The organism is Arthrobacter sp. R4 (assembly GCF_051365025.1).
GTDB lineage: Bacteria > Actinomycetota > Actinomycetes > Actinomycetales > Micrococcaceae > Arthrobacter.
On record NZ_JBLWIJ010000002.1, the window covers coordinates 1 to 57671 of the forward strand.

At 64.7% G+C, this 57671-nt stretch carries 48 protein-coding genes; 28 read left to right on the forward strand and 20 right to left on the reverse strand.

The window, feature by feature from the left end; translation table 11 throughout:
- The first annotated feature begins 238 nt into the window (after window positions 1–238).
- From ACLKOZ_RS00640 to ACLKOZ_RS00675, 8 genes are all read left to right on the forward strand, one after another.
- Window positions 239–712 carry a MarR family winged helix-turn-helix transcriptional regulator gene (locus ACLKOZ_RS00640; protein ID WP_436472226.1) on the forward strand — a complete coding sequence of 158 codons (474 nt, stop codon included), beginning with the start codon at window positions 239–241 and terminating at the stop codon, window positions 710–712.
- Between the two features lie 109 nt (window positions 713–821).
- Window positions 822–2759: an MDR family MFS transporter gene (locus ACLKOZ_RS00645; protein ID WP_436472460.1), complete on the forward strand. Its 1938-nt coding sequence runs from the start codon at window positions 822–824 to the stop codon at window positions 2757–2759.
- Between the two features lie 124 nt (window positions 2760–2883).
- Window positions 2884–4617, forward strand: coding sequence for an ABC transporter ATP-binding protein (locus tag ACLKOZ_RS00650; RefSeq protein ID WP_436472227.1), 1734 nt, complete (start codon window positions 2884–2886; stop codon window positions 4615–4617).
- Complete coding sequence (locus tag ACLKOZ_RS00655; protein ID WP_436472228.1) at window positions 4614–6674, forward strand: ABC transporter ATP-binding protein; 2061 nt, start codon at window positions 4614–4616, stop codon at window positions 6672–6674. The genes ACLKOZ_RS00650 and ACLKOZ_RS00655 overlap by 4 nt, the downstream gene beginning before the upstream one ends.
- Before the next feature lie 146 nt (window positions 6675–6820).
- Entirely contained in the window at window positions 6821–7237 is a 417-nt protein-coding gene (locus tag ACLKOZ_RS00660) for an acyl-CoA thioesterase (RefSeq protein ID WP_436472229.1), read from the forward strand.
- A 76-nt stretch (window positions 7238–7313) separates the two neighbouring features.
- Complete coding sequence (locus ACLKOZ_RS00665; RefSeq protein ID WP_436472230.1) at window positions 7314–7553, forward strand: PLDc N-terminal domain-containing protein; 240 nt, start codon at window positions 7314–7316, stop codon at window positions 7551–7553.
- Between the two features lie 70 nt (window positions 7554–7623).
- Window positions 7624–9849: an McrB family protein gene (locus tag ACLKOZ_RS00670; protein WP_436472231.1), complete on the forward strand. Its 2226-nt coding sequence runs from the start codon at window positions 7624–7626 to the stop codon at window positions 9847–9849.
- Between the two features lie 166 nt (window positions 9850–10015).
- Window positions 10016–11212 carry an McrC family protein gene (locus tag ACLKOZ_RS00675; protein ID WP_436472232.1) on the forward strand — a complete coding sequence of 399 codons (1197 nt, stop codon included), beginning with the start codon at window positions 10016–10018 and terminating at the stop codon, window positions 11210–11212.
- A 29-nt stretch (window positions 11213–11241) separates the two neighbouring features.
- Here the strand turns inward: ACLKOZ_RS00675 and ACLKOZ_RS00680 are convergent, their stop codons facing one another.
- The gene (locus ACLKOZ_RS00680) at window positions 11242–12897 is read right to left on the reverse strand and encodes a sensor histidine kinase (protein ID WP_436472233.1); all 1656 of its coding nucleotides are present in this window, start codon (window positions 12895–12897) and stop codon (window positions 11242–11244) included.
- A gap of 102 nt (window positions 12898–12999) precedes the next feature.
- Here ACLKOZ_RS00680 and ACLKOZ_RS00685 point away from each other — a divergent pair, with 102 nt between their 5' ends.
- A complete protein-coding gene (locus ACLKOZ_RS00685) occupies window positions 13000–13773 on the forward strand; it encodes a response regulator transcription factor (RefSeq protein ID WP_337346403.1) in 774 nt (257 codons plus the stop codon).
- Here ACLKOZ_RS00685 and ACLKOZ_RS00690 read toward each other — a convergent pair.
- The 3 genes from ACLKOZ_RS00690 to ACLKOZ_RS00700 form a co-directional block, all read right to left on the reverse strand.
- Window positions 13746–14156 (reverse strand): Hpt domain-containing protein, encoded by a 411-nt coding sequence (locus ACLKOZ_RS00690; protein WP_436472234.1) that lies wholly within the window; start codon window positions 14154–14156, stop codon window positions 13746–13748. The two genes, ACLKOZ_RS00685 and ACLKOZ_RS00690, sit on opposite strands and share 28 nt — an antisense overlap.
- 583 nt (window positions 14157–14739) lie before the next feature.
- The gene (locus ACLKOZ_RS00695) at window positions 14740–15213 is read right to left on the reverse strand and encodes a very short patch repair endonuclease (RefSeq protein WP_376045353.1); all 474 of its coding nucleotides are present in this window, start codon (window positions 15211–15213) and stop codon (window positions 14740–14742) included.
- Between the two features lie 20 nt (window positions 15214–15233).
- Window positions 15234–15668, reverse strand: a complete 435-nt coding sequence (locus tag ACLKOZ_RS00700) for a pyridoxamine 5'-phosphate oxidase family protein (protein ID WP_436472235.1) — start codon at window positions 15666–15668, stop codon at window positions 15234–15236.
- Between the two features lie 220 nt (window positions 15669–15888).
- Between ACLKOZ_RS00700 and ACLKOZ_RS00705 the strand changes: the two genes are divergently transcribed.
- Both ACLKOZ_RS00705 and ACLKOZ_RS00710 read left to right on the forward strand, forming a co-directional pair.
- A complete protein-coding gene (locus ACLKOZ_RS00705; protein WP_436472236.1) occupies window positions 15889–17616 on the forward strand; it encodes a purine-cytosine permease family protein in 1728 nt (575 codons plus the stop codon).
- Window positions 17617–17753: 137 nt separating this feature from the next.
- Window positions 17754–18824 carry an alkene reductase gene (locus ACLKOZ_RS00710; protein WP_436472237.1) on the forward strand — a complete coding sequence of 357 codons (1071 nt, stop codon included), beginning with the start codon at window positions 17754–17756 and terminating at the stop codon, window positions 18822–18824.
- Window positions 18825–19021: 197 nt separating this feature from the next.
- Here ACLKOZ_RS00710 and ACLKOZ_RS00715 read toward each other — a convergent pair whose 3' ends face one another.
- On the reverse strand, window positions 19022–19339 hold the full coding sequence (locus tag ACLKOZ_RS00715) for a hypothetical protein (protein WP_436472461.1): 318 nt from the start codon (window positions 19337–19339) through the stop codon (window positions 19022–19024).
- 124 nt (window positions 19340–19463) lie between these two features.
- On the opposite strand from ACLKOZ_RS00715, the gene ACLKOZ_RS00720 reads away from it, so the two are divergent.
- Window positions 19464–21866 (forward strand): Tex family protein, encoded by a 2403-nt coding sequence (locus tag ACLKOZ_RS00720; RefSeq protein WP_436472238.1) that lies wholly within the window; start codon window positions 19464–19466, stop codon window positions 21864–21866.
- Between the two features lie 57 nt (window positions 21867–21923).
- Here the strand turns inward: ACLKOZ_RS00720 and ACLKOZ_RS00725 are convergent, their stop codons facing one another.
- Window positions 21924–22715, reverse strand: a complete 792-nt coding sequence (locus ACLKOZ_RS00725; RefSeq protein WP_436472239.1) for a ZIP family metal transporter — start codon at window positions 22713–22715, stop codon at window positions 21924–21926.
- 93 nt (window positions 22716–22808) lie between these two features.
- Here ACLKOZ_RS00725 and ACLKOZ_RS00730 point away from each other — a divergent pair, with 93 nt between their 5' ends.
- Window positions 22809–23129: a hypothetical protein gene (locus ACLKOZ_RS00730; RefSeq protein WP_436472240.1), complete on the forward strand. Its 321-nt coding sequence runs from the start codon at window positions 22809–22811 to the stop codon at window positions 23127–23129.
- Between the two features lie 84 nt (window positions 23130–23213).
- Here ACLKOZ_RS00730 and ACLKOZ_RS00735 read toward each other — a convergent pair whose 3' ends face one another.
- The 4 genes from ACLKOZ_RS00735 to ACLKOZ_RS00750 all read right to left on the reverse strand — a co-directional run bounded on the left by ACLKOZ_RS00735 (window position 23214) and on the right by ACLKOZ_RS00750 (window position 27141).
- On the reverse strand, window positions 23214–24755 hold the full coding sequence (locus tag ACLKOZ_RS00735) for a DUF222 domain-containing protein (protein ID WP_436472241.1): 1542 nt from the start codon (window positions 24753–24755) through the stop codon (window positions 23214–23216).
- Window positions 24756–24880: 125 nt separating this feature from the next.
- Window positions 24881–25276, reverse strand: coding sequence for a DUF1622 domain-containing protein (locus ACLKOZ_RS00740; RefSeq protein ID WP_436472242.1), 396 nt, complete (start codon window positions 25274–25276; stop codon window positions 24881–24883).
- Window positions 25277–25370: 94 nt separating this feature from the next.
- A complete protein-coding gene (locus tag ACLKOZ_RS00745; RefSeq protein WP_436472243.1) occupies window positions 25371–26231 on the reverse strand; it encodes an SDR family oxidoreductase in 861 nt (286 codons plus the stop codon).
- A 4-nt stretch (window positions 26232–26235) separates the two neighbouring features.
- Window positions 26236–27141 carry an MSMEG_6728 family protein gene (locus ACLKOZ_RS00750; RefSeq protein ID WP_376045374.1) on the reverse strand — a complete coding sequence of 302 codons (906 nt, stop codon included), beginning with the start codon at window positions 27139–27141 and terminating at the stop codon, window positions 26236–26238.
- 156 nt (window positions 27142–27297) lie between these two features.
- On the opposite strand from ACLKOZ_RS00750, the gene ACLKOZ_RS00755 reads away from it, so the two are divergent.
- Window positions 27298–27888, forward strand: a complete 591-nt coding sequence (locus ACLKOZ_RS00755) for a hypothetical protein (RefSeq protein WP_436472244.1) — start codon at window positions 27298–27300, stop codon at window positions 27886–27888.
- A gap of 109 nt (window positions 27889–27997) precedes the next feature.
- On the opposite strand, the gene ACLKOZ_RS00760 is transcribed toward ACLKOZ_RS00755, so the two are convergent.
- Window positions 27998–28660 (reverse strand): transglycosylase family protein, encoded by a 663-nt coding sequence (locus ACLKOZ_RS00760; protein WP_436472245.1) that lies wholly within the window; start codon window positions 28658–28660, stop codon window positions 27998–28000.
- Window positions 28661–28851: 191 nt separating this feature from the next.
- A complete protein-coding gene (locus tag ACLKOZ_RS00765) occupies window positions 28852–31485 on the reverse strand; it encodes an ATP-binding cassette domain-containing protein (protein WP_436472246.1) in 2634 nt (877 codons plus the stop codon).
- Window positions 31486–31533: 48 nt separating this feature from the next.
- Between ACLKOZ_RS00765 and ACLKOZ_RS00770 the strand changes: the two genes are divergently transcribed.
- The 4 genes from ACLKOZ_RS00770 (at window position 31534) to ACLKOZ_RS00785 (ending at window position 34962) form a co-directional block, all read left to right on the forward strand.
- Window positions 31534–32613 (forward strand): adenosine deaminase, encoded by a 1080-nt coding sequence (locus ACLKOZ_RS00770; protein WP_436472247.1) that lies wholly within the window; start codon window positions 31534–31536, stop codon window positions 32611–32613.
- A 258-nt stretch (window positions 32614–32871) separates the two neighbouring features.
- Window positions 32872–33828, forward strand: a complete 957-nt coding sequence (locus ACLKOZ_RS00775; RefSeq protein WP_436472248.1) for a pullulanase X25 domain-containing protein — start codon at window positions 32872–32874, stop codon at window positions 33826–33828.
- Window positions 33829–34040: 212 nt separating this feature from the next.
- The gene (locus ACLKOZ_RS00780; RefSeq protein ID WP_337350324.1) at window positions 34041–34586 is read left to right on the forward strand and encodes a YceI family protein; all 546 of its coding nucleotides are present in this window, start codon (window positions 34041–34043) and stop codon (window positions 34584–34586) included.
- Window positions 34587–34590: 4 nt separating this feature from the next.
- Window positions 34591–34962 carry an acylphosphatase gene (locus ACLKOZ_RS00785; protein ID WP_436472249.1) on the forward strand — a complete coding sequence of 124 codons (372 nt, stop codon included), beginning with the start codon at window positions 34591–34593 and terminating at the stop codon, window positions 34960–34962.
- 27 nt (window positions 34963–34989) lie between these two features.
- On the opposite strand, the gene ACLKOZ_RS00790 is transcribed toward ACLKOZ_RS00785, so the two are convergent.
- The 3 genes from ACLKOZ_RS00790 to ACLKOZ_RS00800 all read right to left on the reverse strand — a co-directional run bounded on the left by ACLKOZ_RS00790 (window position 34990) and on the right by ACLKOZ_RS00800 (window position 41736).
- Window positions 34990–38664, reverse strand: a complete 3675-nt coding sequence (locus tag ACLKOZ_RS00790) for a TM0106 family RecB-like putative nuclease (protein ID WP_436472250.1) — start codon at window positions 38662–38664, stop codon at window positions 34990–34992.
- 131 nt (window positions 38665–38795) lie between these two features.
- A complete protein-coding gene (locus tag ACLKOZ_RS00795; RefSeq protein ID WP_337346424.1) occupies window positions 38796–39995 on the reverse strand; it encodes a TerC family protein in 1200 nt (399 codons plus the stop codon).
- A gap of 37 nt (window positions 39996–40032) precedes the next feature.
- Entirely contained in the window at window positions 40033–41736 is a 1704-nt protein-coding gene (locus ACLKOZ_RS00800; protein WP_436472251.1) for a RecQ family ATP-dependent DNA helicase, read from the reverse strand.
- A gap of 230 nt (window positions 41737–41966) precedes the next feature.
- Between ACLKOZ_RS00800 and ACLKOZ_RS00805 the strand changes: the two genes are divergently transcribed.
- Together ACLKOZ_RS00805 and ACLKOZ_RS00810 are read left to right on the forward strand one after the other, a co-directional pair.
- A complete protein-coding gene (locus ACLKOZ_RS00805; protein ID WP_436472252.1) occupies window positions 41967–44294 on the forward strand; it encodes an FdhF/YdeP family oxidoreductase in 2328 nt (775 codons plus the stop codon).
- A 204-nt stretch (window positions 44295–44498) separates the two neighbouring features.
- On the forward strand, window positions 44499–46664 hold the full coding sequence (locus ACLKOZ_RS00810) for an amylo-alpha-1,6-glucosidase (RefSeq protein ID WP_436472253.1): 2166 nt from the start codon (window positions 44499–44501) through the stop codon (window positions 46662–46664).
- A gap of 86 nt (window positions 46665–46750) precedes the next feature.
- Here ACLKOZ_RS00810 and ACLKOZ_RS00815 read toward each other — a convergent pair whose 3' ends face one another.
- Window positions 46751–47080 (reverse strand): DUF6457 domain-containing protein, encoded by a 330-nt coding sequence (locus ACLKOZ_RS00815; RefSeq protein WP_337350319.1) that lies wholly within the window; start codon window positions 47078–47080, stop codon window positions 46751–46753.
- A 218-nt stretch (window positions 47081–47298) separates the two neighbouring features.
- Here ACLKOZ_RS00815 and ACLKOZ_RS00820 point away from each other — a divergent pair, with 218 nt between their 5' ends.
- The 3 genes from ACLKOZ_RS00820 to ACLKOZ_RS00830 all read left to right on the forward strand — a co-directional run bounded on the left by ACLKOZ_RS00820 (window position 47299) and on the right by ACLKOZ_RS00830 (window position 49385).
- Entirely contained in the window at window positions 47299–48495 is a 1197-nt protein-coding gene (locus tag ACLKOZ_RS00820) for a serine hydrolase domain-containing protein (RefSeq protein ID WP_436472254.1), read from the forward strand.
- A gap of 69 nt (window positions 48496–48564) precedes the next feature.
- Window positions 48565–48918: a GNAT family N-acetyltransferase gene (locus ACLKOZ_RS00825; protein ID WP_436472255.1), complete on the forward strand. Its 354-nt coding sequence runs from the start codon at window positions 48565–48567 to the stop codon at window positions 48916–48918.
- 32 nt (window positions 48919–48950) lie between these two features.
- Window positions 48951–49385 carry a glycogen debranching N-terminal domain-containing protein gene (locus ACLKOZ_RS00830; protein WP_436472462.1) on the forward strand — a complete coding sequence of 145 codons (435 nt, stop codon included), beginning with the start codon at window positions 48951–48953 and terminating at the stop codon, window positions 49383–49385.
- Window positions 49386–49555: 170 nt separating this feature from the next.
- Here the strand turns inward: ACLKOZ_RS00830 and ACLKOZ_RS00835 are convergent, their stop codons facing one another.
- Window positions 49556–49936, reverse strand: coding sequence for an STAS/SEC14 domain-containing protein (locus ACLKOZ_RS00835; protein ID WP_337350303.1), 381 nt, complete (start codon window positions 49934–49936; stop codon window positions 49556–49558).
- 97 nt (window positions 49937–50033) lie between these two features.
- Between ACLKOZ_RS00835 and ACLKOZ_RS00840 the strand changes: the two genes are divergently transcribed.
- Window positions 50034–51395, forward strand: a complete 1362-nt coding sequence (locus ACLKOZ_RS00840; protein WP_436472256.1) for an MFS transporter — start codon at window positions 50034–50036, stop codon at window positions 51393–51395.
- Here ACLKOZ_RS00840 and ACLKOZ_RS00845 read toward each other — a convergent pair.
- Window positions 51392–52411, reverse strand: coding sequence for a LacI family DNA-binding transcriptional regulator (locus ACLKOZ_RS00845; protein ID WP_337350301.1), 1020 nt, complete (start codon window positions 52409–52411; stop codon window positions 51392–51394). The genes ACLKOZ_RS00840 and ACLKOZ_RS00845 overlap by 4 nt on opposite strands.
- A gap of 162 nt (window positions 52412–52573) precedes the next feature.
- On the opposite strand from ACLKOZ_RS00845, the gene ACLKOZ_RS00850 reads away from it, so the two are divergent.
- The 4 genes from ACLKOZ_RS00850 (at window position 52574) to ACLKOZ_RS00865 (ending at window position 55742) form a co-directional block, all read left to right on the forward strand.
- Window positions 52574–53509 carry a dihydrodipicolinate synthase family protein gene (locus ACLKOZ_RS00850; protein ID WP_337350300.1) on the forward strand — a complete coding sequence of 312 codons (936 nt, stop codon included), beginning with the start codon at window positions 52574–52576 and terminating at the stop codon, window positions 53507–53509.
- 170 nt (window positions 53510–53679) lie between these two features.
- The gene (locus ACLKOZ_RS00855; RefSeq protein WP_337350299.1) at window positions 53680–54978 is read left to right on the forward strand and encodes an Nramp family divalent metal transporter; all 1299 of its coding nucleotides are present in this window, start codon (window positions 53680–53682) and stop codon (window positions 54976–54978) included.
- Window positions 54979–55086: 108 nt separating this feature from the next.
- A complete protein-coding gene (locus ACLKOZ_RS00860) occupies window positions 55087–55329 on the forward strand; it encodes a hypothetical protein (RefSeq protein ID WP_436472257.1) in 243 nt (80 codons plus the stop codon).
- Window positions 55330–55409: 80 nt separating this feature from the next.
- Complete coding sequence (locus ACLKOZ_RS00865) at window positions 55410–55742, forward strand: hypothetical protein (protein WP_436472258.1); 333 nt, start codon at window positions 55410–55412, stop codon at window positions 55740–55742.
- Window positions 55743–55752: 10 nt separating this feature from the next.
- Here ACLKOZ_RS00865 and ACLKOZ_RS00870 read toward each other — a convergent pair whose 3' ends face one another.
- The gene (locus ACLKOZ_RS00870; protein ID WP_436472259.1) at window positions 55753–56649 is read right to left on the reverse strand and encodes an SDR family NAD(P)-dependent oxidoreductase; all 897 of its coding nucleotides are present in this window, start codon (window positions 56647–56649) and stop codon (window positions 55753–55755) included.
- 193 nt (window positions 56650–56842) lie between these two features.
- The gene (locus ACLKOZ_RS00875; RefSeq protein ID WP_436472260.1) at window positions 56843–57592 is read right to left on the reverse strand and encodes an ArsR/SmtB family transcription factor; all 750 of its coding nucleotides are present in this window, start codon (window positions 57590–57592) and stop codon (window positions 56843–56845) included.
- Window positions 57593–57671: the final 79 nt, after the last annotated feature.

Genomic DNA, 57671 nt, shown 5'->3' on the forward strand with positions numbered 1-57671 from the left:
TCAAAGCTGGTTTCGCCGCTGACGGCCCCAACGTCGTCGTCGTTGAGACCCTGCTCAAAATGTTCGGCCCCACCCACCTGGACTACTGAGCACCTGCTCCACAGCCGCGCGGGCTGGCAGCTATTAGCTGCCAGCCCGCGCTTTGTGGTTTAAGGACAGTCCGGCGCGATTAGTTTCCTAAAGCAACCTTTTGGGTATATAGTTGCCTCAGGCAAACAATCAAGGAGCGTCCAGACCCATGTCAGTTGCGCCGGATACCGCGGCAGACCTCGTCTACCAAATATTTGACCTCCAGCGTGCGGTGCGATGCGTCGCCACAGCCAGCCTTCGCGGACAGGAAACCGGTGTGGCGCTGCAGGGCGTACTCCGGTTTGTGGGGGAGGGGGAGACCCGCGCCACGCGGCTGGCCGAGCGGCTTGGCGTCAGCGCCCCGGTCCTCAGCCGCCATATCGCCGAGCTGGAGGAACAGGGCTATGTCACCCGCCGGCAGGATCCCGACGACGGACGGGCCCAGCTGGTTGCCCTGACCTCCGAAGGTGCGGGCAAGCTGCGCCATATCGAGGAACAGCGCACGGCGGCGCTGCAGGACTACCTCCGCGAATGGAGCCAGGAGGACGCCGAGGACACGGCAAAGATCCTTCGGAAACTCACCGGATCCCTCAAACATTCAGCCCGGGCAAAGGCGGCCGGACCCAGTACAACCAACCACTAGGAGCAGATTTATGGCCAGCCACGCCGCCGCCCCCGCATCATCGCCCACCCTGTCCCAACAGCCGCCAACCCCGCTGGCACCCGGACCAGGTCCGGAAGCGCAGCCGGCGATGTCGCACCGCCAGATCATGGAAGCCCTGACCGGGCTCCTGGCCGCCTTCTTCACCGCCATCCTGAGCAGCACCATCGTGGCGAATGCCCTGCCCACCATCATGTCCGAACTCAAAGGCACCCAGACCGACTTCGCCTGGGTCATCACAGCAGCCCTGCTGGCCAACGCTGCCACCACCCCCATCTGGGGCAAACTCGCTGACCTGTTCGACAAGAAGCTGCTGGTCCAGCTCAGCATCGTGGTGTTTGTGGCCGGCTCCGTCATGGCTGGCCTGTCCGAGACGATTCCGCTGCTGCTGACTGCCCGCGTGATCCAGGGAGTGGCGATGGGCGGGCTGACAGCGCTGGCCCAGGCCATCATCGGATCCATGATCCCGCCCCGGGACCGCGGCAAGTACTCCGGCTACATGGGCGGCGTCATGGCCGTGGGCACGGCCGGCGGGCCGCTTTTGGGCGGATTCATCGTGGACAGCCCGCTCGGCTGGCGCTGGACGTTCTTCGTCTGCGTGCCGCTCGCCGTCGTCGCCCTCATCCTGCTCCAGGTCACGCTCAAAATCCCGCACGTCAAGCGTCCGGCCAAGATCGACTGGCTCGGCTCCATCCTCCTCACATCAGGGGTAAGCCTGCTCCTGATCTGGGTATCCTTCGCCGGCAACCCGGACTACTACGACTGGTGGTCCTGGCAGTCAGGGCTGATGGTGGGTGGCGGAGTCCTGCTGCTCGCGCTGCTGGTGCTGGTGGAGTCCAAGGTGGAGCAGCCCATCATTCCGCTCAAGATCATCTCCGAGCGGACCACCGCCCTGGCCATTCTCGCCTCGGTGGCAGTGGGTGTGGCCATGTTCGGCTCGTCAACCTTCCTGGGCCAGTACTTCCAGGTGGCCCGCGGCGCCACCCCCACCGAAGCGGGCCTGCTGACCCTGCCCATGATCGCCGGTAACCTCATCGGTTCCGTGGTGTCGGGCCAGCTGATCAGCCGCACCGGCAAATGGAAGCGCTACCTCGTGGGCGGGTCCATCCTGCTGATCGCAGGCCTGGGCCTGGCCGGCACCGTGGACCACACCACCGAGCTGTGGCTGACCGGCGTCTACACTGCCATCCTGGGCCTAGGGCTGGGCATGGTGATGCAGAACCTGGTCCTTGCCGTGCAGAACACGGTCAAGGCCGCGGATATCGGCACCGCCAGCGCTTCGGTTGCCTTCTTCCGCTCCGTTGGCGGCGCGATCGGCGTATCGGTCCTGGGCGCGGTACTGGGCACCCGCGTCACCCAACTCGCCAACGAAGGGCTTGCCGCCGCCAACATCCCAGTGCAGGGCGACGGTGCCGGCGCCAGCATGGATCTTGTGGACCTTCCCGAACCCGTCCGCGAAATCATGCGTGCCGCTTACGGTGACGCCACGGCGCAAATCTTTCTGATCTCCGCCGTCATCGGCGTGATCGCCTTGGTGGCGGTCCTCTTCATCAAGGAGAAGCCGCTCCGCCGCACGGTTGACGTCCGTCCGGAGGGTGACGGCGCGGAAGCCGTGGCGGCTTCGCTTCCGGCAGCACCTTCGGCCGCGGCGGGCACGACGGCGGCACCCGGACCGAGTGCGGACGTGGACGATATAGACCGTGAGTTCGTCGAGGTGCTGAGGCGGCAGCGCAGCAACGAAAGCGGCACCGGACGCGGAACGGAGGCAGCTGCCGTGAAGATGGTGCCCTTGATCCTGGAGACGCAGCAACTGCTCGCCGAACAGCAGCTTCAGCTTTCCGAAGCAATGACTTCGGTCCAGCGGCAGGCGGCCCTCCAGCAGGAAATTGCCGCTGAGCAGGCGAAGACGGCCTCCATGCTGAAGGCCTTGGCTAAGGAACTCGGCAAGGAACGGAAACTGCAGAAGGCGGCCGCGCATTACCTGGCCTCCGGCGGCAAACAAAAGGACCACAGTACGCCGATTGGATGATCTTTGGGTGCAGATGTTTCGCACGGGCAACAGATTTCGTAGAGTGGGAAGGCTAAGAATGTCAGCCCCGGCTGCTAGTACTTATCCACACCATTTCGCGCTCTCTCCCTAAGGATCCGTGGGCATGCTCCTCACCCTCATACGGCGCTATTCCAAGCCGTATATGCCGTATATCGTTGCCGTCATCGTGTTCCAACTGGCGTCCACCATCGCGGCGCTCTACCTTCCCAGCCTCAACGCCCAGATCATCGATGAAGGCGTCTCCCGTGGGGACACTGATTTCATCTGGCGGACCGGCGGCGTGATGCTGCTGGTCGCCTTTATACAGGTCGGAACCGCGATTGCCGGTGTGTACTTCGGCTCCAAGGCGGCCATGGCCATGGGACGCGACCTGCGCCGTGGGGTCTTCCGAAAGGTCACGAGCTTTTCGGCCAAGGATGTGAACACCTTCGGCGCGCCCACCCTCATCACCCGCGGCACGAACGACGTCCAGCAGGTCCAGATGCTGGTGCTGATGGGGCTGAACTTCATGGTGGCCACGCCCATTATGTGCATCGGCGGCATCATCATGGCGCTTCGCGAGGACATCAGCCTGTCCTGGCTTGTCTGGGTCTCCGTACCCGTGCTGATCGTGGTGGTGGGCTACCTGGTAGTCCGGCTGATGCCGCTCTTCCGCTCCATGCAGAAGAAGATCGACCGCATCAACGCTGTCCTGCGCGAACAGATCATCGGCATCAGGGTGGTGCGCGCCTTTGTCCGCGAACCCTATGAAACTGAACGCTTTGGCGAGGCCAACAAGGAACTGACCGACGTGTCGCTGAAGATCGGCTCACTGTTTGTCCTGATGTTCCCTGCCATCGGCATGATCCTGCACCTGTCCACCGCCGCCGTGCTGTGGTTCGGCGGTCAGCGCGTTGATTCCGGTGAGATGCAGGTGGGCGCCCTGACAGCGTTCCTGCAGTACCTGCTCCAGATCCTTATCGCGGTGATGATGGGAACATTCATGGCCATGATGATCCCGCGCGCCTCGGTGTGCGCGGACCGCATTGGTGAGGTGCTCGACGTCGAACCCTCCATCCACGACCCCCAACGGCCGGAAACTCCCGCCACCCTGGCCGGCGTGGTTGAATACCGGAACGTCACCTTCGCCTACCCCGGTGCTGAGTCGCCGGTGCTGAGCAACATCAGCTTCACCGCGAAGCCGGGGGAGACCGTGGCGATCATCGGGTCCACCGGTGCAGGAAAAACCTCGCTGCTGTCCCTGTTGCCGCGCCTCTACGACATCGCTGAGGGCGAGGTACTCCTGGACGGTGTGTCCGTGGCCAACCTGGACCGGGCCGAGATCACCAAGCGCGTGGCCCTCGTGCCGCAGCGGCCCTACCTTTTCTCCGGCACCATCGAGCACAACCTGCGCTTCGGCAAGACTGAGGCCACCGACCAGGAACTCTGGGACGCGCTGCACGTGGCCCAGGGTGAGGACTTTGTCCGCGAGAAGAAGAACGGGCTCAACGCCCGCATCGCCCAGGGCGGCACCAACGTCTCCGGCGGCCAGCGGCAGCGGCTCTGCATTGCGCGGGCCCTGGTCACGAAGCCCAGGGTGTACCTTTTCGACGACTCTTTCTCGGCGCTGGACGTAGCCACCGACGCCAGGCTCCGTGCGGCCTTGAAGCGGACTACCGCCGACGCCACCGTGATCATCGTGGCCCAGCGCATCTCCACCATTACCGAGGCGGACCAGATCCTGGTCCTGGACAACGGTCGGATCGTGGACCGGGGCACCCACGAGGAGCTCTTGGAAACCTCGCCCACTTACCAGGAAATTGTTGAATCCCAGCTGAGCGTGGAGGAAATGGCATGAGCGCCCCTAAGAATGACTCCACAGGCTCGACCACTGAAACGCCGGATTCCGTGGCATCGCCCGAGGTCCTGGAAGACGACGAATTTTTCGAGGAGGAGTACAAACCCTCGGAGGCCGACGGCGACATGTTTGGCGGCGTCCCCGCCAAGAAGGCGGAACACTTCTGGCCCTCCGCCAAGCGCCTGATGGGGCTGTTGAAGCCCGAAGCTGCTGGCATCTACGCCGTGGTTGCCCTGGTGGTGGTCGCGGTGGTCCTGAACGTTATCGCCCCCAAGATCCTGGGCCAGGCCATGGACGTGATCTTCGGTGGAGTAGTGGGCAAGCAGCTCCCCGCCGGCGCGAGCAAGGAAGAGTTCGTGGAAGGGCTCCGCCAGCAGGGGCAGGACAACTTTGCGGACATGATCTCGAAGATGGAGCTGGTGCCCGGAAGCGGCATCGACTTCCAGAAGCTGTCCTTCCTCATTGCCATCGTGCTGCTGATGTACTTTGTGGCCAATATCTTCCTGTGGCTGCAGGGCTACGTCCTGAACCGCATTGTCATGAAGGTCATCCGCCAGCTTCGCGACGACACCGAGAAGAAGCTGAACCGGCTGCCGCTGAACTACTTCGACACCCGGCAGCGCGGCGACGTCCTGTCCCGGGTGACGAACGACGTCGACAATATCCAGCAGGCGCTGCAGCAGGCCTTCGCGCAGCTGATCAACTCGCTGCTGACGGTCATCGGCATTGTGGTCATGATGTTCATCGTTTCCTGGCAGCTGGCGCTGATTGCCTTGATCGCCCTGCCGCTGTCAGGTGTCGCCGCCGGCATCATCGGATCACGCAGCCAGAAGCTCTTCGCTGCGCAGTGGAAGAACACCGGCGCTCTGAACGGTCAGATCGAAGAGTCCTTCTCCGGCCACGACCTGGTGCGTGTCTTCGGCCGCGACGCCGACATGCTGGAGCGTTTCGAGGAACGTAACGAGGCCCTGTACAAGGCAAGCTTCGGCGCCCAGTTCGTCTCCGGCATCATCTTCCCGGTGATGCAGTTCGTCTCCTACCTCAGCTACGTCGGCATCGCCGTGGTGGGCGGCCTCCGCGTAGCCTCCGGATCCATGTCCCTGGGCGATGCCACGGCGTTCATCCAGTACTCGCGTGAGTTCACCCAGCCGCTGGGTCAGATGGCCGGAATGGCCAACATGCTCCAGTCCGGCGTGGCTTCCTCGGAGCGGGTCTTTGAATTCCTGGACGCCGACGAGCAGGATGCGGAAACCGCCACCGACCACCTTCCGGCCAAGACCGACGGGCATGTGGAGTTCCAGGACGTCACGTTCAGCTACACCGAGGACAAACCTTTGATCGAGAACCTGTCCTTCACGGCTGAGCCCGGGCACACGGTGGCCATCGTCGGGCCCACCGGCGCCGGCAAGACAACACTGGTGAACCTGGTGATGCGCTTCTACGAGCTCAACTCCGGGTCCATCACCCTGGACGGTGTGGACATCACCACCCTGAGCCGTTCCGAGCTTCGCTCGAAGGTGGGCATGGTGCTCCAGGATGCCTGGCTCTTTGGCGGTTCCATCTACGACAACATCCGGTATGGCAACCTAGACGCCACCGAGGAGCAGGTCATGGCAGCAGCCAAGGCCACCTTCGTGGACCGCTTCGTCCGCGCGCTGCCGGAGGGCTACAGCACGGTGATCGACGAGGAGGGCAACAACGTCAGCGCCGGCGAAAAGCAGCTCATCACCATCGCCCGAGCGTTTGTGGCCAACCCGTCGCTGCTCATCCTCGATGAAGCCACCAGCTCTGTGGACACCCGCACGGAGCTGCTGGTACAGAAGGCCATGGCCGCGCTGCGGACTGACCGGACCAGCTTCGTGATTGCGCACCGCCTCTCCACGATTCGCGACGCCGACACCATCCTGGTGATGGAGAACGGGAAGATTGTGGAGCAGGGCAACCACAAGACGTTGCTCGCGGCCGAGGGCGCCTACTACAGGCTCTACATGTCCCAATTCGCCGGAGCGACTGCTGAGGAATCGCCCGTGGATGACTCGACGGCGGTGCACAGCTGACCGCGCAGGAGGCCGGTACGCGGGCGACTGGTGCGCAGGCGGCCGGAGACACGGCCGCAGGAACACCGGCGGCCGGCGCGGCCGACACCGGAACGGCCGCGGCCGACAACAAGGCAGCACCCCGGCGCATCGAGGTGCTGGTCCCCATGCGCTGGGGCGACATGGACGCCTATGGGCACATCAACAACGTCCAGATAGTGCGGATGCTGGAGGAGGCGCGGATTGGTGCCTTCGGGCCGCCGCGCGGTGCCGGGCTGCCGGGCATCGAGCCTGAGGTGTCCCTCTTCAACGACGTTCCGGAAGGCGTCATGGCGCTGGTGGTGGATCACCATATCCGCTATGTCAGGACCCTGGAATACCGCAATGTCCCGGCCGTGGTCCAGGTGTGGGTCGGAGCGGTGAAGGGCGCCAGCTTCGATATCCACTACCTTGTCCAGGACCCCGTCACCGGTGAGGACTGTGTCCGTGCCAGCAGCCACCTGGCATTTGTTGACGAGGCCACTGGGCGCGTGGTCAGGCTGACGCAGGAGCAAAAAGACCGGATGGCACCGTTCGCCGCCTAAGCCGTTGCGTTGGTCCCGTCCACACCGGAAACTGAAGACCTGGGCCACTGATGGCCCGGACTAAGGAGCTTTAACCATGGCTAAGCTGAAAAAGAAGACTTGGAAAGAAATGCCCCCGGCGGCACGGGCAGGAACTGTGCTGATCGGGATCGCCCAGATGGCGCTGATGGTGGCTGCGCAGCGGGATATCTCGAAGCGCCCGGCGGAGCTCATTAACGGGCCCAAGGCAGCCTGGCGGATGGCCGCCCTGATCAACTTCATCGGTCCCATGGGGTACTTTACCTTCGGCCGGAAGCGGACAGTGACGGGAAAGTAGGCACGCCCGGGTGCACCGGGGTCAGGGTCCTTGGAGCGGGCGTTCAGCTTAACCCTGTAAATTTGAACCCATGACCCCGACCGCTAAAACTGCCATGCCCCGCGCCCTCGGTATCTCCCAGGAGATTGAGGACGCGGCGTGGTTTGTGCTCGGGCCGGGCTTGCAGGGCAGGCCCTCCGCCTTGGACGGCCTGACCCTGACCTGGACATCGGAAGCAGCCGCCGAACTGCACGACCGCCTGGACCGGGGCGTCCCGGATCCTAAGGCGCCCATGATGACCAACTTGCGCCAGAACCTCCAGGACTCGTCCCGTGCTGCCAAGCAACTGGCCGTTGAACTCCTGTTCCTCCAGTCCCTGCCGCTGGCACACGAGGTCAAGTCGCTCAAGGTCAAGCGCGCACGGGTGGCGGAGGCTGCGTCTTGGCTGGAACCGCCGCTGGAACTGCCCGAAGAGCTGTACAAGGGCATGACGGACCACGGCGTCATCAGGGACCGCACAGCAGAATTCAACTGGACCATCTGGGACCACCTCAAGTGGCTCTGCCGTTTTGTGCAGCATGTGGACCAGCAAATTCCGGCCGCCATCAGCAAAGCCCTCAAGGATCCGCTGAAGTTCCACGAGCTTGCGGCCGGCACCCCCGGGGACCAGCCTGCCATCCGGCGCAGCATCGAATACCTGGCGTGGCCCAGCTACTTCGAGCCGGTAGTTGCGGACGTGGAGCGGCAGGAAATCCGGGACGCCTTCGCGTCCTTGGTGGGCGGCGCGAAAGGCGACACCGACGAGGACATCACGGCGGACATCCACCGCATCAGGCTGCACCTGGACGAGCAGGCGGGGCAGCGCATCGACTGGTATGCCCGTCAGCTGGTGAGCCAGTGGCGGAAGGTAGGCGATCCCGGCCGCCGGGCGTGGCTGCTGCGGACCCACAGCGATAACGCCGAGCTGCTTGCCGCCTGGCACGGCGAGGAGAAGGTGACGCTCGACGTCGAACATCTCCGGCTCCTCGACGCCGGGGTGACCGCCGGGCTGGTTCAGCACGCGGTGGACGAGGACTACAAGCACCTCGGCTACGTCGAACGCGAGGACACCAAAACCGCCGTCTTTGCGATCCTCACAGTCATGAAACCGGGCGACCTTGTCCTGTACCAGAGCTCCGGAAAGGTGCGGCTTGGAGTCGTGCTGGGGGAGCCGGAGTACAACGACGACAACCGCCGGATCCGCCGCAAGGTGCGCTGGTTCGACGAAGCCCACACCACCACCGACCTTCCCCGCCATGTGCAGCGTCAGCTCGCCACACCGGGGATCGTCGTGGACGTCACCAAGGTTGTACAGGCCCTGCAGGCGCTGCTGCCCGCCGAGGCGGAACCGGAAGACGACGACGCCGGTGCTGCCGCCGTCGTTCCCCACCAGGAGGGTTTCCGTCCGCTGACCCGGGAATTCGCCGATTCGCTGCACATGGACCTGGAACCGCTGCAGGAGATCGCGGAACTGCTGGAGGAGAACCGCCAGCTGGTGCTCTACGGCCCGCCCGGCACCGGCAAGACGTACTTGGCCAAGCATCTCGCCGCGGAACTGGCTGATGACAGTACGGATGAGCGCGTGAAGCTCGTGCAGTTCCACCCCTCATACGCCTACGAGGACTTCTTCGAGGGCTACCGGCCGGACAAGACCGACGAGGGCCAGGTCTCCTTCAAACTCGTCGCAGGACCGCTGCGCCGGCTGGCCGAGGAAGCCGCCAAACCCGGGAACGAAAAGAAGCCCTACTTCCTGATCATCGACGAGATGAACCGGGCCAACCTCGCCAAGGTGTTCGGCGAGCTGTACTTCCTGCTGGAATACCGGGACGACCGGATCTACCTGCAGTACAGCCCCAACGAGCCGTTCACCCTGCCGGACAACCTCTACATCATCGGCACCATGAACACGGCCGACCGCTCCATCGCCATGATGGACGCGGCCATCCGCCGCCGCTTCGCTTTTATCGAACTTCACCCGCAGACCGAACCCGTACGGGGTTCGCTGCTGCGCTTCCTGCAGGCCCGCCAGCTGGACGCCACGCCCGCGCTGCTGCTGGACGCCCTGAACGCCGCGATCGATGAGTGGGACCGGGACCTGATGATCGGGCCGTCGTACTTCATGAAGCCTGCCGCCCAGACCCCCGCCGGGCTGCGCCGGATCTGGAAGTACGAGCTGATGCCGCTCCTCGAGGAGCACTACCACGGTCAGTTGACCCGGGCGCAGCTTGAGGAGCGCTTCGGGCTGGACCAGTTGCTGGGACGCCTTGCTGCCAGCTAGGCCGGCCCAGGCCCCCTCGCTGGCAACGGGACGGACAGCCGGAAATGCAGCCGGCGAGCCCGCCGGAGGGCCAGCCGGAAAAGCTGCCGGCCAGGCGCTCAGAACAGCAACCGTCCAGCCAGGGGCGGGACGCCGGGGACCCGGCAACCCTTCGAGGCACCTGGTCTTGGACGAGCTGTCCAATGGCATAGTGGACCGGCTCGATGCTGCCAGCGCGGCTTTCCTGAATTCCAGCGGCCTCGCGAAGGCCTCGCCGATGGGCATGGGCCTCTACCGGATCGAACCGGTGGGGAAGGTAGGCTCAGTCCGCACCTCCACGGTCCAGCTGGACGTCCGTCCCAAGGGCCGGCTGGGCCTTAGCCGTCTCCTGTTCCTGCTCAGCTACGCCGGCAACCAGGGCTTCCGGAACGATTCTGTCGCCGCAGCGGAGGACCGCGATCTATGGAGCGCGCTGGCCGAATCCCTGGCCCAGCTCGCCGAACGCGCATTGGGGCGCGGAGTGCTGCAGGGCTACCTCAACGTCGACGAGTCGCTCCGGACCGTGAAGGGCAGGATCCGGATTTCGGACCAGATCTCCCGCCGCCCCGGCATGCTGGTTCCGCTGGAGGTGTCCTACGACGAGTTCACGGAGGATATCGCCGAAAACCGAATACTCCGGGCCGCCCTGGAGCGCATGGGCAAGGTCCCTGGCGTCCGTCCCGAGGTCCTGAGCCGGTTGCGGCAGCTCAAGGGCAAGCTCGACGCCGTGACGCGCCTTCCCTCCGGCGCGCCGCTGCCGCCGTGGTCCCCCAGCAGGATGAACGTCCGCTACCAGGCCGTGCTTCGGCTCGCGGAGCTGATCCTGCGGAACGCGTCCGCGGAGGCAGGGGAGGGGAAGCAGCAGACGGCGTCGTTCGTGGTGGACATGGCCCAGGTGTTTGAGGACTTCGTGGGAGCAGCCCTCCGTGGAGCCATGGCGGCATACCCCGGGGAGCTGCGGCTGCAGTACAACGCCCTCCTCAGCGAAGCAGTGGACGACGCAGACCGGCTCTCCGTGCGGCCGGACGCGGTGCATCTTTTGGGCGGGCGTCCCGTGGTGGTCTATGACGCCAAGTACAAGGCTGCCTCAGACCTAGGCGCCTCCCTGTCCGCTGACCACTACCAGATGCTCGCCTACTGCACGGCTCTGAGGGTGCCTACGGCCTGGCTGGTCTACGCCGGCTCGGGCGAAGTGAAGCTTAGGCGGATCCTCAACACTGACATCGACGTCGTTGAGTTTCCGCTGGACCTTTCCCGGCCGCCGTCGGAGATCCTGGCAGCGGTGGCGGACCTGGCACGGCAGTCCTGGGGCGAAGTGGTCCGGGCCTCCAGGGTGGGAGGCTAAGCGTCCGTCGAGAAATTTCGGCGGGCGTTTTAGACCGGCAGGCGGAACGTGAAAGTGGTTCCCTTTCCCAGCGAGGAATCGACCTCAATGGTCCCGCCGTGGGCTTCCACGATGGCTTTGCTGATGGGCAAGCCCAGGCCCACGCCCGGAATGGCAGTCCTGCGCACGTTGCTGGTGCGGAAGAACTTCGCGAAGACTTCGCCCTGATCGTCGGGGCTCATGCCCATCCCGGTGTCGCTGACCCGACACGTCAAGTGGCCGTCTACCTGTTCCAGTGACACCACGACGTTGCCGCCGTCAGGGGAGTACTTGATGGCGTTCGATACGAGGTTGTCCAGCACCTGGGAGATGCGGGGGCCGTCCACATGGGCGTCGAGCCGCACGGGCGTATCGGCTTTGAGCACTACGCGGGAGGCATCAGCCTTGGGGAGGGCGGCGGACACCGTTGCGCGTACCAGCTCCGCAACGTCCACGGCGTGCGGCGACACGATCAGCTGCCCCTGCCTGCTGACCAGGAGATCGGACACCAAGGTGAGCAGGCGTTCAGAATTGCGCCTGATGATTTCCAGGGGCCCAAGTTGGTCATCTCCGGGATCGTCCTCCAGCAGGATTTCGACGTACCCCAGGATGGACGTCAAGGGCGTCCTGAATTCGTGGGACACGCTGGAGACGAACTCGTCCTTGGCGGCCAGCGCGTTCACAAGGTCGGTCACGTCGCCGAAGACAATGACGGAACCGGCAAACTGCCCGTCGGCGTCCTTCATGGCACGGGCGCTGGTGGTGATGGCGCGCTGTTCCTTGCCTGAACCCAGCCAGACCAGGTAGTCCGTGAAGGTCTCGCCCAGGACGGCCCGGCGCACCGGCCGGTCCTCCACCGGGACCGGTGTGATGCGGTCTGCCGCAAAGACCAGCAGCTGGGATTCGTTCGGGTCCTCGATGTCCTTTGGCCGGGCCAGCTCGTGGTTGGCACGCTGTTTCCGGTTCATCAGGATGTCATGGCCGTCGGCGTCCACCGCTAGGACGCCCAAATGCACGGTGTCGAGAACGGTGTTGAGCAGGGCTTCCTGCTGCTTTGTACTGCGCAGGCTCACCTGGAGCTGCTCGTCCTTCTCCTCCAGGGTGCGCTGCTGGCGCATCATGCTCAGGGTCAGGACGCTCACTGATACGCCGATTCCCAGCATCATGACGGGCAGGAGCAGGGACCTGGACAAGCTGGGGCCTGACACGTCCCCATGGAGCAGCAACGGAACCCAGATGATGGCCAACGGGGCGAAGAAAGAGAGCCAAAGTGAGGCGCGCGGATAATATCCTGAGGCGCAGAGCCAGATCACCGGGAATACCGCCAGGAGGCTGATGCCCGTCAGGCTCTCCTGGCCGCCCTCCCTGCCTACCGCGATGGAGACGAAATCCAGGAGCGGAATGAACAGGAAGCTGGTGTACGGCAGGCGTTCCCACGGCACCAGGTAACACAGGGCCATGAGCACCAGTTGCGAGACCAGGAACGCCACAAAAAGCGGGTTGTCCATAGTCTCAGGGAAAAACGCCCACGTCAGGAACGCTGTGAAAAGCGTGGTGACAAACAGGGGCATCTGGCTCAGGGCAACGCGGTCCGTAAGCCGGTACTCGTGGAAGGGCCGCCGGAAGAATTTCAGGCGGCCCGTGGCCCACGCAACGGGCTCACTCATGGTCAATTGCCGGAGGCTCGGTTAAGTCAAGACGCATGACAGCAGGATATCGGCAGCCAGCTATATACTTCAGACGGTGTCAAGCATGCTGAGGGGGCTGTAATGAGTGATCCACGTGTGGGCCTGGTTATTGAAGACGACCAGGACATCCGGGAACTGGTGCGCACAGTGTTGACGCAGGCAGGCTTTGACGTGACCGTAGCCGGAAGTGGAGCTGAGGGTGTCCTGGCGGCAAAGACCCTGAATCCGGACGTCATCACGCTGGACTTGGGGCTGCCGGACATTGACGGCTTTGAAGTGTCGCGCCAAATCCGGGAATTCTCCGATGCGTACATTGTGATGCTTACGGCCCGCACCGATGAACTGGACACCTTGATCGGCCTGGAGTCCGGCGCCGACGACTACCTGACCAAACCCTTCCGCCCCCGGGAGTTGCGGGCCCGTGTGGCTGCGATGATGCGCCGCCCGCGCGCCGCCGCCGAGCCGGCAGATGCCGCAAGCGCCGCCGACGCGGCCACCCGTGCCGAGCCCAATCCCAGCGGCCGGGGCAACTACACCCACAACGGGCTGGACCTGAGCTACGCGTCGCGCTCCGTGACGGTGGATGGGCAGGAGCTGAACCTGACCCGTACCGAGTTCGAACTCCTGTACGCCCTCCTGGAGGCGGGCCGGACTGTCCGGACCAAATCAGATTTGGTGAGGCGCCTCAGGGACGAGGATTACGACGTCGGCAGTTACATCAGCGAGGCCGATGAACGGTCCGTGGAAGTCCACATGGGAAACCTGCGGAAAAAACTGGGCGATTCGCCGCAGCGTCCGCGTTGGCTTCAGACGGTGCGGGGTGTTGGTTACCGGCTGGCGCCGGTCGAGCGCTGAGCCTGGAGGCGGTGCAGGGTCTGCCGGCTGCACTGATTGATGGTTTTGAGGTATGCCGCCGCGAGCCGGGGAAGGGCAACCGCGACGTCGCTGTGGGCTGAGTCGCTGCGGATGGCGCTCTCCAGATCCAGCGCCAGCCCGGCCAACCGCTCGGCTCCCACCATCTGGCTTGAAGTCTTGAGGCTAAGGATGGCGTCTACGGCACCGTCCAAGTCGCCGGTGGTCAAGGCCAGTCGGAGCCGGCCGATCCGATACGGGAGGTAGTCGATGAAGTTCCCCACAAAGACCGTGCAGTAGCCTTCGTCCTCGTCCAGTTCTTCCCGCAGCCTGTCCAGGACAGACTGGTCTACCAGCGGCCGCCCTGCATCATCAGACTGCGTCATGACGGTCCTTTCCGCTGGGGCCTCCCGCTCCGGAAATGCGGAGGTGGGTTGAGCCATCTTTCCTCCTTCAGATTAGGTCTGTTCCCCCGCCCAGTAAGGGTTTTGGAAAAGAATTGTGGCTTTCTTGATGAGACTGCGGATTTTCCATCCAGGATCAAAGCCAGTGCGGCCAGCACTGCCTGTTCATGGCCCGGGCCACGTCTCGATTGTGGGGAAATGACCGCCTTGTTCCGTGTGTTGAAAACCGTGGTTCTCTCGCTTGGCGTGGGTGCCGCTTTGGTCCCCCCTATGTGGATATCGTGGCTTTGGACGGCTACAACTGGGGGACATCCGCCGCCTGGAGCAGCTGGAGAAGGAAGCTGACTGGCGCATCACCAGCAGCGTTTCTTCCGCAGCGGCCTTCAGCTCCGACTTGCTGGTCAGGCGCAGTTTGCCGGCTCTTCGTAGCTGGCCGGGATTTCGTAGCACGCATGGGCGGGAAAAGCACACGTTCCTTCCCCATAGTTGATCCGTTGGCCGCGCGATCGCGGCAACAGGGATTCCATCCTTGCTGCCGGTACTCAATATGGGCGGCGGCAAAGGATCAAGATCGCCTCAAGTTCCCTTCAGGCGGCTTACGGGACCGTTGGCTTATGGCACCGCCCAGGAACTGGACGAGCTGGGCCTCGAGGGCGGACCCGTCCTTCAGCTCGCATTCCCACACGGTCAATACCTCCCACCCGGCGTCTTCAAGCTGCCTGCGCTGATCGGCGTCGCGGTCCCTGGTGCGTGTGCGCTTGGCTTCCCAGAAGGTGGCGTTCGCCTTGGGGGCGTGCTGGCCCACCCTGCAGTCATGGAAATGCCAAAAACAGCCGTTGACGAAGATGACCTTGCGGCGGCCGGCGAAGACCATATCGGGGTTGCCCGGCAGGCGGACCTTGCCCGCTCCACCATGCAGGCGGTACCGGTAGCCTTTGGCATGCAGGAGGCGGCGGACCAGTAATTCGGGCTTGGTGTTCTTGCCCCTGATCCGGGACATGTTCCAGCTCCGCTGCTCGGGGGTCAGCCTGTCCGCCATAACTCCAGTCTAGGCAGCCCCTAGATGCCGCGCTCCGGCTGCTCGCCAAGCTGGAAATGCCGGCCGCTGAGGGACGTGGGGACGATCTCCACGTAGAAATCCTTGAGTGTGGGGACCCAGCTCTTGAGCCCCAGCTCCTCCACTGCGGCGAGCTCCGAGGAGTTGGTCAGGACCCGGGCTGTTCCCCGCAGGACGACGGACCACGCTTCGTCGGACAGGACTCCATCCGTTTCGAACAGGACCCTGGAATTGATGGTGAGCTGCGCCAGCTTATTTCCGGGCGCCGTCCGCAGATAGATCTTCCGGTCCGAGGTCAGGTAGTTGACCGGGAAAATGTCGGGCTCGCCCGCCACTGAAACCACCAACCGGCCGTGCTTGGTGGCGTCAAGGAGCTGCCAGGACTGCTCGTCGTCGAGTTCCAGGACGGGGTTGCCGTCGGTGTGGTTAAACATCATGGCCCCTATTCTTCTACGTTGCGTAGAAAATGGCTAGGGCTTTGGAGAATTCGCATCCTTTGCCCTAACCCGGGCGACACCTTCATTCATCACTTCACAACGCAGTCAAAAGGTGTAACTGAGTGGAAACAATATCGTGACGAATCCGTCGTACTTGCTGGCTACGGTCGCAAGAGACGTTCCACCAACGTTGTCCCCGCACGGAAAGTGACGCACTCACATGAGTAATGACCTGGAGAGCACGCGACTGCTGGACCCAACCGCGCCCGAAAGTGCCGCCGTCGTCCGCGGTCCGGGGCAAACCCCGACGGCGGGCAACACGGCCGCCCTCAGCGCCACCAAAGAGAGCCTGGAGGATTACACGCTCCGGTTCGCACCGCGTTCATACCGGAAATGGAGCGCGGGCGTAGTTGCCACGAGCGCCCTGGGCGGCATTGCGTATCTGGCCGATTTCTCTATCGGGGCGAACATCGGCATTGCCTACGGCACCACGAATGCGGTCTTTGGCATCCTGGTCGCGGCGCTCATCATCTTTGCCACGGGATTTCCGCTCGCATACTACGCGGCCCGGTACAACATCGATCTGGACCTCATCACACGCGGTTCCGGCTTTGGCTATTACGGATCCGTGGTCACCAACGTCATTTTTGCCACATTTACGTTCATCTTCTTTGCGCTGGAGGGTTCCATCATGGCGCAGGGTCTGGAAGTGGGGCTCGGCATCCCACAGTGGCTTGGGTATGCGGCGTCGACAGTGATCATCATTCCGCTGGTCATTTACGGGATGAACACCTTGGCCAAGCTGCAGGTGTGGACCACTCCGCTGTGGCTCCTGCTGATGGTGGTTCCGGTGGGATATCTGGTCATCTCCCACCCGGAAAGCGTCGACAGCTTCTTCGCCTACACCGGCGAATCAGGGGCAGAAGGACCCAGTGTTGCTTCAGTGATGCTGGCAGCAGGGGTCTGCCTGTCGCTGATGGCGCAGATCGCCGAGCAGATCGACTACCTGCGGTTCATGCCGCCGCGGACCGAGGCCAACAAAGGCGCGTGGTGGCGGGCGGTGATCCTGGCCGGGCCGGGCTGGGTGATCTTCGGGGCAATCAAACAGATTGTTGGCATGTTCATCGCCATCTACCTCATTGCCACGCTCGATCCCGCAGCATCAGTGCACGCAAACGAGCCCGTCCACCAGTTCCTGGGCGTCTACCAGGAGATGATGCCGGCGTGGCTTGCCATGACGCTGGCAGTGGTGCTGGTGGTCATCTCGCAGATCAAGATCAACGTTACGAATGCCTATTCGGGGTCCTTGGCCTGGACCAACAGCTTCACACGCATCACCAAGACCTACCCGGGCCGCATGGTCTTTGTAGTGGTCAACCTGGTCATCGCGCTGGTGCTGATGGAAGCCAATATGTTCGACTTCCTGAACACGATCCTGGGCTTTTACGCCAACTGCGCCATGGCCTGGGTGGTTACCGTGGCGTCCGATATCGCGATCAATAAGTACCTGCTCAAGATCTCTCCGAAGACGGCCGAGTTTCGGCGCGGCATGCTGTACGCGGTGAACCCGGTGGGATTCGTCTCCATGCTGGTCTCTGCGGGGATCTCCATCGCGGTCTTCTTCGGGGCGTTCGGTGGCGCTATCCAACCTTTCTCGCCGATCTTCGCCGTGGGGCTGGCACTGGTCCTGCCTCCGGTCCTGGCGTTGGCGACCCAAGGAAAGTACTACCTCCGGCGCACGGACGACGGCATTGACCTGCCAATGTTTGACGCCGACGGGAACCCGAGCGAGGACAAGCTGCCCTGCCATGTGACCGGGCTGGAGTTTGAGCGTCCGGACATGATCCGCTCGGCCCAAGACGGGCCCGACGGCGAGCCCCAATATGTGTCCTCCCTTGCCCTTTCGACCGACAAGACAGGGAAGTTGGTTTTGCCGGCCCAGACGTAGTTTTTGACGTTTCCACGGTGGGCGGCCCGTGCTTACTGCAAGGGCCGCCCACCGTGTTCCCAATCACAACCGGAATAGTTGCACACGCCAGTCAGTTGGGCAGGGCAGTACCACTTCATTTCTGAAAGGAACTGCGCATGCTGTTTTCCCCGTTGACCCTCGGCGAGCTCGAACTCCCCAACCGCCTGGTGATGGCACCGCTTACGCGCCTCCGCTCCGGCGAGGAAGGTGTGCCCGGCCCCCTCGTCGTGGAGCATTACCGCCAGCGCGCGTCCCTGGGCCTTATCGTCAGCGAAGGTATTTACCCGAGCCCTGCCGGCCGTTCCTACCCGGGCCAGCCCGGGCTGGTCACCGAGGAGCAGGTCGCCGCGTGGAAGCAGGTCACAGACGCAGTTCACGCCGAAGGCGGCAGGATCTTTGCCCAGGTCATGCACGGCGGGCGCGTGTCCCACCAGGACATCACCGGAGGCCATCCGATCGTTGGCCCCAGCGCCGTCGCCATTGAAGGTGAAGTGCGCACCCCGTCGGGCAAGGAGCCCTACCCGGTACCGCACGCGCTCACCTCCGACGAACTGCCAGTCGTGATGGACGAGATCGTCACCGCATCCCGCAACGCCATCGAGGCCGGCTTCGACGGCGTGGAACTGCACTCGGCCAACGGCTATTTGCTGCACGAATTCCTTGCGCCGAACTCCAACGTCCGCGATGACAGCTATGGCGGATCCCCGGAGAACCGGGCGCGCTTTGTCATCGAGACCGTCAATGCCGTGGTCGCAGCACTCGGCGCCAACCGTGTGGGCATCCGCATCTCACCGGAGCACAATGTCCAGGGCATCGCCGAAACGGACCTGGCGGATGTCCGCGCAACCTACGAAGTGCTCCTGGACAGTATTTCGCCGCTCAACCTCGCCTACCTGAGCATCCTGCACCATGAGCCCACGGGCGAGTTGGTCCAGGACCTCCGCGCACGCTTTGATGGGACCTTCCTGGTGAACACCGGCTTCGGTGTTGTCACTACCCGCGACGAAGCCGTGGCCCTGGTGGCCGACGGCCACGCTGATGCCGTGGTAGTGGGCCGGCCTGCCATTGCCAACCCTGACCTGGCCCGCCGCTGGAAGGAAAGCCTCCCGCTGAACGAGCCGGATGCTTCCACTTTCTATGGCGAGGGTGCCAAGGGCTACACCGACTACCCCGCGTACCAAGGCTGACAGCCACATAACGACGACGGCGGCACCCACTTGGGTGCCGCCGTCGCTGGCTGCACGGTGTGCTGTCCCGGCAGCGCGCGCCAAGAAGCCATCCGACGGCTTTTTGGCTCATTTTATGATTGGCCCGCCTGGATCCCTTGGGGTCCGGGCGGTGCTTACATGATATTCCACCGAATGGATTATCGCTAGGGTTTTCGCTAGAGGAATGCCTCGCGGCCCGTCCCCTCACGCATCACCAGCTTGCCGTCCTCAATGGAAACAAGCAGGCTTTTGGGTTTTCCGCTGACCTTGAGGATGCCTTTCAGGCCCCTGTTGGTGATCTCCACGCCCACCTGTGCCCCTTTCGCGGGCAACTCCACTGACGCTTCGAATGCTTCCCCCAGAAGGGGGTTGGTGGAAACTCCGAGGTCGCGACGGACCTCTTTGCCGTTGACCATGACGGTGATGTTGGCCTCGTCGAATCCTTCCTGAAAGACGATGAGCAGTTCCCGCATGGTGGCCTCTTCCTCGAGAATGATTACCTGTGACGGCAACTCCACTACAGCACTTCACGGCCCGTAGCGGAATACCCGGCCTGGCGCGGTGCCTGGGTTGAGGCTGTCGCTGGAGACCGTCAGACCCGTAGGGCAAAATGTTCTGGTGACCCAACTCCCGCACGCCCCGTCCGCCTCCGCATCCGCCCCAACATCGGACAGCGCCATCCACGCCCAGATCGCCGCCGAACTTGGTGTGAAAACCTGGCAGGTCAAGGCTGCGGTGGAACTGCTCGACGGCGGGTCCACCGTCCCGTTCATCGCCCGGTACCGCAAGGAAGCCACCGGGACGCTGGATGACACGCAGCTCCGCGACCTCGACGAGCGCCTGCGCTACCTCCGGGACCTGGAGGACCGCCGTCGTACGGTCCTTGAGGCGATTGCCGCGCAGGGACAGCTGACACCGGAACTGCAGGCGGCCATCCTTGCCGCGGACACGAAATCACGGCTGGAAGACATCTACCTTCCCTTCAAATCCAAGCGGCGCACCAAAGCCCAGATCGCGCGGGAAGCCGGATTGGAGCCGCTCGCCGACGTGCTGCTGAAGCGGCCGGAGCTGGACCCCGAACGCGAGGCCGCCAAGTACTTGAACCCGGAGCACTCCATAGACGACGCCGCTGCCGCGCTCGCCGGAGCCCGCTCCATTCTGGTTGAGCGTGTCGCCCAGGACCCGGACCTTGCCGCCACCCTGCGGGACCGGCTCTGGACTCAGGGCCGGATGGTATCGCGCGTCAAGAAGGGCAAAGAGGCGGAGGGGCAGAAGTTCGCCGACTACTTTGAGTTCGCGCAGGCGCCTTCCGGGATGCCCTCGCACCGCGTCCTAGCCTTGCTGCGTGGCGAGAAGGACGGTGTCCTGGAACTGGATCTTGTTGAGGCAGATCCGACTAACGACGACGCGCTCGCTGCCGCCCGTGCCCGCTACGAGAATGCGGTGGCCAGGTGCCTTGGTGTCGCCGAACGGGGTCGGCCCGCCGACGCCTGGCTGATGCAGACTGCCCAGCTGGCGTGGCGCTCACGTGTACTTGCCCGGTTGACGGCCGACCTTCGCGGACGGTTGTTTACCGCCGCCGAGGACGAGGCCGTCCGGGTATTCGCCGCAAACCTGCGCGACGTTCTTCTCGCGGCACCTGCCGGCAACCGCGCCACCCTGGGGCTGGACCCGGGCCTGCGGACCGGCGTGAAGGTGGCCGTGGTGGATGGCACAGGCAAGGTGGTTGCCACCGACACCGTGTATCCGCACGCACCGGCCCGGAAGTGGGACGAGGCCCTGGCCACGCTGGTCCGGCTGGCGCAGGAGCACAACGTTGAACTGGTGGCCATAGGCAATGGCACGGCGTCCCGCGAGACGGACAAGCTGGCCGCGGAACTGATCAAACTGCTGCCGGCCGCGGAGAAGAAACCGCAGAAACTGGTGGTCTCCGAGGCCGGGGCTTCCGTGTATTCGGCGTCGGCGCTGGCAGCCGCTGAACTGCCCGGGATGGATGTGTCCCTGCGGGGAGCCGTCTCCATCGCCCGGCGCCTGCAGGACCCCCTTGCCGAACTGGTCAAGATCGATCCGAAGTCCATCGGGGTAGGGCAGTACCAGCACGACGTGACGGCGTCGAAACTGGACCGCAGCCTGGACGCGGTGGTGGAGGACTGCGTGAACGCGGTGGGCGTGGACGTCAACACGGCGTCGCCCGCGCTGCTGAGCCGCGTGGCCGGCGTCGGGCCTTTGCTGAGCGAAAACATTGTGGCGTACCGGAACGAACACGGCCCGTTCGCCAAGCGCACCGACCTGAAGAAGGTGCCCCGGCTCGGCGCCAAGGCGTTCGAGCAATGCGCGGGCTTCCTGCGGATCACCGGGGGAGCGGAGCCGCTGGATGCCTCCAGCGTGCACCCGGAGGCGTACGCAGTGGCGCGGAAAATCCTGGTGGCTGCCGGTTCGGCGCCGGCGTCGTCCCTTGATCCGCGGGAGTTCGTGGACGGGACCTTCGGGTTGCCCACGGTCCAGGACATCCTGGCTGAACTGGACAAGCCCGGCCGGGACCCGCGGCCCGCGTTTGCCGCGGCAACGTTCTCGGAAGGGATCGAAAAGATTTCGGACCTCAAGCCCGGCATGGTTCTTGAGGGGACCGTCACCAATGTGGCCGCTTTCGGCGCATTCGTCGACGTCGGAGTGCACCAGGACGGGCTGGTCCATGTCTCGGCGCTGGCCAACCGCTTTGTGTCCGATCCGCGCGAAGTGGTGAAGTCCGGCCAGGTGGTGCGGGTCAAGGTCCTGGAAGCGGATCCCGAGCGGAAGCGTATCTCCCTGACACTGAGGCTCGACGACGAACCCTCACCATCCGGCGGGCGTTCGGAAGCTGGCCGTGGGGCTGGTGGGCGGCCTGAGGCAGGCCGTCAGGATCGCGGGAAAGCTCCGCAGCCGGCAGGCGGCCGGACTGCTGCCCCAAAGTCTGCGCCGAAGCCTGCGCCGGTGAACACGGCCATGGCGGAGGCCCTTCGCAAGGCGGGACTCGGCAAGTAGCTGGTTCCGTTCCCGCTAAGGCGCTCAAGTGAGGACGGGCGGTTCAAGCGAGCGCGTTCAAGCGAGCGACAGTACAAACGCGAGGACGAAACCCGCCGCAGTGCTGATGGCCACCGCGGGCCCGCCGTGTTCGTAAGCCTCAGGCATGAGCGTGTCGGCGAGTGAGGCAATGACGGCGCCGGCTGCGAACGCCAGGGGTAGGGAGATTGCTTCGGGGTCGGTGCCGGATAGCGGGCCGGCTCCGATCACTACGGCGACTACCAGGAGGATTGCGCAGGCAAGCCACAGTCCAATGACGCTCAACGAGGAACGGCCTTGGCTGCGCATCGAGGCCGCACCCACCAGGGCCTCGGGCAGGTTGGAGACGAAGATGGCGGCGAGCAGGGCCAGTCCTCCGGTTCCTTCTCCCAAGGAAACACCGAGGGCGACGTTTTCCGGCACGCCATCCAGGGTGACGGCTGCTAAGAGAGCCATCCCGGCCGCGCCACGCGTGGAAACCTTGGCGGCCGGCTTGTCCTCCGCCGCAGCATCTGTGTCCAGTTTGGCGCTGCCTTGGAATTCATCGGCAGGTATGGCCTGGTCGCCAGGCTGGGCCCAGCGGTCCAGCAGTGCACTAAGGATTGTGAAAACGATGGCACCGCCCAGCAAGCCAAGTGCGGCCCGAATAATGCCACCGCGCTCATAAGCGTCCTCGAAGAGTTCAAACGCCAGGGCGGTAATCAATGAGCCCGCTGCGAAGGCCAGAAGGATGGCCAGGAGCCGTTTGGGAAGATCGAACCGAACACCGATGAAGGCACCCAGAATCAGTGCACTGGATGCTATGACGCCGAACAACAGCGACATCATCATCCCGTCAGTATAGGAGTGGCGGGCGGGCACGGGAACCTGTGAGTTTCTCAGCAGGAACTTTCGGCGCCGAGACGTATCTGCAAGGGTGGAACCATGACTTACTTCTTGGAGTACACGGTCCCAGCCACTTCCGACGAGGAAGAATTCGCCTTTCCCCACGATGAAATCAGTCCCGGCACTACCGTCCCTTTGGCGCAGACGGATGCGGACATCGTTCATACGCCCGACCTTCCGGCTCGGACGGGCATCATCGGAGCGACTGTCGCAGAAGCCAAGCTCGAGGCCGAGCAGCTCATCACGAATAGCCGCGCCACCGAAGCCACGCTGTATGAGGATCCGTCGAACTCGCTCCGGGCTGGCGTCGGAACCCGGGCGGCCACCTTCAAAGAGGGGCGCGGCTGGCAGGACGCCTAGCCAGACTGAGGCGGTTGGCTGCATGTTTGTTTGTGGCTCAGCGAGAGCGGAGAACGCCCAGTCCATGAAAGGGTGCAGGTGGTCCTAGGGCGCGGCAGGGCCAGGGACAGGCTCAAGTTTCTTGCCGACTGACTTGCCTTCCGCCACGGCGGGGTTGTGTTCTTGGTCCGGGATCGGGCCGAGGATGTGGGGTGGCCATTGGGGTGGTTCCCAGTCTTGGTGTTCGCTTTGGTAGTGGCGGCCGGTGGGTGAGGTCCAGCCTGGTGGTTTGTCGATGCTGGCTTCGGTGGGTGTCCAGGCGGTGGTGTGTTTCAGCCGGTGGTGTTTGGGGCAGGGCTGGCCGAGGTTGCTGATGCCTGTGGTGCCGCCGTCGGCCCAGGCCAGGAGGTGGTCTGCTTCGTTGTCCAGTGATTGGTTGTTGCAGCCGGGGAAGGGGCATTTGCCGTCCCGCATTCTCAGCCATTGGCGCATCGCGGCAGGAACCCGGTAGCTTTGGCGGCCGATCTCCAGCGGTGCCCCGTTGCGGGGGTCGGTCAGGACGCGGTGGAAGGAGCCGGCGCCGTCGGCGACCAGGTTGCGGGCCATCGATGCCGGGATCGGCCCGTAACCGTCGAGGGTGGCGGGCTCGTCGGTGAGGCCCATCAGCGCGAACACCGGCACGGTCACCAGGACCTGCGCCGCCGGTGACGGGACCCGCCCCGCCATCAAGTCGTTGCCCGGCAGGACGTCGGCGGGGCCGCCGTCAGCCGTTGATACATCGACTGACGTATCGTCTGCGGCGCCCGAGCTGAGGAGCAGTTTGGCGGCGATGTCGGCGCGGAGCTGGGTCATGGTGCGGGTCTCGGCCGGGCCCTGGAGTGCCCGGGCGGTGGCGGTGATGCCGTTCCAGATCCCGGCTGCCCGGTCTGCGGGCAGGTAGGCCGAAAGCCAGGCCATGCCGTCCCGGTCCGGGACGTACTCCAGCCGACGGTCCAGCACACTCCTGGCATGGCGCTTTTCAATACTCACCGGATGGTGCCGTTCCCGCCAGGTCCTGGCCTTGGCCCGGAACCGGGACGGGACCAGCTCCCCGGCCGGGCACTCCCGGGCCCGGTCCGGCACGTCCGGGCCCAGGAAACGGGCCTCCAACGCCGCCGCGCCGGCAGCATCCAGGCCGGTCGTTTCATCGACCATGACCTTCGCGTGCTGCCACGACAGATCCCCGGACTGCAGCGCGGCCAGCGTCAGCGGCAAGGTAGTGGTCAGCTCATGGGCCTGCGCCAACAGCGCCGAAGCCGAGCGTTCGCTCACCGTCAGGGCACACGCGACCTCGGACACCACACCCATCTCCTGGGCCGTGTGTTCGCCAGGGCTCCTGACCGGGCCGTCCAGGGCCGCAGCCTTCCCCGCGTACGCGGCGGCCAGGCGCACCCTGAACGCCGCCACCATCGCGTCCACCCGGACCGAACCGCCCAGCCCGTCCAGGCACGTATCGGCCTGCCCCCGCAAAGGATCACCACCCCCGGAACCCGTCCCGGAACCCGTCCCGGAACCGCGGCCACCCAGCCCACGGCGCACAAAGGCAGCAAACTCGGCCGCAGCAGCCTCGAACGCCTCCACCGCCTCGTCAACACCCGGGATCCCCATACCCCCATCATCCAGCGACCCGCCAACAAAAACAGCACAGTAAATTCCCTATGTGGATAACCTCCGACCCACCTGGACCGCCTTATGTGATGGGCACGTCCGGGGGCAAGCTGGTGTCCGCGTGCTTAGGTGTCCGCGCGTGCCCGCTCGGAGGACGACTCGGAAGGTTCCTTCTGCCATGGCCAGCGTCCGGTGATCTCCAGTTCCAGCGAGAAGCTCAGGAAGGTTCGGATCAGGACGATGATCGCGAGCACGCCCACGCTTTCATATGTGGGTGTCACGGCTACCGTGCGAATGATATCGGCGGCCACCAGAAGTTCCAGGCCCAGCAGGATGGACCGCCCCAACAGTTGCCGGTAAGAACGGTACACGGTCAACTTTTCGGATCCAGCAGGGCGCTTTCGAGGTTGGTAGCCGCGCAAGGCCATGGGAATCGATATAACAGCGCCGATGACCATAACGGCTACCCCGGCGAAGTCCATGTACCTGCCCACGGCTTCGATGATGTGCTGGAAGTCCACGATGCTCCTCGGTTACGACGGGTTCTCACAGCCCAATACGCCGCGGTGCGGCTAACGGCGGCCCGGCCCCAAGTCTACGTACGCGCACAGGAAGCTAAGGGTGACGGGCGCCTTTACCAGCAAGGATGGCGCGGTAGCCCTCGCGGAATGACGGGTAGGCGAACTCGAATCCGGTGTTCCGGAGCAAGGCGTTGCTGCACCGCTTGTTGCCACCGCGGGCCTCCCCAGCAGGGCCGATCGGCGGTTCAGGATAGCCCATCTCGGACGCCAGGAAACCCAGCACGTCGCCGAGGTCGGCTGGCTCATTGTCCACGCCAACATATACCGGAGCAGGCATGGACTCCATGGTGCATAGATGGACGATGGCCGCCGCTGCGTCGTCCCGATGGATCCTGTTCGTGTACCGCGGCTCATCTGGAGCGACGGCCGCTCTGCTACGGACCTGGTCGATAAGCCGGGTCCGCCCGGGCCCGTATATGCCACCGAGCCGCAGGACCACCGGTACGCAACCGGTGCCGCGCAACCGCGTTAGCAGGACTTCCTCAGCCTCGCGGAGGATGCGCCCGGAGAAACCACCAGGTGCCGCCGTCGTACTTTCATCAACCCAGCCACCACCCGCGTCCCCATAGACGGCAGTGGAGGAAACAAAGAGGACGCGACGTGGTGTCACGCCGTCGCGGTCCAAGGCGTCCAAAACGTGGGAAAGCCCGTCCACGTACGCTGCCCGGTAGGCCGCTTCCGTGGGTGAATCGGCTGCCACTGCAATCACGACGGCGGCAATTCCGGCCGGGATAGCGGGAAGGGCCGCGGTGGACAGGTCAGCTGCGACGCCTTCGATTTCTGCGGGAAGTTTTTCCGGCGAGCGTCGCCAACCCACTACGCGGTGTCCTGCCGCAGCGAAGCGCAGGCCCGCTTCCGTGCCCAGATCGCCGCAGCCGGCCAGGAGGATGGTCATGCGGTCAGGGAGCGGGGACCGGGAAGAAGACCCGGGGGTCCTGCAGGAGTGCCGGGTAGTCGAAGGCGGAGCGGTCGATCACCTCGGTGACGCTGAAGTTCCGGCCAAAGCGGCCGTCGTCGAGCGTGATGGGCCGGCCCAGGACCTGGCCTACAGCGAACTTGGCGCCGTCCTCGAACGAGACCGCCACAGCGGTTTTGCCAGGGAGGGTGGCAAACGCTTCCTCCTGGGCCTGGCGCTTCCTCGTCGGCTTCTTGATCTTCGCCTTGGGCGGAAGCTTCCGGGGCTGCTTGGAGGGACGGCGCGACCCGTCGTCCGCATAAACGGGGGAGTAGTCGTCCTGCTCGGCGGCAGCAATGGCGCGGCGGACCGGCGGCAGCGCCACGGTGTTTAGTGTCTCCGGGCTGAATTCTGCGTGCGGTGAGCGCAGGATCCACAGGATGTCGCCTTCGGGGTCCTCGGGCAGGAACTCATGCTTGGGCTCGGGCCAGATGTAGTCAATGTCCGGTATGGCGTCAGGGAACACAGACTTGTAGAACTTGGGTTCCTTGCGGAGGAGCTTAGACCGGTGGCTCAGGTGGAAATCCGAATTTCCCAGCCATGGCGGCATGGGGATTTTGGCGGCGTAATCGGGGTGGGCTGCCTGCGGAGCGAACTCGGTGATGTTGGCGCGGGTGTTGTCCGGGTGGCCACGTTCAGTCCACTCGTCGACCATGGCCAAGCCGTACATGGTCAGGGCCGGAACGTAGCCCATCCACATCCGGACGGCCGGGTGGGTCTGCCAGCCGTACTCGGGGATGACCAGCGCCCGAAGGGTCTGCAGCGCTTCGACGCGCTGCTTGCCGAGCCTGGCAGTGTCCAGTGCTGCGGCGCTCTGCCGGAAATCGGGGTACGGAAGGAAGGTTTGCATCCCTTCAGTCTGACGGCATGCGGCCCAAGTGCCAATTGCAGTGCCGGCCGCCACAGGGGAAAGCCGGCGAATGTTCACATAGTGGACCGATGCATACAGCAGGTAGGCCTTACCACTAAGATCACCGAAACACCCCAGCGTCCCGGAAGCCTTTACATGACAACTACACCTGAAATGACCGCCGGTACTGCACAGCCTTTCATGCCCAAATTCGGGCAGATGCTAAGTCCGGAGGCCAAGGGCATCCTGGTCCTTGATGAGTTCATAATCGACCCCGCCACGGCCCGCAAGGACCAGCACGGCTTCCGCGCCGCCCTGGCGTCCGTGGCCCTGACCCTCCGCAAGATCGCCGCCCTTCGCGTCATCATCGCGATTGTGGCCATCGGAAACCTGCCGCTGTTCCTCCTGACCAGCGGCTGGTGGATCTACGGTGTCTCCCTTGCCCTCGTCATCGGCGTCCATGCGGCTGTGTCCTGGCTCAACAAGCACGAACCCAAAGTCCGCCAGCGCCAGAGCCTCGAACTGCACTTGCACCGCGAACGGAGCGCGAATTACCGCAAAGTCCGTGACGCTGTGAAGTACATGATCGACACGCCCAGCCGCATGAACGAGCACCTTTACCTCGAACTGCTGGCAGCTAAGCGCGTGGCACTGAACGTGGCCCATGGCACGGTGGCCCTCCTGGATACCAGCGATGACGCCGCCTGGAAAGTGCGTATCATCCGCGAAATCCCGGCCGCAGCGTAACCGCAGCAGCCAGCCCACAAGCTCAAGACGCAACAACGACGCCGGAGTTCCCCGCTGGGGGGAGCTCCGGCGTCGTTATTCCGGATAGAAAGCCGGGGTTCCTGGCAGCCTAGGCTGGAAGCTGCAGGACCTGGCCCTCAAACACGAGGTCAGGATCAGCGACGGTGTCCGTGTTGGCGTCGGCCAGGCTCTGCCAACCGCCATCGATGCCCAGCTTTTCGGCTGCGGTGCTGAGGGTATCGCCCGCCTCTAATGTGTAGGTTTCGCCGCTCAACGCCACGGGCGCGACGTGCTGGGCTGCCTGGACCGCGTCGGTCGGCGCTGCCAGTGGCGCGGTCTCGACCGGGACGCTTTGGACCGGTGCCGTCTCGACCGGGACGCTTTGGACCGGGACGCTCTGGGGAGCAACCGCAGTGGCGCCGCCTCCACCGCTCAGGCCAAGCTGGGAGGCGCAGGACGGCCAGGCACCCCAGCCCTGGGCGGCTTGCACTTGTTCGGCCACGGCGATCTGCTGCTCACGGCTGGCGTCTGCCGCCGAGCCTGTGCCGCCGTAGGCTGCCCACGTGCTGGCGCTGAACTGCAGGCCGCCTGTGTAGCCGTTGCCGGTGTTGGTGGACCAGTTGCCGCCGCTCTCACACTGCGCCAGGGCGTCCCATGTTGATGTGCTGGTGGCCGCGTTGGCGGCTGTTGCGGAGAGTGCCAGCCCTGCTGCTGAGACGGCGGCAAGGGTGACTCCACGGCGTGCGGCAGTACGGAAGGTGGTGTTTTTCATGTGGTGATGCTCCTGAAGGCCACCTGCGCTCGATCCGTCCCCGGAGGTCGTTGCGCCACTGCCCGCCCCTGACGAATAGAGGTCATTTTCGGTGTCTGCCGGCCGGGCAGTTCTGGTGGAGGCAGCACCGGGCATTCCTGTCGCCCGCTTAGCGGGCTTGTCTTTCACGCTAGGACATCACGGTGCCGTTATCAAACCGAGATGCTTTCTGGGAGTTGGCTGGTGGCCGGTTGGGGTAGTGCCGCGGCCAGGTAAGCGGCGGTTCGGCTGTGGGGGGAACGCGCGACGTCGGCAACGGTTCCGGCGGCGACGATCCGGCCGCCGGCATCCCCGCCCGACGGGCCCAGGTCGATGACCCAGTCCGCCCCGGCCACGACGGCCATCTCGTGTTCCACCACCACCACGGTGTTGCCACTGTCCACCAGTCCGTGGAGTTGGGCCATGAGCAGTTGAACATCGGCGGGGTGGAGCCCGGTAGTGGGCTCGTCCAGAAGGTAGAGGGTGTGGCCCTTCTTTGCGCGCTGAAGCTCGGTGGCCAGCTTGATGCGCTGGGCCTCGCCGCCAGAGAGTTCAGTGGCCGGCTGGCCCAGGCGGAGGTAGCCCAGGCCGACGTCCCTAAGGCTCTTCAGGCTGCGGGCCGCGGCGGGAACATCAGCCAGGAACGCAGCAGCAGCGTCCACCGTCAGGCGGAGCACCTCGGCCACGTTCTTCCCCCGGTACGTCACCTCCAGGGTTTCCGGGTTGTAGCGGGAACCGCCGCACTCCGGGCACGGGCCGTAGCTGCCCGGGAGGAAGAGCAGTTCCACTGCAACAAAGCCCTCGCCTTGGCAGGTTTCGCAGCGGCCGCCGGCCACATTGAAGGAGAACCTCCCGGCGCCGAACCCGCGTGCCCGGGCCTGCTCCGTGGCGGCGAACTCCTTGCGCACGGCGTCGAACAGTCCGGTATAGGTGGCGAGGTTGGAGCGGGGCGTGCGCCCGATGGGCTTCTGGTCCACGGTGACCAGCCTGTCGATCCGGTCGGTGCCGCTGACAAGTCCTATCGACAACGGCGTAGCAGGTCCTTCCTCGTCCGGGCCTTCCGTCTGCGTAGCTTTTGCCGGTTGTCCCGCCTGGTGGGTCCTCAGTCCGGATCCCACCACCTCCCCAAGGACGTGGCTCACCAAGGTGGACTTGCCGGAACCGGACACTCCAGTGACTGCCGTCAAGACGCCCAACGGGAACCGCGCATCGAGATCCTTGAGGTTGTGCCGACTGATGCCGGCCAGCTCCAGCCAGCCATCGGGCTTCCGGCCACCGCCCGTCCGTGGCGCGTCGCCGCCGTCGGACTTGCTGCGTCCAAAAGTGCCGCCGGACCCACTGTGGGCGCCGCCGCCGTCGAACAGGAACGGGCGGGTAACCGATTCCTCGATGGCCGCGAGCCCGGCAACGGGACCGCTGTAAAGCACCTCGCCGCCGCCTTCCCCCGCGCGGGGTCCAACGTCCACCAGCCAGTCAGCCCGGCGGACCACGTCCATGTTGTGCTCCACCACGAAAACCGAGTTCCCGGAGGCCTTGAGCTGGTCCAATACCGCCAGGAGCGGCTCCGCGTCTGCCGGATGGAGGCCGGCCGACGGCTCGTCCAGCACATAGATCACGCCGAACAGTCCGGAACGCAGCTGCGTGGCGATCCTCAGCCGCTGCATCTCGCCGGGTGAGAGGGTGGGAGTGGCGCGGCCCAGGGCAAGGTATCCCAGGCCCAGCTCCAACAGCACGGTGATGCGCTGCAGGAGGTCTGCGGTGATGGCTACCGCCACCTCGTTTTCCTCACCGGAGGGTTGCCGGCGGGAGGCAGTTCCGGCGTCCTTCAAAACGGCGGTCGGACGGAGGATCTCGGCCAACTCGGCCATCGGCGTTGCGTTGAATTCTGCGATGTTCCGGCCCGCGAAGGTTACGGCGAGGGCTTCAGTCCGGAGCCCGGTGCCGCCGCAGCGCGGACACGGCCCGGACTCCATAAACGCCAGGACGCGCTCGCGCATGGCGGTGCTCTGGGAGTCCGCCAAGGTGTGCAGGACGTAGCTTTTGGCGCTCCAGAAGCGCCCCTTGTAGGGCTTGGCCACGCGGTCCCGCTCGGGGGTGACTTCCACGACGGGCTGTTCATCGGTGAACAGGATCCAGTCGCGTTGCTTCCTGGGCATCTTCCGCCAGGGCACGTCCACGTCGTAGCCGAGATGGCTGAGGATATCGCGGAGGTTTTTTCCCTGCCACGCTCCCGGCCAAGCCGCGATGGCACCTTCCCGGATGGTCAAGGTGGAGTCCGGGACCAGGGATTCCTCGGTCACCGTATGGGCGACGCCCAGTCCGTGGCATTCGGGGCAGGCTCCGGCTGCGGTGTTCGGTGAAAAGGCGTCGGAGTCCAGTTGCGCGGCGCCCGCAGGGTAGGTCCCGGCCCGCGAAAAGAGCATTCGGAGCGAGTTGGAGAGTGTGGTCACCGTGCCCACCGTTGAGCGGCTGCTGGGCGCGCCGCGCCGCTGTTGAAGCGCGACGGCGGGCGGCAGCCCGGAGATCATCTCCACCTTGGGATTGTGGCCTTGCTGGATAAGGCGGCGTGCGTACGGTGCCACAGATTCGAAGTAGCGCCGCTGGGCTTCGGCATAGATGGTGCCAAAAGCCAGTGACGACTTACCCGAACCGGAGACCCCCGTGAACGCCACGATGGAGTCCCGCGGCACATCCACGTCCACGTTCCGCAGGTTGTTCTCGCGCGCGCCCCGGACCCGCACAAAGCCGTCCGAAAGATGGTCAGGAGTGGGAAGGGAAATATCGTCAGCTTGCTGAGGGTTCCGCATTGATCCGACTCTAGCCGCGAACCGGCCGGTGGGCGATATCCTGACCCGATGGACAATTACCGGGACACAGCCGCCACTCCGCTCGCCGAACCGGAAGTTCCGGCGTCGGACCTTCCAGACACGGAGCTGGCCGGGACCGAAGCGGTTGTGAGGATCCTGCCCGTCGCGGAACTGCACCTGCACATCGAGGGAACCCTGCAGCCGGAGCTGATTTTTGAGTTGGCGGAGCGCAACGGCATCTCCCTCCCATATTCGGGGCTTGACGAGCTTCGTGGACTGTACGAGTTCACCGACCTTCAGTCTTTCCTGGACCTGTACTACGCCAACATGGCGGTGCTGCAGACGGAACAGGACTTCGCCGATATGACCCGCGACTACCTGGCCCGGGCTGCGGCCGCCGGTGTCCGGCACGCCGAGATCATGATGGACCCGCAGGCCCACCTGTCCCGAGGCATCAGCCTGGAAACCTGTGTCAACGGAGTGGCCTCCGCCTTAGCGACCTCGGTGAAGGACTTCGGCATCTCCACCATGCTGATCGCCGCGTTCCTTCGCGACCTCTCCGAGGAATCGGCGCTCGAAGTCCTGGATGGATTGTTGGCCATGAACGCCCCGATCGGCGCGATCGGCCTGGACTCGGCCGAGGTGGGCAATCCGCCGTCGAAGTTTGAACGACTCTTCGCCAAAGCCCGGGAAGCGGGCCTGCGGCTGACCGCCCACGCGGGCGAGGAGGGACCGGCGTCGTACATCATCGAGGCCCTGGACATCCTGGGCGTGGAGCGAATCGACCATGGAATCCGGTGCATGGAGGACCCCGACCTGGTGGAGCGCCTTGTAGCAGACCGGATTCCGCTGACAGTCTGCCCACTGTCCAACGTCCGGTTGCGCGCTGTGGATACGCTGGCGGACCACCCGCTGCCCGCCATGCTGGCAGCCGGGCTCAACGTCTCAGTTAATTCGGATGATCCGGCGTATTTCGGCGGGTACGTGGACGACAACTTCGCCCAGCTCGAAACTGCCTTGGGGCTTTCCGACTTTGACCGTTCCCGGCTGGCCGCCAACTCCATCCACTCGTCCTTTGCCTCGGAGGAGCGCAAAGCGGAGCTGCTGGACGAACTGAACCGGGCGTAGCCCAAAAAGCCTTGGACGCAACCGTGGCTACCAGCGGCTAAACTAGTGCCGCAAAGCGTGTCTGGGCGGGGACCGGCGGAAGCCATTTCAGCGCCCCGGGGTTGAGTAAACAGCCCCAAACCCGAGACTCCCGCCTCACTTCCGGTGTTACACGCGTCATAGTCGGTCACGACACGCAGAGTTAACCAATTCAAGTCGTGCGATTTAACAGGCTATTGGCAAGATGCCTATTGACCGATCGCTTTACAAAGGGGAACCATGGCCAAGTCCACTACAGAAAACACCAACCTTCGACTCAAGTCCGTGCTGGATGTCCTGACGGAAGGCACGTGGACCGGCGATGCTCTGAACGCAGGAGGCGTGCTCGCAGAAGCCACCGCCCGCGTACCGTTCAGCCCGCACGAGGCCGAGCTTCTCAGCGGCGGGATCCCCCGCGGACACAAGACCCTCACGTCCGCTACCGCCAAGCTGGTCAAGGCCGGCTGGCTGGTCAAGGGCCGCTCCGGTTGGACCATCACCGAGGACGGGATGCGGGCCACGGTTGCCTTCCCTGATGCGGACTCGTTTGCCTCGGCGCTCGACGCCGGAACTCCCGTCCCTGCCGACACCCCGGTTCCGGTTGCGCCTGTTGCCGCCCCCGCCAAGGTTGCCGCGGCCAGGACTACCCGCAAGAGCGCCGTGGTCAAGGACTCCGCAGCCGGCGATGAGGTCGCCAAGAAGGCTCCCGCCAAGAAGGCCCCTGCCAAGAAGGCGCCGGCGAAGAAGGCTGCCGAGGCTGTCGGCAAGGCCGCCAAGATTATCGAAGAGGCCGTGGAGCCGGTGGTCAAGGCTGTCCGTACGCGCAAGGCTGCTCCGAAGACGAAGTCGGAAGCAGCTGTGGCGGAATCGCTTGAAGGACCGGATGTGGAAACCTTCCCGCAGCCCGAGGCCGTGGCAGTGGCGGGTGACTTCAACACGCTCCTTGGCGCTCCCGAGGACTGGGCTCCGCAGTACGACGAAGCCCAGATGACGTTCGATTTCGTCGCCCAGCAGTGGGTTATCAGTGCCGAGCTGCCTGCTGGCTACTACACCTTCAAGATCGCGTTGAACCGTTCCTGGGAAGAGAACTACGGCGCGTTCGGCACCTTCGATGGCCCCAACCACGAACTGCACCACAACGGCGGCACTGTCACCATCCGTTACGATCACCGCACCAGGGATATCGTCATCAACTGACTGCGCCGGGGAGTTTTTGTCCAGTAGGGGTGGCGGCCTGCGGATCCTCCGTGGGCGCCCCAACTAAGTAGCAGTAAGTGTCGTTATGAGGCGCCAAAACGACATCTGCTGCTACCTAGTTGGGGTGACTCTCTCTGGACAAAAACTGCGTAGTGACGCACTGTGGGTTTTGGTCGCTGTGACCGGTTTCCACCCACCTAGGAGATGCGGAAATGACTCTTCCCTCAGGAATCACGCCGGGCGTCTGGACATTGGACATGTCCCACAGCGAGATCGGCTTTACGGTCCGCCACGCGGGCATCAGCAAAGTCCGTGGCCGCTTCACGGACGCCAGCGCCGAGGCCAGGATCGGCCAGTCCCTGGCCGACGCCTCGCTCCACGCCACCGTTAAGACAGCGAGCTTCGATTCCGGCGACCCCAATCGGGACGGCCACGTGAAGGGCCCGGATTTTTTCGACGTGGAGAACTTCCCCGAGATGACTTTCCGGGCCACCTCAGCAGAAGGCGACGGCGAGGACTACACGCTCACCGGCGACCTCACCATCCGCGGCATCACCAAACCCATCGAACTCGAAGTTGAATTTACCGGCGTGGCCGTTGATCCCTTTGGAGCCACCCGCGCCGGCTTCTCCGCAGAGGCCGAGATCAGCCGCAAGGAGTTCGGCCTGACGTGGAACGCGGTCCTGGAAACGGGCGGCCTCCTGGTGAGCGACAAAGTCAGGATCAACGTCGAAGCGGCGCTGGTCAAGCAGTCCTGACGCCATGGCAGCTTCCGAAGGGCGGCATTCCGGAAGGCACTCCGCTGGACGGGATTCATCAGGACAAGACTGGGCAGGACCGGACTGGGCAGGACCGGACGACGGCGACATCCGGCTTTCCGCCCGCGTTTTCGGCGTGGTGCAGGGCGTCGGATTCCGTTTTTGGACGATGGGCAAGGCGGAGGAGTTGGGCCTGACGGGGTTGGTGAAAAACCTCGACGACGGCTCGGTCTCGGTGATTGCCGAGGGACCACCAGCCCGGGTGGAGGAGTTGCTCGACTGGCTGAAGTCGGACAACACCCCCGGCAGGGTGGAAAGGGTTGAAGATACCCTGTCCGCGGCCGAGGGTGCCTTCCGCGGTTTCAAGGCCCGCTGACCGGGGCGTTTTGTTGACCGGCGCGTTTTACTTTTCGCCCGGCCGGACGACACTGGTCCTGGGGCTTAGGCCGATGAACGCTCCGAGTTGCTCCAGCACCTCTGGTTTCCGGGGCATGTAGTTGGTGAGTTCGGGGGAACGGACAATCACTGCCCGCCACTGGCCGCGGGAAACTGCCACGTTGATCCTGTTCCGGTTCAACAGGAATTCGGCGCCGCGAGGGGCTTCGGCAACAGCGGAGCAGGCCATGGACACCAGGACAACGGGAGCCTCCTGCCCTTGGAACTTGTCCACGGTTCCCACCCGAACGCCTTCCAGGCCCGCCTGTTGGAGCGTGTGGCGGATCAGCTGGACCTGGGCGTTGTAGGCGGCTACCACGAGGATGTCTTCGGCTGCCAGCGGCCGGGCAGGCTGGTCGCCGCCGGAAATCCACTTCAGCCCGATGTGCCGCCGCGCCTGCCTGGCCACTTCGGCGGCCTCTTCGGCGGACGAGGTGGTGTTGCCGCTGTGATCTACGAACACCGTTTCCACTCCGGGAGCCACCTCGGCCAGGCTCCGGAGTGTGGCCGCCGGTGCGGATTCGAGCTTGGCGTCGTAGCTCAGTACTGACACTGCGCGGCACAGTTCGGGGTGCATTCGCCAACTGTCCGCCAGGAAATAGCCCAGCTCCGCGGGGAGCGTGGCGTGCCCGGCAGCCAGCCAGCCGAGCGCAGACTCGTCCACGGGTTCCGGGTGCGAGCCCTGGGTAACCTGCGGGAGCTGTTGCGGGTCCCCCAGGAGCAGCAGGCGTTGAGCGGAACGTGCCACAGCCAAGGTGTTGGCCAGCGAGAACTGCCCTGCTTCGTCAATGACCAGCAGGTCCAGGGACCCGGCCGGAACTGTCTTGCCGGTCATGGTCCACGCGGTACCGCCCACCAGGCATCCGCCGTGCGAAGCAAGCAGGGCGGCGACATCGGCTTCCTTAGTGTGGTGCCAGGGCACGTCGTGATCCGAGGCGAGTTTCTTGGCCACCCGGTCAGGGGCAACTCCGGCGGTTTTGATGGCTGTGCAGAGCATGTTCTCCACAACAGCGTGGGACTGGGCGACAACGCCGATTTTCCAGCCCTCATGCACCAGCCGGGCGATGACATGGGAGCCGACGTAGGTCTTGCCGGTTCCCGGAGGACCCTGGACGGCGAGGTAGGAGCGGTCAAGGTCCTGCAGCGAGGCGGTAATGGCCGTGACATAGTCCGCCGCGCCGGAGCTGTCCTTCCCGACGGCGGCGGGGGAGGAGAGCGAGCGGAACCGCGGCGGTGCCTTGCGCAGGATGTCCACACCCGGGTGCTCCGGCAACCGGGGCACCGAGGCACCCACGGACTGGGCCAGCTCCGCCAAGGCGGCCTCTATATTCAGTGTGGGGACGGGCTTATCCTCCGTCAGGGCAACCGGGAAGTGCGGGTACGCTGGGACCTTGCCGGTCTCCTTTTCCTCGATGGTGATGAGGGTTTTGCCCGGAATGTCCGGGTGGTCCTCTACGGCGGTGACCAGGGTGCCGAAGCTAAAGCCACGCGCCAGCAGGTTTCCCTGCGGATCCTCCAGTCCGTCTGGCACTGGTGAATCATAGAGCCGGCACCACGTGCTGCCGGGTTTGAAGTCCGAGCCCTCACTCATGGTTCCGCAGAGCCTCAGGACACGGGTGCGCATCCGCACTGTGGGCTTGGCGAGGACCCAGTCCGCTACCACTTCGGCGGAGTCCACCACAAACACATTGCGGTGCTCGGACCAGTGGTCGATTTCGGATTCCGTGCGGTCGAAGTGCTCCCACCAGAACTGCTTCCGTTCGCGCCGGTGGTAGCCGGTGGCGGCGGCCACCATGGCGATGGCACGCTCATCGTCGGTCCAGGGCCTGGTATCGGGGAGTCCGGCCAGATACTCCCGGAGCCGGAGCTCCTCGGGCGTTGGTTCCACTTCCGGCCCGTCCTCCGGAAGGTCCCGCAGCAGCGGCAGCTGCCCCCCGGCGTCGAGCGTTACTGCCGCCGCGGGCTCCCCTGGTGGGGCCCCGGAAGCCGAACTCCGCAACTGCAGTAGCCAATCGCGGAGGCGGAGGGTGGAGAGGCAGTCGTATTCGTTGTAGTCAGAAATTGAGGCCAGGATTTCGTGGGCGCCGGCAGCATCGCCGTCGTCCCGCGCCGCGCAGTAGGCGGCGTAGGCCACCACGGAGGCACCTGCATCCTTCACGTCGCCTGAGCGGAGGTTGTCGCCCATATAGAGGGGCTCAAGTTTCTTGATGGAGTAGGAGGGCTCGGAGATCCGGAGGGAGTGCCGGGCCGTGGCGTAAAGGTCCACCAGTAGACCTTCCCGGAGCCAGGCGTCTACGATCTCCTCGCCCGCCAGGTGGGTCACGGACAGGTTCCGGAGCGCAGACTTTTCATACGCGGCGTAGTGGTAGACATGCATGTCCGGGTACCGGGAACGACGTTCCTCCACGTAGGCCAGGAAGTCCAGGAAAGCCTGCCGTTCTTCAGAGCGGGAATGCGCCCAGAACGGACGGAATACCGGCTGATCAGCGGTATCAGCGGCGGCATCCGGGGACTCAATCACGCCGAACAGGTACTCCAGTCCCCACCTGCTGGTGGCCGGGTCCTGCCAAAGCGGATCACCCTCGAAGTCAAAGAAGATGTCGCCAGGGCTGGGCGCGGGGATGGTGTCCAGTGCATTCTCCGGCAGCACCTTGAACGTGACCGTGTGGTACTCGCCGTCCTTGGTGAACGTCCGCGAGCCGTGCGGAACGTCCCGGCCCAACTGCATCCTGGCCTGGTCGCGGAGCCGTGCCAGTGAACCGGTTGCCTGCTCCGGCGGAAGGTCCGCCAGGGCATCAATGGTGGTGATTCCCTCGGCACGAAGCTTCTTCCGGCGGAGGGTGGACATCCCGCCCACCATCAAGAGGTCCCGGTGGGCCTTGACCTGCTCGGCGCAATAGTTACACCGCCCGCAACAGGTGATGCCGGGCTGCAGCCACTCCACGGGGCCGTCGCCTCCGCGGTGGGAAGCGGTCAGGGCACGGAAGCGATCGCGGCGCTCGCGGAAGACCGGCAGCAGGTCCGGCAGGGAATGGACGCTGCGCACGTAGTCGCCGTCCACCACGGCGCCCAGCACCAGGGTGACCTTGGGGGAGGGGTCCAGCCCCATCCCGATCAGCTGGTCGCCATAGGCAGCCAGCTGCAGGAGGGCGCCCACCTTGGCGTGCCGGGCCAGCTTGGTGTCCCAGACCTCGTACCGTCCCGGACTTCCGGTGCCGGCGGCTTCGTTGACGATGAAGTCCGCGTAGCCGAGGAATTCGCCGTCGAAGAAGGTTGCCTGGAAGACCACGTCCGCCCCTGCCCGCAGCGCCAACTCGGTTTCCGCCTGCTTGGCCACGAGGTCTGCACGGACGTTTTCGCCACGCTCGATCGAGTACACACCGGCACCGCGGCTGGCATCCCACTGGCCGTATTGCGCGATCAGGCCCGCCAACACCTTCGCCTCATGCTTGTCGCCCAGGGCGCCGGCGCGGCGTTGCATCTCGTCGTCGGGAAATTCGGCCTTGGTGGAGCGGCCCAGTTTCTCGTCCAGGACCCGGAGCGTGCGGTATTCACACTCGCTGGCGGCCACGAGGTCGCTGGCGGAAAACACCAGGTCAGGCGCCGCGCCGGGATCATGGGTGGCAGGATCGAGCAGGAACATGGGGCCTCCCCATTGACTGGCCTGGCCTGAGGGCGGTTCCCCTGGCCTTTATTTGAATCTAGCAAGAGGGACTGACAATTTGGTCCGGACGGCGGTCCCGGCGGCAGGGAGAGGGGTGGCGGGGTCTCCGGTCAGCCCTCGGCGTCCGCCCGGACCTGGGCCTTGTCGTGCTCGGTGTGGGCGTTGCGCAACAGCGTTAGGAACTCGGTCTCGTTGCGGATGAGCCGCTTGTACTTCTCGGGCAGCTTGCGGATCTGGTCTTCCTCGCGGACCATCCGGGCGAAGATCTTGTCCCGCTCCGCCATGTCCGTTTCGTAGGTGAGGTCCAGGTATTCGGTGGCGTGCCGCTTGGCGCCGGACACCGCGTTCTTGGCTTTGCCCTTGGGACTGAAGATGGACGCGAGGATGGTGACCACCAGGACGCCCAGGATCACCGTGAGGGAAACTGCCGTGCTGACTTCCACCACATTGACGTGCTGGCCGTCGTTGACGAACGGCAGGGTGTTCTCATGCAAGGCGTGCAGGATCAGTTTCACGCCGATGAAGCCCAGGATGGCTGCCAACCCGTAGGAGAGGAAAATCAGGCGGTCCAGCAGGCCGTCAATGAGGAAGAACAGCTGGCGCAGGCCCATCAGCGAGAACGCAGTGGCAGTAAAGACGATGTACACATTCTGGGTCAGGCCGAAAATTGCGGGGATGGAGTCCAGGGCAAACAGGATGTCGGTGCCGCCAATGGCCACCATCACCAGGAGCATCGGTGTCAGGACGCGCTTGCCGTCCTCCATGGTGAACAGTTTGTCGCCGTCGTAATGTGCCGACGCCGGGAGGTACTTCTTGGCGAGCCTGACCACCAGGCCTTCGGATTCTTCGTCGTGGACATTGGGCCTGAGCAGGTTGCCGGCGGTGATCAGGAGGATGAGTCCGAAGATGTAGAACACCCACGCGAAGCTGTTGATCAGGGCGGCGCCGAGGAAGATGAAGGCCGTGCGGGCAATGAGCGAAAAGACGATGCCGAACAGCAGCACCTTTTGCTGGTCCGCCCTGGGCACCCGGAAGCTGGCCATGATGATGAGGAACACAAAGAGGTTGTCCACGGACAGCGCCTTCTCCGTGACGTAGCCGGCGAAGTATTCGGTACCCATGGTGGTGCCGCCAAACATCAGCACGCCAAGGCCAAAGAGGAGCGCGATTCCCACGTAGATGGAGGACCAGATGGCCGATTCCTTCAAAGACGGGGTGTGGGCCTTTCGGACATGGAAGAAGAAATCGAAGGCCAGAAGGCCAACAATTCCTGCGATGGTCAGGGTCCAGACAATGGAGGGAACTTCCACGTGGCGGGCCTTTCGTCGGAGTCTCCCTCCAGCCTACCTAAGCAGGCTTCAGCAGTTTCCGCTTCATGACAGCCTTCCGTGAAAGCGTCTTATAGCCCTCCCGCTCAAACAGGACCGTGATCACATCGTCCTCATAGCGCATCACCAGGCCGGGCCCCCAGGACTTGTGGGTGACTGTGGACTGGAGCGGGAACGGAACATCCTGCTCTTGGCCGGCATGGCCGCCGTCGTGGTCCACCCCCGGGTGCTCCTGCCCGGCCGGGGCGGACTGCCGTGCTGCCTCCGCACAGGCATCGCAGTTGCCGCACGGCTCCGGAAGATGCTCGCCGAAGTAGCCCAGCAGGAATTGCCGGCGGCAGCCGTCCGTTTCGGCGTAGGCGCGCATCATGTTGAGCCGGGACTGGTCCACGCGTTGGCGGGCTTCGGCGAGGCCGACGGCGTCCCGCACCAGCGCGGACAGCTTGGCTTTCGAGGTGAGGCGCACACCCCGTTTGCCTGAGGTCACCGCCCCGGCCTCGTGCAGCAGGTTCAGCAGGCCCGTGACGCGCCGGGGCAACAGGTCCGTGAGTTCTGCCAGGGACGACGCAAAAACAGGGCCGTCCGCCGACCGGAGCACCTTGAGCAGGGCCAACAGTGAATCCGGGTCCGGGGAGTGCGTGCCGAAGAACTTCCGCAGGCCCAGGTCCTCGGCCCGGTAGTGCAGGACAGCAACCGCGGGCTCGCCGTCCCGCCCGGAACGCCCCACCTCCTGGTAGTAGGCATCGAGCGATTCGGGGATGTCGGCGTGGATGACGAACCGGACGTTGGGCTTATCAATCCCCATCCCGAACGCGGTGGTGGCCACCACAGTGTCCAGCCGGTCGTCCATGAACAGCCCAAGGATACGCTCGCGGTCCGCGGCGGAGCGGCCGGCATGATAAGCCTCGGCGCGGAGTCCGCGCGAAGTCAGCTCGGCCGCATACTTCTCTGTGTCCTTGCGTTTGGCGGCGTACAGCAGCCCCCTCCGGACGGCGCCGCCGTTTCCCTCGGCCAGCGCGCAGACCTGCTCCACTACAGCGCGGCGCTTTTCCTTTGCCTCGTGGTGCCGGACCACCTCCAGGCTGATGTTGGGCCGGTCAAAGCCGTGGACCAGGACCAGCGGATCCTTCATCCCCAGCAGCTCCACAAGTTCCTCCCGCACCGGCGGCGAAGCCGTGGCTGTCAGTGCGGCAACCGGCGGGTTGCCCAGCTGCTCCCTGACCGTGCCCAGAGTGAGGTAATCGGGACGGAAATCGTGGCCCCAGGAGGAGACACAATGTGCCTCGTCCACCACCAACAGTGTGGGGTGCAGGGCGGCGAGCCGCTCCACCGTTTCCTTTTTTGCCAGCTGCTCCGGCGCCAGGAACAGGAAGATTGCAGTGCCTGCCTCCACTTTCTGCCAGGCATCTTCCAGTTCCGCGCCGGAGTGGGCGGAATTGATGGCGACGGCGGCGTCCGGCCCCAACACCTCGGCGAGGCCATCGATCTGGTCCTCCTGGAGGGCTATCAGGGGTGAAACCACGACGGCGGGGCGTCCCGTCCGGCGGTGCAAGTGAACGGCTCCAACCTGGTAAATGGCGGACTTGCCATATCCGGTGGGCATCACGGCGAGGACATCACGGCCCTCAGCCAGTGCGGCCATACCCGCGAGTTGGCCGTCGCGCAGTTGGGGCAGTGAAAAAGCAGAGGAGGCGAGCGCGCGCAGCGCAGGATTCTCGGACATGTTGCAGCTCCGGAAGGTGGGTCCTGCGGCCGGTTGCTTCAGCCGTGGTGACCAGCCTACGCGAGGTGGCTGCCGCCGTCGTCCGTGCTTGTACTTGAGCCCGTTGCCGCCCAGCCCTGAACCGGCCACCGTCCTTGACTTCCGGGGGCCCCTGAACAACTGTGGAAAGTGACCGTTCCGCTGATGCAGCCGGCGCGTTTCGGTCTCCGCAGGAACAAGGAGAGTGCAGCGTGACGCGCAAGAACCCCAAGGTGGAAGAGGCCGACGAGTCCGAGATCGAGGTCAGCGGGCATCCTAAGACGTGGGCGGCGGGTGTTCCCGGCGTGTACCACTCCATGCAGCCGGCCTTGAAGCACATGGGCGCGGGCCGGGCAGCAAAGACGCTGCTGGCGCTGAACCAGAAAGACGGCTTCGATTGCATGAGCTGCGCCTGGCCGGACCCCGGGCACCGCAAGACCTTTGAGTTCTGCGAGAACGGTGCCAAGGCCGTCACCTGGGAAGCGACGCCCGTGGTGATCGGTTCCGATTTCTGGGCGGAGCACCCGGTCAGCGAGCTCCGCGAACGCTCCGAATACTGGTTGGGGATGCAGGGGCGCCTCACGGAACCCGTCTACAAGCCCGCGGGGGAGGACCACTACCGCCCCGTCAGCTGGGAACAGGCGTTCAGCATCGTCTCGGACAAGCTCAAGGGCCTCACTTCCCCGGACCAGGCCACATTTTACACCAGCGGCAGGACCTCCAACGAGGCCGCATTCCTCTACCAGCTGTTCGTCCGCGCCTACGGCACCAACAACCTGCCGGACTGTTCCAACATGTGCCATGAATCCTCGGGCTGGGCGATGGGCCAGACCATCGGCATCGGCAAAGCAACCATCTCCTACGATGACTTCGCCAAGGCGGACCTGATTGTCATCATGGGCCAGAATCCGGGGACCAACCACCCGCGGATGCTCACTGCGCTGGAGGAAGCCAAAGAGGCCGGGGCCAGCATCGTCGCGGTGAACCCGCTGCCGGAGGCCGGCCTGATGCGCTACAAGAACCCGCAGACGGTCAAGGGCATCGTGGGACGCGGCACAGATCTGGCGGACCAGTTTATGCAGGTCCGGATCGGCGGCGACATGGCGCTCCTGCAGGCCGTTTCGAAGCGGGTGCTGGACGCCGAGGCCGCTGCCCCTGGCACCATCCTCGACCATCAGTTTCTCCAGGAGCACTGCGAGGGGCTGGAGGAACTGCGGACCCATCTCGGCCACCTGGATGAAGCCGCGGTCCTTGAGGCGACCGGGCTGCGGACCCAGGAGATCGACGAGCTTGCGGACCGCTACCTGAGGGCGGACAAGGTGATCATCACCTGGGCCATGGGCATCACGCAGCACAAAAAGGGTGTGGCCACCATCAAGGAGATCATCAACCTGCTGCTGCTCCGCGGCAACATCGGCAAGCCGGGCGCCGGCGCCTCGCCCATCCGTGGCCACAGCAATGTCCAAGGGGACCGGACCATGGGCATCTGGGAGCAGATGCCGCCGGCCTTCCTGGACTCGCTGGGCAAGGAATTCAACTTCGATCCTCCCCGCGAACACGGCGTGGACGCCGTCGAAACCATCCGGCAAATGCGCGACGGCGGCATCCGGGTTTTTGTGGGGCTCGGCGGCAACTTCGTAGGGGCCATTTCGGATACACACGCCGCGTTCGCGGCGATGGAAAACACCGAGCTTTCGGTGCAGATTTCCACCAAGCTCAACCGTTCGCACACCGTCACCGGCGCCGAAGCACTGATCCTGCCCACCTTGGGCCGCACGGAAATCGACCTCCAGGAAACCGGGCCACAGTTCGTTTCGGTGGAGGACACCGTTTGCGCCGTGCACGCCTCACACGGAACGGTGGACCCCGTAGCGCCCGGCCTGCTGTCCGAGGTGGCTATCGTCAGCAGGCTTGCCCAGCACGTAGTGGGGGATTCGGTCCACGCAGACTGGGGCGGTTTCGAAAGAAACTACGACCTCATCCGTGACCACATCTCCCACGTGGTGGTGGGCTGCGATGACTACAACCGGAAGATCCGGCAGGAAGGCGGCTTTGTGCTGCCCAACGGGCCCCGGGACTCGCGGACGTTCAGCACCCCCACCGGCAAGGCGATGCTGACGGTCAACGAACTTGAGCACGTGGAGCGGCCCGCGGGGACGCTGATCCTGCAGAGCATGCGCTCACACGACCAGTTCAACACCACCATCTACGGCCACAACGACCGCTACCGTGGCATCCGGAAGGGCCGCGAAGTGGTGTTCGTCAGCCCCGGGGACCTGGCCGAGTTGGGCCTCAGTGACGGGCAGCATGTGGATATCCACGGCGTTTACCACGACAACGTGGAGCGCGTGCTGCGAAACTTCCGGGTGGTGTCGTACCCCACGGCCCGCGGCTGCGCTGCCGCCTACTATCCCGAAGCCAATGTCCTGGTGCCGCTGGAGAGTGTGGCGGAGGGCAGCCAGACGCCTGTGTCCAAGGCGGTCATCGTCCGGCTGGAGCCGGTGCCCGTGCTGGTTGAGGAACCGACTGCGGCCGGATAGCGGGAGCCGGCGGCCACAGCAAAGGAACAGGGCAGGACTCCGTGGAGGCAAGCTCCGGCGAGCTCATCAACCGCCACTGCACGCGCTCTGGCGCGGGCGCAAAGACCGGCGTAGCGTCAATTTGGGACCGATGAAACTGGCGGCCAACGCAGAGCCAACCTAGTCGCCGCGGCACCCAGGTCAAATGGTGTTGGAGGAGCCGGGATGGCTGGATGGAATGCTGACACAGCGGCCGGTCCGCTGGGGGCTGGAACCGTAACCTTGGTCGAGGGATCCTCATTTTGCATTTCCCTGCCGAATGGGGATATCCAATCTGAGCATCCGCACGGCGTCTTCGTCCAGGACACGCGCATCCTCTCCGGCTGGAACCTCACCATCAACGGGCAGGTCCTGGAACCCCTCGCCGGGGAAATAAAGGAACCGTACCGGGCCTTGTTTATCGGCCGGGTACCCCGGACAGACGGGTACGCGGACAGCCCGCTGATCGTGGAGCGGCTGCGTGAAGTGGGGACAGGAATCCAGGAACAGGTCACTGTCCGCAATTTTTCGACGGAGCCCGCCGACTGCGTGATCTCCCTGCGGGTGGAGGCGGACTTCGCTGATCTTTTCGAGGTGAAAGAGGCCCGCGTACAGCGTCGGTGGAAAGAAACCCGGAATGTTGACGAAGACACACTGGTCCTCCGGTCCGCCTGGAAGGACGTCCGGAAAGGCATTCGGGTGCAGGCGCCGGGAGCCGACCTGACGCAGGAGGCTTTGACCTACCGCGTGTCCCTTGCGGCCCATACGCAGTGGAGCACCATCCTCACCGTGGTGCCCAGCACCGACGCGCCGAGTCCGCCGCCGCCGTCGTTCCTTCATACCGACGCCGACGGGTTGTCTCCCCGCGACGTGCGCCGCCGGGAGTGGGTGGCCAAGATTCCGGTGCTGCACATGGGAAACCGCTCCATCGAGCGCACTCTGAGGCGCAGTTACGACGACCTCGGCTCGCTCCGCATCGAAGATCCGAACCATCCGGAGCGCGTCGTTGTGGCCGCCGGGGCGCCGTGGTTCATGACCCTGTTTGGCCGCGACTCGCTGCTGGCTGCCGAAATGGCCCTACCGGTGGACCCGTCCCTTGCGCTGGGCACGCTGCAAACGCTCGCAGACCGGCAAGGCGCCGTTGTGGATCCGATGAGCGAGGAGGAACCGGGCAAGATCCTGCACGAGGTCCGGCTCGACGTCTCCAGTGGGCTGTCGCTGGGAGGCAAGTCCACCTATTACGGCAGCGTCGACGCAACTCCGTTGTTCGTGGTGGTGCTTGGATCTGCCAGCCGCTATGGATTTTTTGGGGAAACCATCGCCGCCCTGATGCCTCATGCCGACCGGGCACTGGAGTGGATCCGTGATTATGGAGACAAGGACGGAGACGGTTTTGTCGAGTATGAACGACTCAACGACCAAGGGCTGGTCAACCAGGGCTGGAAGGACTCCTGGGATGGGATCAACTTCGCCGACGGCCGGCTCGCCGAAGGGCCCATCGCGCTCTGCGAGGTACAGGGGTACGTCTATGCGGCTTACACCGCCCGGGCCTGGATGGCGCACGACGCCGGGGACACCGCCTTGGCAACTGACTACGCCGCCCGCGCTGCCCGATTGAAGAAGCAGTTCAACGAGCAGTTCTGGATGCCCGACCACGGATACTTCGCGGTAGCACTTGATGGCAGAAAACGGCAGGTCGACGCCTGCGCTTCGAACATGGGCCACTGCCTCGTCTACGGCCTCATTGACGATGACAAAGCACCGCAGGTGGTGGAACGGCTGATGTCCCCCGAGATGTTCAGCGGCTGGGGAGTGCGGACGCTGGCAAGCGACATGGGCGCCTACAACCCGGCGAGTTACCACAACGGCTCGGTCTGGCCACACGACAACGCCCTCATTGCGAGCGGTCTGCTGCGGTACGGTTTCATCGCCGAGGCACAACGGATCTCGACTGCCCTGCTGGAGGCAGCCGATTACTCAGGGGGCCGGTTGCCGGAGCTGTTCTGCGGTTTCAGCCGAGAGCAGACCGCCCAGCCCGTGCCGTATCCGACCGCATGTTCGCCCCAGGCCTGGGCAGCGACGACGCCTATCCGGCTGGTGACAAGCCTGATGCGGTACGACACCCACGTGTCCTTGGGCGGCGTATGGGTGGATCCAGTACTTCCGGAATCGTACGGAGACCTGCACATCACCAATGCCCCCTTGGCCGGCGGTCGGATCACCATCGATATTGCCAAATCAGTAGCGTCCGTCCAGGGGCTGCCTGAAGGTATAGAACTGCGCCAGGGCAAGCGGCCGTACCTGACGGAACTGGTGGAGCAGGCCGGCCTGCATCGGGAGGCATCAGCCTGAGCGGCCGTGGCCCGCAGGAGCGGCGCCGGCCCCCTCTGCGGGCCCGGCCCCCTATGTGTCAGGGCAGCTGATGGGACCGACTTCCGTTATTGCGCGGTGTCCGCCCAACCCGTGGCTGCCGGGCCGCCGTCGTGCCCGTCCTCGCACAGCCGGAACGCGACGTCGGCCGCCTGCGAAACTGCCGCGGAGGACGCCTCCTTGGACCCGGCGCTGCCGTTGCCGGCTGCGAGCCCTGCCGCGTAGCCCACCAGGAACGTGGTGACCGGAGCTGCGGCGTGGATCACCGAACCGGCAGACTTCCGAGCCAGGTCAAGGAGAAGCTCCTGGTCCACGTCCAGGTCCAGGATCTGCAGCGCCTGGGCCAGCCGCTGGGTCCATTGGTCCAGAACCACTGCTTCGTCGTCGTTGACGGCCATGCTCTCTCCTAAGTCCGTGGGTCAGTTCCTTGTTCGCTTGGGCGCGATGCCCTCGACACTGCGATGCCCTCGACACTACAAGGCCAAGCGGGCTGAGTCACTGGGTACCGCACCGTCCTTGACAGCCTTTGGCGCCCTGAGGAATATCGGAGGTGCCGGTGCTGCTGGCGGTCTCTTGGGAGTCCAGCTGTTGACCGGCCCCCTTGAAGGGACATGGGATGCAGGCTGCCGTTCATGCTTTCGGGTCCTCCCGGCTTGCGTCCGCCCTGGCCGCGGCCGTGCTGGTGGCCTCCCTCGCAGGCTGCACCGGCGCCCCGGATCCCCCTGACCAGCCTTCGCCGACCGCCGCATCCCCGACAGCGACGACGACGGCCCCAACGGAGCCAGCCTTCGCCGCCGTGCTGAAAGATTACAGCGAGAACGTGCGCGCCGGGGGAGCCACCGCCGTCATCGTCCAGCTCAAGTCGAGGGTTGGGGAGTGGTCCTCGGCCGACGGCGTCCGAAACCTGGAAACCCGGGAACCCGTACAGTTGACCGACCAGATCCACGTTGGCGATATCACCATGACCATGGTGGCGGTGTCGGTCCTGAAGCTGGTGGAGGAGGGGGAAATCGAGCTGGATGACGCCATCCAGGAGTACCTGCCGGACTTCGAAAGCATCATCAAGCCGCCCGGACCCATCACGATTCGCAGCCTCCTCAGCCACCGGTCCGGGATGCCCGACTACTGGTATGCCTTGTTTCAGATGGGTAAGGCAGGGGACCAGCCCATGAGCCTTGAAGAGCGGCTCGGTGCCGCTGCGACCGCCCGCTGGACCGGAGGGTCAGGCAGCCTCTACAGCTACTCCAACACCAACTACTCGGCCCTTGCCCTCCTGGTGGAGAAGCTGCGGGGCCAGGACATTGGAACGGTCATCCGCGCAGACAACGTAGAGCCGCTGGGGCTGCAGGACACCCTCATGACCGGTGATGAGCCTGGCCCGCGGCAGCTGGTCCACGGCTATACACAATCGGAAAGCGGAGAGCTGGTGGACAACGCGCTCAGTCCGTTCCACCGCGGTTCCCCCGACGCCGGTTTGATTTCCACCGTCCCTGAACTCAATACGTTTTTCGCTGCCCTGCAGAAAGGGACCCTGGTGACGCGGCAAACCTTGGAAGAGATGCACCATCCCAAATATCAAGAGTTCGGCCTTGGCCTGGTCAGGCGGTACGACTCCTGCTCCAATAACGACTACTTCGGCCACATAGGGGTAGTGCGGGGATATGCAGCGCTGGCACTCATCAGCGCCGACGGATCCCGCCAGGTGGCCATGGCCGTGGCACGCGCTCCCAAGCCGGACCTGATTGGCTTCGACGACCCGCAGGCCGTCGAGATGGCCAAAGCCGCCGTGGACGCGCTGAACCTGGCCTGTTAGGCGGCTATTGAAATAACGGCGCGCGTGCCGAGGTTAGGCTGTATCAGAAACCGAACCGAGGAGACCTCCGTGAATGACGCCACCATCCGCCACAACCCTGAACGCGAGCGCTTCGAAGTGCTGGTGGCCGGAAACGTCATCGGCAAGGCGGCCTACAAGGATTACGACGGCGGCAGCTCACCGCAGAGGATTTTCTACCACACGGTGATCAATGAGGAATACGGCGGGCAGGGGCTTGCGGGCAAGCTCGCCACCGCGGCGCTGGATGAGACTGTCAGCGCCGGCTTCCGGGTCGTGCCGGTTTGCCCATTTATCAAAAAATTCATCACCAAGAACCCTGAGTATGCCAGTGACACCGCACCAATCGCTCCGGCGCACCTGGAATTCTTGAACGACGCCCTGGCTCCGCGGGCCCGCGCGTAAAGCCGGCTGTCCGGGGATGTGAAACCCTTCGCATCCGGAATCTCGGTAGGGAGCCCATCACCGCCCGGTTGGTCCTGCGGGCGGGCACCGATTTCGCTGACCAATTCACTGTGCGCACTGACGGCAGGACCTTCGACCTCAGTGGCGCCGCGAGCAGCCTGACGGTGGTCGACGGCGGCGCCCTGACTTTCGATTACACCCATACTTTCCGGGGCCGGACCTTCACGGCCGGCGTCGAGCTCATGGCGTCGAGCTCACGGCGAGCATCGCTCCGGCGGTCCGCCGGGAGCCGTGGACGGGCGCTTCGTCGGCGTCGTACTGTCCTGGGACCTGGCATTGACGGCGGGACAGACGCCGGCCCTGGTGATCTCGGCCGCTTCCCCCGGCGGGCAGGCGGACCCAGCCGCCGTCGTGCGTTCCCCGGAGGGGCTGACCGCGTTGGCGCGGCAGAGCCTCAAGGACCTTGACTCGCTGTTGATGCCGTGCCCGCGGTGCCGCACGGCCTGGTGCGGGAGCAGTGGAAGTGACTTGCGCTGCCGGACCGGATGACGGCGTCGGAATCCCCGGAACGGTGCCCGGAAGCTAAAGCGTTCGGGCGGCCCAGGACCGTTCCCGCGACGCCGGGTTTTCCGCCCCTTTAGTTGGCGGGCTCTGCCAGCAGCCAGGCCATGGCATCGTCCCGGGAAGTGAAGAACCGGGTGGGGCATGGCGGGACGTGCAGGCTGAGGAAAAAGTTGGCGAGCACCCGATCCACCGGGCTTGAGCCCAGCAGGGCGATCCTGGACGCCGCGCACGGAATCGAGAAGACGGCCCGGGCCTGGCGGCTCACGGACTCGGTGGTGGCCATGTCAACGAGCATCGGATACTCATGGCCGTCGGCGACAACGTTAACTGCTGCCATGGCCTCCTGGGCATCCACTTCCTCGATCCGGACACTGCGGTTCCAGACCAGGTGGATGTACCTGCCATCCTCCAGATCTACCGTGCCCTTGCCGCCTTTGACCGTGATCGGTTCCATACTGCCCCCAGAAGTGTCAGTTGACCACATCCTAGTCCCAGCCGCGGCGGCGGTCACAAAATCGCGGATGTAAAGGCCTGTGCGCCAGACTGTTTCCGTGAGCAACAAACCCCGGACCGGTCTGGCGGTGGCAGGCCTGAGCCTGGGCACCGCGCTGAACCCCCTGAATTCCTCTATGATCGCCGTGGCGCTGGTGGTCCTGCGCGCGGATTTCGGGCTCGACGTCGCTACCGTCACCTGGGTGATCACGTCCTTCTACCTCGCTTCCGCCGCCGGGCAGCCGCTGATGGGCAGGCTGGCGGACCGGTTCGGGCCGCGGCGCATGTTCATGCTGGGAATGGGCACTGTGGCCATCACGTGCGCGCTCGCTCCCTTTTCACCCAACTTCGCCCTGCTGTGCGTGGCCCGCGCCGTCATGGCGTTGGGCACCGCCACTGCCTATCCCAGCGCCGTAGTCATGGTCGGTGCCATCGCGCAGCGTGCAGGAACGGAATCGTCACGGCCGCTCGGCAGGATCCAGATGGCAAACACCTCCGCGGCGGCGGTGGGACCGGTGGCCGGCGGCCTGCTCGTAGGCCAGGTGGGCTGGGAGGCACTCTTCCTGGTTAACGTCCCGCTGGCATTGGCAGCCCTTCTTATCGTGCGGAAGGTGGCCCCGGCGGACGGGGTCCGGGAGCGGGGGAGTCTTGCCCGGCTGGCCAAGGATTCGGACATCCCCGGGATCGCAGCTTTTGTTGGTTCCCTTCTGCTGGTCATGATGGCGCTGCTGGATGTGGCCCCTGGCTACCGCTGGTGGATGCTTGGCGCCGGAACCGCCATCGCCGCACTGTTTGTGTGGCGCGAACTCCGCTTCAGCCCGCCGTTCCTGGACCTGAGGCTGCTGGGCCGGAACCGGCCGCTGATGCTGGTCTACCTGGGGTTCGCGGTCTTCAGCAGCGTGTACTACTTTGTCTTTTTTGGCCTGCCTCAACTGCTGCAGGAAGCCGGTGGCTATGACCCCGGGCTGGTGGGGCTCCTTATGCTGCCGCTTGCCGCGATGTCTGTGCTGGCCACGCCCTGGGCTGTCCGGGCCATGGGAAAATTCGGCGTACGGCGCGTGCTGATTGCCGGCGTCGTACTTTTGACCATGGTGGCAGCGCTGATGTGGCTGCTGACCGGATCACTGGCCATTCCCCTGGTGCTGGCGCTCACCACGCTGATGGGCATTCCCTACGGGACGGTGGGCATTGCCACGAACCAGGGCATGTTCCTCTCGGTCAGGCCGCAAGAGCGGGGGGTGGCAGCCGGAATCTACCAGACCTGCCGATATGTGGGAGCCATTACCGCCACAGTGCTGATCGGTGTCTTCGCCGGCGGCGGTGTGGACCAGGCAAGCTGGGGCCTGATGGTGCTGGCCATGCTGGTGCTCAGCGCCGTGGCGTTCGGTGTGACCCTGCTGTGGCGGGCGCCAAAAGCCTAGGCGCCGCGCTGCGGTGGCCCGCTGGATTCGCGCGGAATCAGGGTGGGCATGGCCTTACGGATCCGGGGTTCCCTGCCGGGGTTCACGATCAGGTCGATCGCGTTGCCCGCAATCTGGTCCAGCGGGACGCGTACGGAGGACAGAGGAGTGGCGAGCCGCGACGAGAGGGGAATGTCGTTGTAGCCCACCAGTGCGAGATCCCGTCCCACGATCGCCTGGCAGCGGTGCGCCGCCGCGATAATGCCCATGGCGAGGTTGTCGTTGGCGGCGAAAATAGCAGTGGGGCGCGGGCCGCTACCCAGCAGCGTCTCCCCGGCCGCGAAGCCGTTTTCGATGCCATAGCCAGCCGCCAGCAGCCACTCTTCCCGCGGGGTGACGCCAGCCTCCTCCATGGCCCGGCGTGCACCGGCCAGGCGGGCCGTCCCCGTGGAAGTGAAGGACGGACCCGTGACCACCGCGATGTCACGGTGGCCCAGGTCGATGAGGTGCCGCGTGGCAAGGTACCCGCCCACCTCGTCGTCGCCGAGGGCTGACGGGCTCACGCCGTCGGTACGCAGCACCAGGGCGTGTGCCACTTTCCGCTGGCGCAACAGTTTGGGAAGTTCGTCGTCGAGCCTGGCCGTCGCAAGGATCAGCCCGTCAACATTGCGGTCCAGCAGCGTCTCCGCAGCGCGGCGCTCATCGTCCGGGTCATCCCCGCTGGTGGCCACCATGGCGAAATAGCCGCGGTCCGAGGCGGCGCGCTCCAGTTCTTCGAACATCAGGGCCATCACGGTGTCGCTGAGGCGCGGGACCAGTACCCCCAGGGTCCGGGTTTCGCCGCGGCGCAGGCTGGACGCGAAGGAGTTCCGGCGATAGCCAAGTTCCTCGGCAACCTTCCGGACGTGTTCCGCCGCGGCGGAGCGGGAGGCGGTTCCGCGTTCATCCAGGGCCCGGCTGGCCGTGGAAAGGCTCACCCCACTGGCGGCGGCAACGTCCCGCAGGGTAACGGTGGTGCCGGGTGCGACCGGTTCCATGTGGGGTCTCCTCTTCACGATTGTCCTAGAAGACACTCTATTTCCTCCTTCTTTCACAGTTGGCCCTTGACAGTGAGCTGGAACACACCGCACAATGAAAACGTTCCCGCAAACGTTCTCACATTAGCGGAAACCACCGACTACAAGACAGAGGAAGCTCTCATGACCATCGATCTCCGCGGGCTGGTTCCCGCTCCCGTAACCCCGTTCACCCGCGACGGAGCCGTCGACGTCGACGCGATCCACCGCCTGGGCGGCTGGCTGGCCAGTGTTGAAGGCGTCAAGGGCCTGGTGGTCCTCGGCCACGCCGGCGAAGGAACCTTCCTGACCCAGGACGAGCAGGCCCTCGTCATCCGTGAATTCAAGAACGCCGTCAATGGCGGGATCCCGATCATCGCCGGCATCACCGGTGAGGGCAACACGGTCGCTGCCCTCGAAGCCAAGCGTGCAGTGGAAGCCGGCGCCGAGGCCGGCCTGGTCTACCCCTCCCACGGCTGGCTCCGCTTCGGCTACCAGAAGGGCGCACCCCAGACCCGGTACAAGGAAATCTACGAAACGTCCGGCCTGCCGCTGATCCTGTTCCAGTACCCGGATGCCACCAAGGCAACCTACGACCTCGAGACCCAGCTGGAAATCGCCGGCCAGGAAGGCGTCTTCGCCACGAAGAACGGCGTCCGGAACATGAAGCGCTGGGACACCGAAATCCCCGTCCTGCGGGCAACCTACCCGGACCTGCAGATCCTGACCTGCCACGACGAGTACCTGCTCCACACCATGTTCGACGTCGACGGCGCGCTGGTGGGCTACGGCGGACTCGCGCCGGAGCCGCTGGTTGAGCTCATCGCCGCCGGTAAGGCCAAGGACTATGCCGCCGCCCGCGCCATCCACGACCGCCTCCTGCCGGTCACTAAGAACGTCTACCACCGCGGTTCGCACATGGAAGGCACCGTCGCGCTCAAGGAAGGCCTCGTAGCCCGCGGCATCCTGGACCACGCCACTGTCCGCCCGCCGCTGCTTCCCCTCGCCGAAGGCGCCGGCGAGGAAATCGCTTTGGCCCTCAAGTCCGCCAACCTCGGCAGCGTCACCGTCCCTGCCTGACCAGCGCTGCTGATCCAGCACGGTCTGACCAGCGCTGCCTGATCCAGCACGGCCTGATCCCAGGATCTATCGGGATGGCGGGCACCGCCCGCCATCCCGGCCCCAACTTTCACTCTCCACCCTGGTCAACGACGACCCCCAGCACTGAAGCTGGAGAAGGAGGACTCGCAATGCGCGAGCAGAATAGGACCATCCATACCCTGGACGAACAGCGAGGTCAGATGGTCACCCCCGAAAGCCCTTCCCTTTCCAAACCACCCGCCAAACGCAGAACTTTCCTCGGCTACCTGGCACTCATGGGCCCGGCCTTTGTGGTGGGGGCCTGGCAGTTCGGTCCAGGAAACCTCACTACCGCCGTCCAGGCCGGCAGCCGGTTCGACTACACCCTCGTCTGGGTCATTGCCGTCTCCACCATCCTCATGATCTTCTTCACGGACATGAGCGTCCGGCTCGGCATTTCCACTCCGACATCGTTGATCACCTCCATCAAGGACAGCCTCGGGAAGTGGGTGGGGGTCCTCGCCGGCTTCGGCGTCTTCGGTATCACCCTGATGTTCTCGGTCGGGAACGCAGTGGGTTCGGGCCTGGGATTGTCCCTGGTCTTCGGTGGCTCACCTGTCCTCTGGACGGTTGTCTGTACCGCCGCCGTCGCCTTCGTCCTGGCGTTCAAAAACGTCTATGGCATCGTCGAAAAAGCCCTCTTGGCCATCGTTGTCCTGATGGGTATCGCCTTCATCGCCAGCACCATCGTTGCCCAGCCCGACTGGTACAGGTCCCTGGAGGGGATGGTCCCGCAGTTGCCTCCGGGAAGCGAGATCCTCATCGTGGCACTGGTCGGCACAAACTTCTCCATCAATGCAGCTTTCTACACGTCCTACGGCATCAAGGAAAACCGCCGTACGCGGGCGGACTACCGGGACATCACCCTCGTTGACACCATCCCGGGCATCGTAGCCCCTGGCATCATGACCGCCCTCGTCATCATGGTTGCCGCGGCCGTACTCGGCAAGACCGGCGCCGAGGCCGGAACGATCAACGCCCTCGCCTCGGTCTTCGCCCCGCTGGCCGGGCCTGTGGGTTCCATGCTGTTCGCCCTGGGCTTGTCCGGTGCAGCGTTCTCCTCCATGATCGCCAACGCAACGGCCGGCGGCACCATGCTCTCCGACGCCCTCGGACGCGGCGCCAAGGCTGGATCAGCTGCCGCCCGCATTGTCACCGGCATCATCCTGGCTTTCGGGCTGATCATTACCTTGTCGTTCCAAGCATCGCCGGTAGGCCTGATTGTCATAGCGCAGTCCCTGACGGTCCTCATCGCACCGCTTCTGGGCATCCTGATCGTCATCATGGCCAACAAGCGCTCTGTCATGGGTGACCTGCGGAATAAGTGGTGGCATAACCTCTTCGGGGCGATCGGACTCATCGCGATCATCGCCTCTTCGGTCAGGCTGATCACTACCCTGCTGGGGTAGTGCCAACACAGCCAACGTCCAACACGTCCGGCAAGGCAGAGTGGCGATGCCCCCAGGGCATCGCCACTTTGCCTTCTCCGGGCCGTCTGCCGGGCATATCGTGGAGGTATGGAGTTCCTGAGAGGACCTTTGTATCTGGACATAGCTGCAAAGGGCCTGTGCTTTGTGGGCGTCATGTTGATGATCTTCGGCCGGGACGGGTGGTTCACGGCTGGCGTGGTTGCCGTGGTCCTGGGTGTGCTCTTTGGTGCTTGGGAAATGGTTGTTGTCCGCAAGATACGGCCCCGCGGCTGGGACGGCTTCCTCCGTACCGGACAAAGCGGTGATCAGGGTCCCCAGCCGCGCGGCTAGTCTTGACTAAGCCTCCGGGGGAGGCTGTGCCCGGATCGGAACCGATGGACCAGCCAGCAAAGCGGAGAACAAGGACCTCGGTGGGTGCGGCCATTCTCGGATTGGTGGGGGCGGTGGTGAGTTGGCCCGCCGCGGCATTGTTCGGAATCACTGCGGGTGAGTACCCCAGCCGGATGGAGTGCACCCGGGAGACGCTGGGATCCGGTTGCTATGAGGGCGACGTATTTATTGCCGCCGCCATCTTCGCCGCGTTCCACCTTCCGTTCTTTGCCCCGTCCTTTCTCCTGGCCCTCCGTCACAGGGGAGCGAACAACCGTGTGGGCACTTGGTGGCCGTTCACTGTGCTGTGCGTAGTGCCCATGCTGACCATCGTCGTCGTTGCACTGTCAGTGGCCGGCCAGGCAAGCCCCTAGCGAAGCATGGTCAGGTGAGTCCGGCGAGGCGGGAGCACGCGTTCCAGAGCCTCTGGCGGGCTTCCGGGTCCGAGCCCATGCCCGGCGTCGGAAGTTCTTTGCGCTTCGTCCATAGCTTTCCGGTGACCGAGGCTGTTTCGTTGGCGGTGGCGAGCCAAAGCGGTGTGTCGGCCGCTTTTTCGGCGGGGGCACCGAACGTGTTCGTGATCCAGCGGAACGGCCCGCCGACGTCCTGCAGCAGGGCCGTGTTCTTGACCAATCCCGGATGGGCGGCGTTTGCCACCACGCCGGAGCCGCGGAGTTGCTCGGCGAATTCCTGGGTCAAGAGGACGCGTGCCAGCATGGTGGGTGGTGTCGAGCGAAGGTAGCTGTACTTGCCCTTCGCGGTTTGAAGGTCGTCAAAGTCGAGCTTGGCGTTGCCGTATCTGGACGCGATGTTCACGATGCGGGACGTGCGCGACCCCGCAGCAGGCCGTGCGGCTGTTCCTGTGTTCTCCCGTCCAGCCACGGCAGCGTTCCTGAGTGCGTCCAGCAGAAGCCGGGTCAGGAGGAAGTAAGCCATCACGTTGGTAGCGAAGGTTAGTTCGAGCCCGTCGGGGGTTACGTGACGCTCCTTGCGGAACACGCCCGCCGCGTTGACCAGCACGTCGAGCCGGTCATGGCGGGACAGGAAGTCAGTGGTCGCCGCATGGATCGAGGATTGAAGGGAGAGGTCGCATACCAGCGGCTCAAGCTGGGCGTCCTGAACGCGCGAGCGAATGCCCTTCACTGCCTCTTCGGCCCGCGAAGCGGAGCGCCCCACCACCACAACCAGCGCCCCTTCGCGGGCAAGCCCGGTTGCCACGGCTTGTCCCAGGCCGCCCGCCGCACCTGTCACCAGCGCCACGGTTCCCTCCATGGAAGCCATCGCCTCCGCCTCCTGACGCCCAGTGTTGGTTCCGGCCCCAGTGTTGGTTCCGGCCGGCAACCGTGTCGCTCGGGACTGCCGGGTGCTTTCAGGCTATGCCTCGTGACGGCAATATCACAGGAGTTTTGTCCAGACACAGCGACCAAGAAGGCCCTGAAGTCGCCGTCTCTGGACAAAAACTCCCAGGGGCGGATTAGGTGTACATGAGCGAACCCGGTGTGGTGAGTTTCTCTCCCGTCTCAAGCCACGTCTTGAGGCCGGAGAGGATCATTGGCCAGCCACCGTAGAGCTGGTCGTTGGCGCCTTCACGCAGGTCGCTGTGGGTGACGGTGAGGTGGCAGGAATCGCCCACAGGTTCGATTTCCCAGGTGATGGTGGACCAGCCCTCGGCCTTGACGTCCTCGCCCCACAGGGCGCGCATGGTCTGGACGAGCTTCCGCGGCGGGTCCACCTCCTTGTTCTCGCCTTCGCCCAGGAGGTCCCCACCGTTGGGTGACATCTCGAACCGGGACCCCGGGGTCCAGTCTGAGCTGATGTTCATTCCAAACTGGTATTTGCTGCGGATCTCGCTGTTGGTGATGGCCTCCCAGAGCCGTTCCGGGGTGGTTTTGATGTAGATTTCGAAGATTTTTTCCATGGGACTTTCCAATCTGGATTTGAGGTCGCTGAGGGCAGCGGCCCATGGTTCGGCGTACTTGCTCACCCAGCGGTCGTGGATGAGGCGGATGGGCACCGGATTCAGGAAGTGCAGTTTCTGCCGGCCCCGACGGCGGGTCACCACCAGGCCGGCTTCCTCCAGCAGCTTGAGGTGCTTGGCGATCCCGAAGCGGGACATTTCGAATCTGGCCCCAAGTGCGCCCAGCGACTGCCCGTCCTCGCGGAAGAGCTCATCGAGCAGGTCCCGGCGGGTGGGGTCGGAGAGTGCCTTGAAGACGGCGTCCATAGGGATAAAATAGGTGACCAAATAGTCACATGTCAATGGTTTGCACCGGGCAGCATGGCTAGCAAATGGAGCCGGTCTG

Coding starts and splice junctions, on each gene's coding strand:
- ACLKOZ_RS00860 (WP_436472257.1), top strand. CDS start 55,087: ATGGAGTTCCTGAGAGGACCTTTGTATCTGGACATAGCTGCAAAGGGC.
- ACLKOZ_RS00650 (WP_436472227.1), top strand. CDS start 2,884: ATGCTCCTCACCCTCATACGGCGCTATTCCAAGCCGTATATGCCGTAT.
- ACLKOZ_RS00775 (WP_436472248.1), top strand. CDS start 32,872: ATGGCCAAGTCCACTACAGAAAACACCAACCTTCGACTCAAGTCCGTG.
- ACLKOZ_RS00790 (WP_436472250.1), bottom strand. CDS start 38,664: ATGTTCCTGCTCGATCCTGCCACCCATGATCCCGGCGCGGCGCCTGAC.
- ACLKOZ_RS00800 (WP_436472251.1), bottom strand. CDS start 41,736: ATGTCCGAGAATCCTGCGCTGCGCGCGCTCGCCTCCTCTGCTTTTTCA.
- ACLKOZ_RS00750 (WP_376045374.1), bottom strand. CDS start 27,141: ATGCAAACCTTCCTTCCGTACCCCGATTTCCGGCAGAGCGCCGCAGCA.
- ACLKOZ_RS00700 (WP_436472235.1), bottom strand. CDS start 15,668: ATGATGTTTAACCACACCGACGGCAACCCCGTCCTGGAACTCGACGAC.
- ACLKOZ_RS00850 (WP_337350300.1), top strand. CDS start 52,574: ATGACCATCGATCTCCGCGGGCTGGTTCCCGCTCCCGTAACCCCGTTC.
- ACLKOZ_RS00730 (WP_436472240.1), top strand. CDS start 22,809: ATGACTTACTTCTTGGAGTACACGGTCCCAGCCACTTCCGACGAGGAA.
- ACLKOZ_RS00735 (WP_436472241.1), bottom strand. CDS start 24,755: ATGGGGATCCCGGGTGTTGACGAGGCGGTGGAGGCGTTCGAGGCTGCT.
- ACLKOZ_RS00845 (WP_337350301.1), bottom strand. CDS start 52,411: ATGGAACCGGTCGCACCCGGCACCACCGTTACCCTGCGGGACGTTGCC.
- ACLKOZ_RS00705 (WP_436472236.1), top strand. CDS start 15,889: ATGAGTAATGACCTGGAGAGCACGCGACTGCTGGACCCAACCGCGCCC.
- ACLKOZ_RS00835 (WP_337350303.1), bottom strand. CDS start 49,936: ATGGAACCGATCACGGTCAAAGGCGGCAAGGGCACGGTAGATCTGGAG.
- ACLKOZ_RS00755 (WP_436472244.1), top strand. CDS start 27,298: ATGACAACTACACCTGAAATGACCGCCGGTACTGCACAGCCTTTCATG.
- ACLKOZ_RS00695 (WP_376045353.1), bottom strand. CDS start 15,213: ATGGCGGACAGGCTGACCCCCGAGCAGCGGAGCTGGAACATGTCCCGG.
- ACLKOZ_RS00670 (WP_436472231.1), top strand. CDS start 7,624: ATGACCCCGACCGCTAAAACTGCCATGCCCCGCGCCCTCGGTATCTCC.
- ACLKOZ_RS00855 (WP_337350299.1), top strand. CDS start 53,680: ATGCGCGAGCAGAATAGGACCATCCATACCCTGGACGAACAGCGAGGT.
- ACLKOZ_RS00745 (WP_436472243.1), bottom strand. CDS start 26,231: ATGACCATCCTCCTGGCCGGCTGCGGCGATCTGGGCACGGAAGCGGGC.
- ACLKOZ_RS00690 (WP_436472234.1), bottom strand. CDS start 14,156: ATGACGCAGTCTGATGATGCAGGGCGGCCGCTGGTAGACCAGTCTGTC.
- ACLKOZ_RS00770 (WP_436472247.1), top strand. CDS start 31,534: ATGGACAATTACCGGGACACAGCCGCCACTCCGCTCGCCGAACCGGAA.
- ACLKOZ_RS00680 (WP_436472233.1), bottom strand. CDS start 12,897: ATGAGTGAGCCCGTTGCGTGGGCCACGGGCCGCCTGAAATTCTTCCGG.
- ACLKOZ_RS00780 (WP_337350324.1), top strand. CDS start 34,041: ATGACTCTTCCCTCAGGAATCACGCCGGGCGTCTGGACATTGGACATG.
- ACLKOZ_RS00685 (WP_337346403.1), top strand. CDS start 13,000: ATGAGTGATCCACGTGTGGGCCTGGTTATTGAAGACGACCAGGACATC.
- ACLKOZ_RS00870 (WP_436472259.1), bottom strand. CDS start 56,649: ATGGCTTCCATGGAGGGAACCGTGGCGCTGGTGACAGGTGCGGCGGGC.
- ACLKOZ_RS00765 (WP_436472246.1), bottom strand. CDS start 31,485: ATGCGGAACCCTCAGCAAGCTGACGATATTTCCCTTCCCACTCCTGAC.
- ACLKOZ_RS00760 (WP_436472245.1), bottom strand. CDS start 28,660: ATGAAAAACACCACCTTCCGTACTGCCGCACGCCGTGGAGTCACCCTT.
- ACLKOZ_RS00660 (WP_436472229.1), top strand. CDS start 6,821: ATGCGCTGGGGCGACATGGACGCCTATGGGCACATCAACAACGTCCAG.
- ACLKOZ_RS00820 (WP_436472254.1), top strand. CDS start 47,299: ATGCAGGCTGCCGTTCATGCTTTCGGGTCCTCCCGGCTTGCGTCCGCC.
- ACLKOZ_RS00875 (WP_436472260.1), bottom strand. CDS start 57,592: ATGGACGCCGTCTTCAAGGCACTCTCCGACCCCACCCGCCGGGACCTG.
- ACLKOZ_RS00815 (WP_337350319.1), bottom strand. CDS start 47,080: ATGGCCGTCAACGACGACGAAGCAGTGGTTCTGGACCAATGGACCCAG.
- ACLKOZ_RS00665 (WP_436472230.1), top strand. CDS start 7,314: ATGGCTAAGCTGAAAAAGAAGACTTGGAAAGAAATGCCCCCGGCGGCA.
- ACLKOZ_RS00640 (WP_436472226.1), top strand. CDS start 239: ATGTCAGTTGCGCCGGATACCGCGGCAGACCTCGTCTACCAAATATTT.
- ACLKOZ_RS00785 (WP_436472249.1), top strand. CDS start 34,591: ATGGCAGCTTCCGAAGGGCGGCATTCCGGAAGGCACTCCGCTGGACGG.
- ACLKOZ_RS00655 (WP_436472228.1), top strand. CDS start 4,614: ATGAGCGCCCCTAAGAATGACTCCACAGGCTCGACCACTGAAACGCCG.
- ACLKOZ_RS00645 (WP_436472460.1), top strand. CDS start 822: ATGTCGCACCGCCAGATCATGGAAGCCCTGACCGGGCTCCTGGCCGCC.
- ACLKOZ_RS00725 (WP_436472239.1), bottom strand. CDS start 22,715: ATGATGATGTCGCTGTTGTTCGGCGTCATAGCATCCAGTGCACTGATT.
- ACLKOZ_RS00710 (WP_436472237.1), top strand. CDS start 17,754: ATGCTGTTTTCCCCGTTGACCCTCGGCGAGCTCGAACTCCCCAACCGC.
- ACLKOZ_RS00810 (WP_436472253.1), top strand. CDS start 44,499: ATGGCTGGATGGAATGCTGACACAGCGGCCGGTCCGCTGGGGGCTGGA.